This window comes from Pseudomonas sp., from assembly GCF_035497915.1.
GTDB lineage: Bacteria > Pseudomonadota > Gammaproteobacteria > Pseudomonadales > Pseudomonadaceae > Serpens.
On record NZ_DATJCS010000005.1, the window covers coordinates 1 to 56,557 of the forward strand.

The following is a 56,557-nucleotide window of genomic DNA, read 5'->3' on the forward strand; positions in this document are numbered from 1 at the left end:
CCTGATCCCATCCCGAACTCAGCAGTGAAACGATGCATCGCCGATGGTAGTGTGGGGTTTCCCCATGTGAGAGTAGGTCATCGTCAAGCACCTAAAACCAAAACCCCAATCCGCTAACGCGGGTTGGGGTTTTGTCTTTTCAGCTCACTTAAATCGGGCCATCAACCTGGCGAACACAGACCGCCTGGTGGTCTGCTCCCAAGCTTCGTACAACTGACGGGCCGAACAGCGCTGGTTCGGCAGGCTGGAAATCGCCCTGTTCAGCAAATTCCAGATACTTGTCGGCATCTGTGCAGGCCGGCGTAATGGTTCGTCCTTCAGGTGAACACCGCTCAGCTCCAACAGCACGCAGCCCAGCGAATAGATGTCCGCTGCGCTGCTGGCAGGTTCGCCCTGCAGGATTTCCGGCGCGGCGTACCTGGGTGTCCATGCCCTGAAACGCTCCCGGTCGAGTTGTGGAAGCGCGTCCTGAGAACAGTGCCCGAGCCCGAAATCGAACAGACGGACATCCTCCTGCCCCGCCAGGATATTGCTGGGTTTTATGTCCCCGTGCAGGGTGCCCCGCTCATGGCAATGCGCTACCGCAGCCAGCACCCTGCCGCCGATGCTGTGGATATCACTCCACGCAAGGCCTTCAGGCTGGCTTAGGAGCAACTGGTCCAGCGTGATGCCATCGAGCAGCTCCATCACGATGAAGGGATGCTCGCTGGCCGGATCGATATCGAAATGCAGCACCCTGATCACATTGGGATGCTTCAGGCGCAGCGTGCGCACGAACTCGCTGTGTAGCAGCGTCGAGGCATCGGGGTATTCGGCACATTCATTGTTCAGGGTCTTGATTGCGACCAGCGGACAGGGATCCCCCAGCTGTTCACGCAATAGATCCCGCGCCCTGAAGACCGCGCCCATGCCACCTACGCCGAGCAGTCGTTCCATCCGATAGCGATTGCACAACAGGTCCGGCACGGGCTGCAGGCATGCCGTGCGGCGTTCCGCCTGTTTCCCGGCCGGTTGCGCAAAGGCGAAATAGGTCATTTCGGGCTTAGGGGCGCTGGTCATGGCTGGGCTCCCGGCATCTGGCGGACCACCACGGCGCTCAGGTTGTCGCGCGCCGGGCCTTGCATGACGAAGTCGATCAGAAGGTCTGCCGCACGCTTCGGTGTCGACGCCTTCAGCGCTGCGCCGAGCACCGCAGCCGGCGACGCCTGGTGGATGCCATCGCTGCACAGCAGGAAGCAGTCACCCGGGCGGACGTCGAACTCCACGGTATCCAGCTCTAGGTCGGTCGTTGCGCCCACCGCGCGGGTCAGGGCGTGGGACGCCGGATGCAGGGCGGCCTGTTCGGCCGTGTATCGGTGGCTGTCGATCAGCTGCTGGGCGAGGGAGTGATCGCGCGTAAGCTGGAACAGCCGCTGATCGCGCCATAAATAGCATCGGCTGTCGCCTGCCCAGAGGCAGGCCCCGCGAACCCCTTCGACCAGCAGGACGACCACGGTACTGCCCATGATGGAATCCTGCTGATCGGCCGCCAGGGTCAGATCCTGGCTCAGTCGCTGGTTCAGTCCGGCGAGCTCGCTGCGTACCTGGGCGATGCGCTGCGCAAGGGGGCCGTTCAACTGCAGCGCCGACAGCCCCTCGATGATGCAGCGGCTGGCCAGCGCCCCGTTGGCATGCCCGCCCATGCCGTCGGCAATCGCCCACAAGCCCCGATTGGCGGCCGCCAGCAGTGCATCCTCGTTGCGCTGCCGGACCTTACCGGTTTCGCTGCGCGCCGCGCTCTGCCATCCGCCCATTACAGGACTGCCGGCAGCCTGAAGCTGCGCAGCAGCGACGGATCGAAGGGATTGGGTGAGCGCTGGCTGTGCAGCAGGTACTGAGCCCGGCGATCTTCCAGATGCGCCTTGAGCAACAGCACGTCCCGCCCGCTGTGGTGCTCCACCTGCAGTTGGTCGAGCAGGCGGAACAGCGACCAGTGTCCGCTGTTCCGCTCCACGGCAATGCGTCGACCGCCGATCTCCTCGATCAGCACGCTGGCCCGGCCATCCAGGGTATGGTCAGGCCAGCGAAACGAGGTCTGCACGATCGGGCCGTGGCGATACTCGTGCTGCTGGTTGCCCAGCCGGAATTCCGCACGGCGCATGTTCGAATCGAGCAGGTAGGATTCCAGCTTGAACTGCACACCGGGTTCGTCCGGATTCTCGGCGAAGAAGCTGCGGCGAATGTCCTCGGCTTTGCCCAACTGAGCCAGGAAGTGCGGTGACAATGGCAGGCCGCGGCCATCGATCAGACGTGCTTTCAACTGATTGCCACTGCCGGTCACGAAGGGCTTGAGGTGGCTTTCGAAGAAGCGATCCGCCACCCCCTTGCTCTTGAAGAACTCGCGGAAGTCAGCAAGGGACACCTCGCTCTGGCTCTGGGCCTCGAAGGGATACCGCTGGCGTAGCGCGTCCTGGTAGAAGGCGTACAGCTCGGCCTGGTAGCGCTGGTTCAGATGCTGCTGGGCTTCGCTGAGAATCAGCATCCAGCTGTCGTCGGCGAGCAGTTCCAGCCATTGCCCGACCGGCTTGGGCAGGCGCGCGACACTGCTGCGCAACTGGCTGAGGGCATCGGCGCGACCGCTCATGCGCTGGCGGGCCAGTTCGAAGGCGGTCTGTTCGGGCTGGCTGGCCTGGGCCAGCCCGTTGAGCAGGCTGTTCAGCTCATCCAGGGCGCGCAGGCTGGCGGTCAGTTCCGGCCCGGCATTGCCGCTGTCATCCAGCAGACGATGCAGGGGGGCGAAATGACGTTCCAGGGCCTTGCGGGCGGTATCCGGGACGGCGCCACCAAGTCGCGTGCCAAGCGCCGCTGCGCCGGGAACGCTCGCCAGCAGTTCGCTGGCGGCTTCGGCAGATTCGGTCGAGCCGCTGAACTGGGTGTTCTCCCGAACCTGTATCAGCAGCTGAAGCAACGGCGAGCTGGGCGAGCCCAGGCCGGCGACCAGTTGCGCGCCTTGGGCGGCATTGCCCACCGGCTCCGGTTCCAGCTGTGCCAGCGCCTGTGACCAGTGGTAGGCATAGTCCCGGAAGTACAGCTGCTCCACGTCCGCTAGCAGGCCACTCAGGTCGTGCGAACTCAGGCCTTCACTTTCACCCAGCACCCAGTTGTCGCGTAGGATTTCCTCGACCCGACGTGGTCCCTGCGCCAACAGGTAGCTGCGGTAACCGCGCTGGGTATAGAAGCCGGGAATTCCGTGGTCGCTGCCGTTGAGCAGAGTGGCCTGCGGGCCGAGATGCTGATGGAAGCGGTACTCGGGCAAGGGCTGCGCCTGATCGCGCAGCATGCGATAGACCACCTCGGCCAGCGATTCACTGCGCAGGATCTGACGCGCCTGGGTTACCAACTGAGCATCGATCGACTGCGGCGGGAACGGCTCGGCCAGCAGACGCCGAAAATGGCCATTCAGCGCATCCTGAACTGCCGTATCGCCCGCGTGGAGGTGCGACCATTCGGCCGCCAGCCTGTCGGCGAGGAACCCGGCATCGCGGCGCTCGGGCAGATTCAGCATCAGGTAGGCGCGCAGGCTGGCCAGCAGGCCGTCGCGGTCCTCGCGTTGCCCTTGCAGCTGGGCTTCCAGTTGCTGGCGGACCCTTGGCAACAACAAGCTTTGCAGATCCTGCTGATAGTGATCCCGAACCAGCGGCTCCACCTTGCTGCGCTGATACAGGCCGCCACGCTGGACAAACGGCACTTCGCCACGCTCCGGGAACACCTGGGTGGCCGCATGGCTGGTATTCAGTACCTCGAGCATTCGCTGGACATCATCAAGGGCCTGGAGTTGCTCGCGGGCCGGCGCCAGGGCGCCGGCGATCTGCCGCAGGCGCTCCAGGCGTGCCTGATTGTCGGAAAATGCATTGCTCCAGAGTCCCGTTACCGCCAGCACGCAGCCCAGCGCGCCGGCATACATCGCCCGCTGCCCCCAGGCCAGGCGCCGCGCGGTCTGGCCGTCGAGGCTGGCCAGTGACGCCTCCGGGAAGATCACCTTGGCAAACAGATCGTGAATGAAGCGGGGTTTGCCGGTGTGCAGGCTGGGCAGCAGGCTGCCGGCCAGGCCGAGCTGCTGGCCGATGCCGAGGGTCACCGGGTCCAGTCCGCCCTCCAGTTGCGGCGCGCTGGTCAGGTACAGCCCACGCAGCTGGCTGGCCCGCTGGTAGCGGTTGCCGGCGAAGGCCAGCTCGACGAACAGGCACAGTTGCTCGCCCAACTGGCCGAGCTGATGGGGAAAGTCGAGAATCTGCCCGCGCCGTACCGTATCGCGCTCCTGGTGCATGCGCGGAATCACCTGGTGATTCAGCCGGCGCAGCAGTGCTTCGAGTTCCGCGCGTAGGGTCGCCTGCTCGGTGGCGCACTGCCCGGGACGGAAGGTCATGCCCAGTACCTGGTCGGCCTCCTCCCGCGACAGCTGATCGAAGGACTCGGCGAAGCCCGGCACCTTGTCCGCCTTGCCGAGCACCAGATACACCGGCACGTCGACGCCCAGTTGCTGATGAATCTCCTGCAGGCGCTGGCGGGTCTGGCGCGCCAGGTGCTCGAGCGCCAGCTCATCGCCGTTCTGCAGCACATCCACCGGCAGGTTCACCAACACGCCATTGAGCGGCCGGGTGCGGCGCCGGCGCAGCAGGCGCAGGAGCGTCTGCCAGCCCAGGCTGTCCACCGCAGGGTCGGGTTGACTCAGATAGCGACCGGCCGTATCGATCAGCACCGCCTGTTCGGCGAAGTACCAGTCCGCGTACAGGGTGCCGCCGACCTCCCGGGTCAGGCGCTGCTCCGTGCCCTGATTGAGCGGAAACTCCAGCCCGGAGAAATCCAGCAGGCTGGTCTTGCCGCTGCCCTGCGGGCCGATCAGCAGGTACCAGGGCAGATCCTCGCGCCACTTTTCACTGCGACCGGCATACAGGCGCGAGCCCTTGAGGGTACGCACAGCCTCGCGGTAGCGATGCCGCAACTCGGCCTGTTCTTCGCCGATCAGGCTCTGCTGACGCAGGGACTCCTGGGCTTGCTCGGCGCTCTGCTCGCGGCGCTGGAGCTGTTTGCCGCGCCAGTCGGCAAACACCAGGGCCAGCCCCCACAGCAGCATCAGCAGGCCGATGCTGGCCAGACGGCTGAGCGGCGAGGCCCAGAAACGCTGCTCAGCAATCGCTAGCAGCGGGCCGACGAACCAGATCAGCAGGCTCGCCAGCAGCACCAGCAGCAGGCTCCAGACCCAGGTCCGCGCCAGGAAACGGCCGATCCGGGCCGCGTATTGCTTGATGTCCATGTCACTTCATCCCTGACTGCGTGGAAAACACCTGTGCCGCTTTCGTGTCCAGGTACGGCTGCAGGGCGCGGTCGCGCTGTGCGCCTAGCGCCCAGGCGAAGCCCACATACAGCACGCCCAGGCAGGCCACGGTACACAGCGCCACCGTCCAGGCCGGCACGTTGAACAGCGGCCGACGCTGGCCGCCCCTCAAGCCTTCCCAGTGCGGCGACAACTCGCGCGGTACATCGCCGTGCAGCTGGCGAATCTGTCGGTACAGCCCGTCGCGTACCGCCTCCAGTTCGAGCATGCCGCGCGGCAGCACCCGATAGCGGCCTTCGAAGCCCAGCGCCAGGCACAGGTAGAGCAGTTCGAGCATCGCCAGGTGCTTGACCGGGTTGCGCGCCAGCCGCTCGAGCAGCTGGAAGACCTTTTCACCACCGAAGGTCTCGTTGTGGAAGCCGCTCAGCAGGCTCAACTGCGACCACTCGCCGGCCACACCCCAGGGCGTGGTGACCACGGCTTCGTCCAGTACGCTGCACAGTACGTAGCGGGCCGCCATCACCTGCGCGCTTTCCACCCCGTCCTGCAGGGCGCGGTACTCGAACTGGCGGATGGCGGTGCCCAGTTGCGCCTGCAGCGCGTGCAGGTCTTCGCCGTGCAGACTGCTTCTGATACGTACCGCCTCGGACAGCAACGGCGCGGCCGCCGCCACCAGCGGGTTGAGGCTGACGCTGAAGGACTCGGCCGGCCGCACGCGCGCGGCGAAGACCATGCGCGCCTCCAGCTCCTCGTACTTGGGAGTGGCCCCGACGTCGCTCAGCAGGCTGTCCGCCGCCGGCGGCTGGCCGTTGTGGCTGAGCACGACCGTCCTGTCGCTCGCTGTGTAATCCATCTCTCTCAATCCCTGATCGCCCAGAATTTCAGTTCCAGCCCGGTGAATTCACCGGACGCATGCAACGCGAAGCCGCCCGAGCGTTTCATCTGTTCCTGCTCGTCGGGGGTCAGCTCCAGCGCGAAGTAGGTCTTGCCGGCATGGAAGGGGATCTGCCGTGGCGCCACCGGCAGCGGACGCAGGCGGATGCCCGGCAGGTGCAGGTTGACCAGTTGGCGAATGTGCTCGACCGGGCCGATCTTCAGATGCGCCGGCAGGCGCGTGCGCAGCGACTCCGAATCGCAGTCGGCGCTGGCGGCCAGCACGAACACCGCGCTGTCCAGCAGGCTGGCATCGTGCAGTGGCGTCACCTGAATGCCGTACTGCCGCTGCTGCAGCGGCAGCTCGATGGCGTGCTGTTCGAGCACCATCGACAGCACCTGGCGCAACGCGTCCAGCAACTGATGGAAGCTGGCACCCTGGTCGCCATGCTGGTAGCGGACCTCCAGGTGCGGGCGTTTGCTCTCGGCTGAGAAGGTCGCCAGCTCGCCGAACAGGCACAGCAGTTCCCGGTAGATCTGCACAGGATGCATCTGATCGACGCCCAGGTAATGGCGCAGCAGCGGCTCGTAGCGGTTGATCAGCTGCAGCATCATGAAATCCCCCACCTCCGCGCCGCCCACCTTGCCGGTGGCGCGGATGCGCTCGGCCAGGGTGTCGCCCCGGTGCGCCAGCATGGTGATCACTTCCTTGAGGCAGGACAGCAGGTAATCGCTGGCATGGAAGTGCAGGAAGCTGGGGATGAACGCCGCATCCAGGCTGATCACGCCGTCGGGCGTGGTATCCAGTACCTGGCACACCTTGAGCTTCACGAACAGCGCGTCGTTGTGCTGCTCGCCCAGCTGCAGGCGGAAATCCGGCTGGCCGCAGCCGACCTGGCCGAGGCCGTTGTCGCCGGCGTTCGAGTCGGCCAGGTCGCGGTCCAGGGTGACGAAACGCGCCAGCACGTCCTTCTGCTCGGCCCGGCGGCTTTCGATGTGATTGCCGGTGGCCAGCGGCAGGGCCAGATAGACCGGCGTGCCGGTGGTGTTCGGCGCGATGTCCAGCACCAGCGGCGGCTGCTCGGGGCCGATGTCGAACAGCGTGCCGTCCGGCAGCAGACCGCTGGCCCGGCTCAGCACCAGCTTGCCCATGTTGAGGAACTGCCGGTCGATCTCCAGGCCGAAGAAACCCCACGGATAGTGCCCCAGGCGCTGGGTGCGGCTCTTCAGCTGGTGGTCGTGATAGCGGTCGTTCTGCTGGAAGTGCTGCGGCTTGAGCAGCATGCCTTCCTGCCAGATCACCTTGTCCAGGGCCATGTCAGTCGTCCTCCGGCTCGGGGGTATCCAGGCGCCGCACGCCCTGGTCGTCGAGATGCAGGCGCACCTTGTGCAGCGCCTGCTCCTCGAGCGGAATGACCTGGCGCCAGCGGGTTTCCTGCAGGTCGCGATAGGCGGCCAGCACGCCGACGTAGCGGCTGCCGGGCTGCACGTGCACCTTCAGCGCACGCCAGCTGCCCGGGCGCAGCTCGAACTCTTCCTGGGTGACGAAATCCGGCGCCAGGGCCTGGCGCGGGTTCTGGTAGAGGGCGAAGAAGTCCGTGTTCTCGAAAGCCGCCGGATGGCGCAGCTCGATCAGCCGCACCACGATCGGCGACGGCCGGCCGCCGAGGTCGGGGTTCAGGCTGTTGCTGGCGGTGACGAACATGTCCAGCTTGGTCAGCGACGAGGAGCAGCCGCCCAGGCACAGCAGCGCGCCGAGCAGGGCCAGGGGAGCGAGGCGAAACATGGACATCATCCTTGCGAGTCGGTGTTCAGGGTGGCGATCAGGCGGACCTGTTCTTCGTAGGCCTGGGCGAAGTCGCGGGCGAACAGCCGTTCGCCCCAATCGCCGTCCTGGCCCAGCTGGCGATGCTGGCGCCGGTAGGCGCGCCAGCGGCTGCCGGCCGTGGTCAGCCAGGGCTTGCGGTCCTGGTCGCTGCGCGCGGCGATCCGCTCCGGCGCGAAATGCTCGAACATGGCCTGCACCGCCGCGCGGCTGGCGGCCAGCATCGCCACCTGATGGGCCTGCAGGTCACGGAAGGCCCTGGCCACCGCCTGCTCGCCCTTCAACTGGCCGGGCTTGGCTGTGCGCAACAGCGCCTGCAAGGCCTCTTCGCTGTTCACCGCATGCTTGAGCGGGTTGTTGCCGGCGCTCTGTACCGAGGTCTGCTGCAGGCGCAGCTCGCCCTTGAGCTCGCTGCGGGTGCGCAGGCTCTGTTGCAGCTGGCCGACACATTGGCGCAGCAGACGGGCGGCCTGCAGCGCCACGGCCTGACGGGCCGGCTCGTCGAGTGGTTCCAGCTGCATGCCCAGTGTCTCGCCCAGCCGCTGCCAGAAATCATCCCGGTTCGGATGGGCAGGCGCCGGCATATCGGCTGCCGTGGCGGTGGCTGCCGGCACCAGCCGTGGCACCAGCAGGCTTTCCGCCTCCACGGCGGCGTAGTCCCGCTGCGGCGCCTCGCTGGCGGCCAGGGATAGCGACAGGTCGAGGCCATGGGCCGCAGTGTCCGCTGCCGTGGCGTCCAGTCCGGCCAGCGGGTCGAGCTCCAGAAAGGCATCGTCGGGAATGATGCTGGCGCTCGCCAGCAGCGCGTCCTCCTCCATCCCCGGCACCAGACGGGCGCGAATCTCCACCTCGCCCAGGCAGAAGACGGCTCCATGCTCGATCTTCTGCGGCACGCCCTTGATCAGGCTGGCGCCGTTGTCCTTGAGGCGGATGCCGTTGCTGCTGGTGTCGGTGAGGAAATAATCACCGTCCCGGTGACTCACCCGGGCATGCCGCCCCGAGATGACCCGCTTGCTGTCGGCAATCACCCAGTCACAGTCCGCCGCCCGCCCGATCACGCCGCCGCGCGGGGTGAAGCGGGCGCTGGAGTCCGCCGCCCCAGCTCCGACCCTTTCGAAAACCAGTTCCATGGTTGGCACTCCTTGCTTACTTGCGTTGCACAGCCTGGGGTTCGCCCAGCGGGCGGTAGTCGCTGTCGCTCCAGCGGGGATTTGAACAGCCGGCGAGCGCCAGCACGGCCAGCAGCCAGGCGATTGAACAGGTGCGTATCGACACGGAATTCCTCCTTGAAATGAATGGGGGGCGGGTGCGCCGGAGCTAGTCCCGGCGAGGCGGGTTGTCGGCAACAGCCGGTCGGCTGGGTGGCCGCGTGGCCGCGCCGGAGCCCTGGCCCGGGCTGCCGCCCGAATTGAGGCGAATCTGCGCACCGCTCAGGCTGATGCCGGATGGGTCGAGTTTCAGCCAGCTGCCGGCGGCGGCGAGGGTCAGTTCCTGGCCGGCGTCGACGACCAGCTTCTCGCCGGCGGACAGGTGGATTTCCCGGCCCGCTGCGACGAGCAGGCCTTCGCCCAGCCGCATGTGCTGGCTGCCCGCCACGCTCAGGTGGTCGTCGGCCCGGAGTTCGATCCTGCGGTCCTGGTGCACCAGGCGATGCTCCTCGCCGCGCACCTCCAGGAAGCGGTTGGCGCCGATCTGCTCGTGCTGCGCATGGCCGACCTGCAGCTGCTGGTCGTTGCCGATGTGCTGCTCCCAGTCGCGCTGGGCGTGCAGGTAGATCTGCTCGGCGTCCTTGCGGTCGTCGATGCGCAGCTCGTTGAAGCCTTCGCCGCCCGGGGTGCTGCGGCTGCGGAACACGCTGCGGGTCTTGTGTTCCGGCAGCGGGTAGGGCGCTGGGTTCTCGACGTGGTAGAGGCAGCCGGTGACCAGCGGCTGGTCAGGATCGCCGTCCAGGAAGCTGACCAGCACCGTCATGCCAACCCTAGGCAAAAGCTGCGCGCCATACTGATTGCCGGCCCAGCCAGAGGCCACGCGCAGCCAGCAGGAGCTGTATTCGTCCTTCTGGCCCTCACGGTCCCAATGGAACTGCACCTTGATCCGTCCCAGCGCGTCGCAATGGATGTCATCGCCAGCCGGCCCGCAGACCAGCGCGCTCTGGGTGCCGAGCAGCCGTGGTCTGGACGCCGGTTGCGGACGGAACGGGATGTCCCACGGGATGGCGGTGAACCCGTTGCGGTAACCCGGAGTGTCACCGCCCGCGTCGCCATAGGCCTCCAGCACCTGCGGCTGCCGCCCCGCGTGGCGGACTTCGCTGAGCAGCCACAACTGATTCCAGTCCCGGCGGGGATGCTCCCGCAGCTCGAGGAAATGCCCGGCGGCCAGCAGCGGCTGGTCGCTGTCGCCCTCGCCCAGTGTCCTGTCGTGACGGTGGGCTTCCAGGGCGCGCTGGGCCAGCTGACGGCCGCGCGCGCGGTCGCGGAAACCTCCCGGGAAGCCGTAGTCCTCCTGCACGGAGGGCTGGTCGAGGCGGGCGGCGCATGCCAGGGCCAGGCGCGGCTGCCGGAAGTCATGGTCATGGCGCACCACGGCCTCGGTGCGCGCCTCCAGGCGCACGGCAAAGTGCTGCACGGTGGGCGTCTCGCCGGCCTGACCCGAGGCCGGCTTATAGGGAACCGGCTGGCCGAGGCGGGGGAAGGCGGTCTGGTCGTCGCCGAACACCAGGCGGTGGCCGTCCTTGCCGTGCTCGAAGTGATAATGCAGTCCTTCCTCGGCGCACAGACGCTGCAGGAACTCGAGATCGCTCTCGGCGTACTGCACGCAGTAGTCGCGCGGGGGATAGCTGCTGCCCAACTGGAAATGCCGGGCCTCGCCCTGGATGCCGTGCTCGTCGAGCAGCGCCTCCAGGATCTGCGGCACGCTGCGCGCCTGAAAGATGCGGCAGTTGCGACGCAGGGCGAGCCGCAGCAGCTGCGGCCCCAGCTCGAGCCGATAGCGGCTCAGTTTCCCGGCGCATTCGGTCTGCTCGATGCGCTGCACCAGGCCGTGAATGCCCCGTTCTCCGGCTGCGTCCAGACGCAGAAATGCCGGCTGCTGCAGCAATGACTCGAAGTCGAGATCGGGGTGGCGGCCGACCAGTTCGACGACGAAGCGGTAGGGCTGGCTGATGCCTTCGTGTCCGTCGAAGGCGAGCACCTGCAGGTCGTCGGCCAGACCGGCAAGCCGCAGGGTAAAGAGAGGTTCGGCCATGGGTCCTCCTTGGCTCATGCCCGCGCCGGGCTGATGCCCAGGCGTTCCATGCGGTACAGCAGCGTGCGCCGGGGCAGCCCCAGCTCACGGGCCGTCTGGCTCTGGTTGCCGCCGGTGCGCCGCAGGCAGTCGAGCACCAGGCTGCGCTCCACCTGCTCCAGGCGTTCGCGCAGATTCTGTGCGCCCGGGCTGCGGGTCGGGTCCAGGTTGAAATGCTCCGGGCGCAGTTCGCTGCCGTCGCAGAGCAGCACGGCCCGTTCGATTAACGCCTTGAGTTCGCGCACGTTGCCGGGGAAGTCATGGCCGCTCAGGCGCGCCAGGGCGTCGTCGCTCCAGCGGCAGGTGCCGCGCTGCAGGAAGGCGCAGGCCTTGTCGGTGAAGTGCCGGGCCAGTTTGAGCAGGTCGTCGCCGCGCTCGCGCAGCGGCGGCAGGTCGATTGGAAAGCTCGCCAGGCGATAGAACAGGTCTTCCCGGAAGCGTCCCGCGGCCACTTCGCCCGGCAGGTTCCGGTGGCTGGCGGCGATGATGCGCACATCCACCCGGTGCGTCCGCGTGCTGCCCAGCGGGCGCACCTCGCCCTCCTGCAACACGCGCAGCAGCTTGGCCTGCAGGCTGAGCGGCATGTCGCCGATCTCGTCGAGGAACAGGGTGCCGCCATCGGCGGCATCGAACAGGCCCTGATGGTCGCGGTCGGCGCCGCTGAAAGCGCCCTTGCGGTAACCGAACAGCTCGCTTTCCAGCAGGTTCTCCGGCATCGCCGCGCAGTTCTGCACCACGAAGGGCTGGCTGCGCCGCGAGCCATGCTCATGGATGGCGCGCGCCACCAGTTCCTTGCCGGTACCGGTTTCCCCACGCACCAGCACGGTGATCGGTACGTGCAGTACCTTGCCGAGCAACTGGTAGACCCGGCGCATCCCGGCGCTGTCGCCGATCAGTCCATAGGCGTTGCCAGTGTCCGCCGGGCGGCTGGCGGCGGGCGTGGTTGGCGGCTCGGTGCGGGCCGGTTCGGCCCGTTGCAGCAGCCGCAGCTGATTGATGACGAAACCGCCCAGCTCGGCCAGCAGCTCGCCGCTCGGCGAGAGATCGCGGCGCTGGCGGCTGGCGCTGACCAGCAGGCCAGCCACCTGCCCCTGGGTATCCGGCAGCGGCAGGCATAGCAGACTGCGCCAGGGCCGCAGGCTGGCCGGCAGGAAGCCGGTGGCGTGCAGACTGGCATCCAGTTCGTCGAGGGCCAGCGTGCGGTTCTGGCACAGGCAGTACTGCAGTAACTGCTCGTCGCGGTAATCGCTGGGCAGGCTGGTGGCCGAGTGAACGGACACTTGGCCATCGAGGGATTCCGCGCTCAGCGTCAGGCGCGTGTGGCTGTCATCGAGCAGATACAGCTGGCTCAGCTCGCCGCCGGCCAGTCGTGATGTGATGTCCACCAAGGCTTCCAGCAGCGCTTCCCGGCTGGCGCTGCGGGCCAGACGGGTCAGCGAGAGCAGCGGCACATCCGGCTGCGTCCAGGCTTCACAGGCACTCACAGCTCAGCCCTCCTGCGATGTCGAGGCCGACGTGGATCTGCTGCAGCGGCGTGCCGGTGGCCAGGGCGTCGAGCAGCCGGTCAACCACCAGCGGCTGCAGGTGCCGGTCGAGCAGCTGGTCGATCAGGCGGGCGCCGCTGTCGCCGTGACTGCAGCGCTCGGCCAGTTGCGTTACCAGCGCCGGGCTGTGACTGAAACGCACCTGGCGCGCGGCCAGGCGTTCGCCGAAGCGCGCCAGCTTGAGCGCTACCAGTTCGCGCAGCAGCTCGCCGGACAGCGGGTAGTAGGGCACCACCTTCATGCGCGCCAGCAACGCCGCCTTGAAGTGCCGGGACAGCGCCGGACGGAGGGCTTCTTCCAGGCTGTCGGCATCCGGATGCTGCTCGTCCGCGCACAGCTCGGCAATCCGCTCGCTGGCCAGGTTGGAGGTCATCAGGAACACGCAGTTGCGGAAGCTGATCTCCCGCCCCTCGCCGTCGTTGGCCATGCCCTTGTCGAAGATCTGGTAGAAGAGGTTAAGCACGTCCGGGTGGGCCTTCTCCACCTCGTCGAGCAGGATCACCGAATAGGGTTTCTGGCGGACCGCCTCGGTCAGCCGGCCGCCTTCGCCGTAGCCCACGTAGCCCGGCGGCGCGCCGATCAGCTGGGACACCGTGTGGCGCTCCTGGAATTCGGACATGTTGATGGTGGTGAGGAAACGCTCGCCGCCGTACAGCAGGTCGGCCAGCGCCAGGGCGGTTTCGGTCTTGCCCACGCCGCTGGGACCGACCAGCAGGAACACGCCGGTCGGCGCCTCCGGGTTGCTCAGTCCGGCAGCGCTGGCGCGCATGGCGCGGTCCAGCGCCTGCACCGCCTGTTCCTGGCCACGGATGCGCTGGCGCAGGTCGTCGGCGAAGCTGGCGATGCGGGCGTTGTGTTCCCGGGCCAGCTGCGTGGCGGGGATGCCGGTCCAGTGGCTGATCACCTCGGCCACCAGGCGCGGGCTGACTTCGTGGCTGACCAGGGACTGCGCCGCTTGGGCTTCGGCCAGCTCGGTCTGGGTGGCGGCCAGGGCCGCGCGGGCCTCCTCATCCGGCGATTCAACGCACTGCTGGCGCAGCTCCAGCAGGCGACTGGCCAGCTGGCGTTGCTGTTCCCAGCGTTCGGCCAGCTGGCGTTCTTCCTCGGCCAAGGTCTGCAGGTGTTGTTGCAGACGCTGCAGTGCCCCATCGTCCAGCGCCAGGCCGGCCGCCTGGTCGCGCTGCTGCGCCGCCAGCTGACGCTGCCCCGCCGCCTGCTCGGCGCGCAGCCGTTCCAGCGCCTCGGGCGGGGTGGCCAGGCTGATGCGCACCCTGGCACAGGCGGTGTCCAGCACGTCCACCGCCTTGTCCGGCAGCTGGCGCCCGGCCAGATAGCGCGCCGACAGCTCCGCCGCGGCCCGCACGGCATCGTCGCGCAGGTAGACGCCGTGGCTGCCGGCGTACACCGGCGCCAGGCCGCGCAGGATGGTGACCGCTTCGGCGACGGTGGGCTCGTGGACCTGCACCGGCTGGAAGCGGCGGGCCAGCGCCGGGTCCTTCTCGAAATACTGCTTGTACTCGCGCCAGGTGGTCGCCGCGATCGTGCGCAGCTCGCCCCGCGCCAGGGCCGGCTTGAGCAGGTTGGCGGCGTCGCTGCCGCCGGCCTGGGCGCCGGCGCCGATCAGCGTATGGGCCTCGTCGATGAACAGGATGACCGGCGTGGGCGCGGCGGATACCTCGTCGATCACCCCTTGCAGGCGGCGTTCGAATTCGCCCTTGATGCTGGCGCCGGCCTGCAGCAGGCCGAGATCCAGGGTCAGCAGCTCGACGCCGTGCAGCGCGGGCGGCACCTCGCCCCGCACGATGCGCAGGGCCAGGCCCTCGACCAGCGCGGTCTTGCCCACCCCGGCCTCGCCGACCAGGATCGGGTTGTTCTTCCGTCGCCGGGTGAGGATGTCGATCATCTGGCGCAGCGCGGCGTCGCGACACAGCACCGGATCGAGCCGGCCGGCGCGGGCTTGCTCGGTGAGGTTGTGGGTGAAGCGCTGCAGCGCCGTGTCGGCGGCGCGGCTCGGGCTGGGCGTCTGCGCGCGGGCGAACGCCAGCAGACGTTCGGCGTTCAGGCGCGCCAGAAGCGGCTGGTAGTGCGTGCCGGCATGACGCAGCGGGTTGCGCAGCAGCGCCAGCAGCAGGGCCGCCTGATCGATGTGTGGCTGACCCAACTCCAGGGTGGCGAGCATCAGCGCGTCCTGCAGCCATTGCACCAGCCCGGCGCAGAACACCGGGTTGCGGGTTTCCTCGCGCTCGCCGCGCGGCTGCAGGGTGGCGGCCAGCTCGCCGGGTTCCACCCCGGCATCCTGCAGGGCACGCAGCAGCAGGCTGTCGTTGCGTTCGAGCAGGGCCAGCAGCAGGTCCTCCACCAGCACCTTGCCGCCGGCGCGGGCCACGCAGCGTTCGGCGGCCTGTTCCAGGTCGCGCTGGCTTTCGGCGTCCAGCGCGCGGATGAGTTGTTGCAGGTCGACGGTCATCATCTCTCTATCCTTGAGAAGGGCTTAGGGTCACTTCAGCGGCGGAGCGGGGCTGGCCGAGCCAGCTGGTCCAGCCCAGGCGGCAGGGGTTGTGGGCGCCCAGGCCCAGTGCCGGACGGTTGTCCGTCTGCAGTTCCAGGCGGATGTCGTAATCCAGCGGGTCGCGCAGGGTGAAGCGCACCAGGGCCAGCAGCGGTTGGTAATGCGGGCCGTTGGGCAGGAATTCGTGGAAGCGTTCCCAGGACAGCTGGCGCACATGGATGCGGAACTTGCCGCTGCGGTCGCGCACCGAGTCGCCCAGCACCAGGTCGCTGCCCAGCCGGCTGTTGGCCTGGCCCAGGCGGCTCTGCTGCTCGGCGAGGATGTTCACCCGGCGCTCCAGGCACTGTTCGATGTGCACCGCCGGGTGCTTGAAGTAGTAACGCAGCACCGACTCGATCAGCGCCGCCGAATGGGCGCGCAGGCTGAGCAGGCCCAGGTAGGGCAGCAGGCGCTTCCAGTTCAGCGCCGCGCTGGCGCGGATCGGCTCGCCACTCAGGCCGATCAGCGCGAACAGCCGTGCGGAGAAGGGGTCCGTGGCGCCGGGGCGAAAGCGCGCGTGGTAGCGGTACTTCTCCCAGATCGGCAGCAGCAGCCGGTACAGGCGCTCGTTGAACAGGTCGAGGAAATCGCGGGTCGGGTTGTCCTCGCCCAGCGCCTGTTCCGCATAGAAGGCCGGCAACGGCGAGCCGCTGCCGAACAGCCCCGGCAGGTTCACCTGCAGGCGCGCGCGCAGCTCGCCCTGCTCGTGGAAGAACTGCACCTGCTCGATGTCCGCACCGGGAAAACCCAGGCTCGGGTTGGCCTGGAATTCCAGGCGCTGGTACAGGCTGTCCTCGTCCAGCTGCGGATGCTGTTCGCGCAGCCGCTCCAGCACCAGGCGCACAGCCTGGTAGAGGCTGTACTCGCGGATGCCACGGCTGAGCGCGGTCACAGCAATGGCTGCTGACCCATGCGCGGCGTCCATTGGTACACCTCTCCCTGTGTGCTCTGCACGCGCAGCTCGTGGTACGAGTTGAGGCTGGCGTACAGGGCAAAGAATTCGTTGAGCACGGAGGCGAAGAGGAACAGCTCCCCCTCGCCGAGAAAGCCGTCCGCATCGAGCGTCAGCTCGGTGCGCACGCCGCGCACCGGCAGGCCGCGCAGCAGGCGATCGACGTGCTGATGGCGGATCTGCTTGAGTCCCTCCAGACGGCGCTGGCTGACTCGCGCGGCATGCTGGTCGTAATGGCGCGGCAGGTCGTAGGTTTCCAGGATCACCCGCAGCGCCTGCACGTCGGCCAGCGACAGGTAGTTGAGCGACAGGTTGGAAATCAGCTTCCACAGGTAGTCGCCCTGCAGTGGCGGTGCGTAGCAGGGCGTCACCGCGCCGATGTTGCGAAAGGTGAGAAATTGCGGGGTGCCTTCGCTGGGCAGGCAGATGTCGCCCGGCGCCAGCTCGCGCGGCAGGTCCTGGTTGGTGCAGGTCAGCTCGACGGACAGCGTCTCGTGGCGGTCCAGCCGGCGCGGGCTGAAGGCCAGCCAGGTTTCCAGGCCGTCGCCCACCGGCGACGGCTGCTGGCGCACGCTGTACCAGGGTCGCGCCGTCGGGCTGTCGAAGCTGGCGTCGTGCTCGAACGACTCGAACGGCACGTAGTCCTCGTAGCCCATGCCGCCGGGCTTCCAGCCGGTGACCCGTTCCACCGCGAACACCCCGCAGTGCTGGGTGGCGAACTCGGCGGGACGCAGCAGGTAGCGGTCCTGGCGGCCGTCCAGACGGATCGGCATGGCGTCGTGGGCGAACAGGTTGACCACCGGCGTGCAGTACAGGCGCACGTTGTCCAGACTCGGCCGGATGCGCTGCACGCCGGTCTTCTGGATATCGAAGCCGAGCAGCAGGCCGCGCGTGCGCTGGCGGGTCTCCTCGGGCAACTGGGCCAGACGCTCGAGCCCGCCGACGTCGACGAACAGGAACTTGTCCGGGAAGGCGAAGAATTCCTGCAGGTGGCGGTAGCCGCGGAAGCTGTTGAGCGGGTAGGGCACCAGCGCCTCGTCCTCGCCGAAACCGGCCGGCTGCACCGCGTCGGCGTCCAGACGCACGGGCGGCAGCGGCTGGCCCTGTGCGTCCTGCAGCGGCTGACCCTGTTCATCCAGCAGCACCACGTCGAGGCCGCCCAAGTGGCGCAGCAGGCTCAGGTACAGCAACTGGCTGATGTAGCGCTCCCCGCTCAGGTGCAGGCGCAGGCCGCGCAGCGGCCATTCACCCAGCTGGCCGGCGGTCAGGTCCAGGCGCAGGCTGAGCCGTGCCCCCTGGCCCTGGATGGCGTAATCGAGCCGGCTCAGGGCCAGCGGCAGCACCTCGATGGCGGCGGTGGTGCGAAAGCGGCAGCTCACCCCGTGCAGCGGCCTGGCCTCGACCGCCGTGCCGGCCGCCACCGTCTGGCTGGCGGCGCGCTTCAGGGGATCGAACTGCAGCATGCTGAACGCCGGCAGCGGGCGCAGGTAGTGGGGCCAGAGCAGCTGCATCAGCGAATGGGTCAGCTCCGGCAGCTCGTCGTCGAGCTTCTGGCGTAGCCGTCCGCCGAGGAAGGCAAAACCCTCCAGCAGCCGCTCGACATCCGGGTCGCGGCCACTCTGCCCGAGGAACGGCGCCAGCGCCGGATTGCGCTCGGCAAAGCGCTTGCCGAGCTGGCGCAGGGCGGAGAGTTCGCTCTGGTAGTAATGGTTGAAGGACATGGGCGCTTCCGATCAGCCGTGTCGGGTCATGGGGTTTTATGGGTCTTATTTAATGAGTCAGGGCATAACGAGGTGTCGGTAATTACCCATATTCGATTGCTTCCCTTTACTTTTGGTTGTGTCGTTGAAATGCGGTCAAGAAGGTTATCCCTATTTATTATTTTATTGTTGTCATGAATGGTGATGCTGAGTTTATAGTCGTCGCTTATGTGTTCGAAAATGCTTTCTGTATAAAGCATGTACGATGCAATGGCCGCTTTCTCGCCTGGCGCGAGGAGCACTTCAGAATTAGAGGTGTAGAAATTTGAGCTGTTTTCAGTAAGAATTTCAGCTGCTTCAGTGCATGTGTTTTCGAAGTAAACGATATCGTGCCGGCTTACTTGGTAAGTGCAAGCCGTCATGAATAGCGCAAAAACTATTAAGATTGGCTTGTTAGGCATGGAATTGAACCCTGCTCAGCCAGATCAGACCTTTTACGTCATCGTCCGAGGCAACTGTCCGACTAAATCGATCCTCCCAGTAGAGATAGGTGCTGTAATATCTCATCAGATCTATTTCTCCGACCTTAGGCATGGGGTTGTTTGGCTTTTCAGTCTGCCACAGGGTAGAGGTATTTTTATGTGTCCATGAATGGGTGGGCATAAGGCCTCCATCCCCGTACTCGTTTAGTATCAAATGGCCAAATTCGTGAGCAGCTGTTTGCTTAAATAGCTCATCAGTGAATCTCTTCCCGGTCGGCCATAGGGATGGGTTTTTGGTTTCGGATACGAACTTTGTATAGGCATACCCAAGGTTGTGGTGGATCTTGCGAAAGACCCCGAAGCTGGTTGATCGGCCACCATCGGCTGTCAGGTTTTCTACCAGGGGGAAATTCTTCGCCTTCGGTAGCTGATTGACGTCAGCGTTCACCTTTGCTCTGTAGCTGCTAGCGCCGGTCTGGATCGGATCTGCGATTCCCGGTGCCCGATCTCCATTGCGCGACCAGTAAAATTCGATTCCTTCCTTTGCTAGGGTTTCCAATGCTGGATAGCTGGCAGGATCAATATGGTTATTTCTGCCTTCAATGCCACCGTCGGAGAAACTTGGCCGCACAGTAACAGTCACGTCAAAACTGTTGCGTTCTATCCGAACATCAACCCACTCAACCTCTTGGGCTTTTGCTTTGAGATGCAGTTCGCTTATCCATTGTTTGCTACCGAGTGAAGCGGTAAGCCGTAGAAAGACATCAGTATTTTTCAATATATTGGTGTCGAGAACGCCTGCTGTGCTGTAGCCGTCCCATTGCCATTCATGCTCCCCCGTCTTCAATAAGAGATCGGTGTTGGCTTCGGTATACATTACGGCTTCATTTGAGAAAACTTCTAATGTCAAATGCTCTGCTTCATGCTTGGTATTGCGTATTAGGAAATCAATATTTTCTTTGTTATTAGTGCGGCCTTGGGTGCGTTCCTCATAGTCAGAAATCATCAGCGGTGTCAGTACGTGATTGCCGCCAGGCTTCAGCATGATGGTGTACTCGAGCTCGTTCAGCTCGGCCTGCGCCGAAGGATTTTCGGCGACAGCGGCTGCTGCAGCTGTTGCCAAGGAGGCTTGGGTAAAAATCGTACGTGATGTAGCCGGGCTTATATCCATGCCAATGGTTACTGTCGTCGATCCACTGGTGACCGCATTGCCATGACTGCCGACACTGCCCACCACCGCTGCCGGCTGGCCATTGATCAGTACGGTCGCCGAGCAGCCGGCGGCCAGTGTGCCGCCGCAGCCACTGGGGTCGCCCAGGCGTGCGGCCGGCAGGCCGTCGAGCAGCACATCTGGCGAGCCGGCGGCGATCGGTGTGCTGCCATGGCCGGGGAGCGGGCAGACGGTGGAATCGCCCAGGCGGGCGGCGGGTTTGCCTGACATGTTCGTGTATTCCCTTACTCAACCTTCATCCGGCCGCTGCCTTCCAGGCTGGCAGCAAAGCGCACTTCGCGCTGCACGCCGGCCACGTCCAGTCGAGCTTCGATGGCGAAGGCCAGGCGCTGCGGATCGCCGTGCCGGGGCAGGGCGACTACCCGCACCTGACTCAGGCGCGGCTCGTAGGCGGTGATGAAACGTTCGATGGCGATGCGCGCCTGCTGCAGGGTGTCGTGCAGTGACAGGCGCTGGTCATTGAGATCCGGCAGGCCGTAGTCGGGCAGCGTCTGCACGCCACCGGCGCGGGTGCTGAGCATCCGCGCCAGATGGGCCGCCACGGAATCCATGACGGCCTGTTCCTGGCTCCAGCCGTTGCGGCGCCGGGCGCTTTCGCCATCCAGACGCTCGAACAGGCTGCCGTATCCGCCGCTCACCGCTTAGTCCTTGTCCAGCTTGCCGACCAGCGACAGGGTGAAGTCGGCGCCCATGTACTTGAAGTGCGGCCGTACATTGAGCGTCACCCGGTACCAGCCTGGCTCGCCGGCCACCTCGTTGACCAGCACCTGGGCAGCGCGCAGCGGACGACGGCTGCGCACTTCGGGGTTGGGGTTCTCCTGGTCGGCGATGTACTGGCGGATCCAGGTGTTCAGCTCGCGCTCCAGGTCGGAGCGTTCCTTCCAGGCGCCGATCTGTTCGCGCTGCAGCACCTTCAGGTAATGAGCCAGGCGGTTGACGATGAACAGGTAGGGCAGCTGGGTGCCGAGCTTGTAGTTGAGTTCGGCCAGCCGGCCTTCCTCGCCGGTGCCGAAGAACTTGGGCTTCTGCACCGAGTTGGCCGAGAAGAACGCCGCGTTGTCGCTGCCCTTGCGCATGGTCAGGGCGATGAAGCCCTGTTCGGCCAGTTCGTACTCGCGGCGGTCGGAAACCAGCACCTCGGTGGGAATCTTGGTCTCGATCTCGCCCATGCTCTCGAAGTGGTGCAGCGGCAGGTCATCCACCGCGCCGCCGTTCTGTGGGCCGATGATGTTCGGGCACCAGCGGTATTTGGCGAAACTCTCCGTCAGGCGGGTGGCCATGGCGTAGGCGGTGTTGCCCCACAGGTAGTGCTCGTGGCTGCCGGCGACGTTCTCCTTGTAGACGAAGCTCTTCACCGGGTTTTCCTGGGGATCGTAGGGGGTGCGCAGCAGGAAGCGCGGCAGGGTCAGGCCGACGTAACGGGCATCTTCCTGCTCGCGGAAGCCCTGCCACTTGGCGAATTGCGGGCCTTCGAAGTGGTCCTGCAGGTCCTTTACGTCGGGCAGGCCGGTGAAGCGCTCCAGGCCGAAGAAGCCCGGGCCGGCCGCCGCGATGAACGGCGCGTGGGCCATGCTCGCGACGCTGGCCACGTATTGCAGGGTCTTGATGTCCGGGGCGCTGGGGTCGAAGGAATAGTTGGCGATCAGTGCGCCGACCGGCTGGCCGCCGAACTGGCCGTACTCGGCGGTGTAGACGTGCTTGTACAGGCCGGACTGCACCACCTCGGGGCTGTCCTCGAAATCCTCCAGCAGGTCCTGCTTGGAGGCGTTGAGGATCTCCAGCTTGATGTTCTCGCGGAAGTTGGTGCGCTCGACCAGCAGCTGCAGGCCGCGCCAGGCCGATTCCAGCGCCTGGAACTGCGGGTGGTGGAGAATCTCGTCCACCTGCTGGCTGAGGGTGGCGTCGATCTCGGCGATCATGCGATCGACCAGCGCTTTCTTCACCGGCTCGTTGTGGTTCTGCGGCTTGAGCAGCTCGGCGATGAAGGCGGAAACGCCGCGCTTGGCGATGTCGTAGGCCTCGTCATCGGGGCTCAGGCGGGTCTGCGCGATGATGCGGTCGAGAATGCCGGTGTCGGCGGAGGCGGTGTTCTGCGCCGCGGCGGCTGCGGGAGTGGTCATCGTGTGGCTTCCTTGTCGGTGATCAGGCGTCCAGGCCCAGCTCGTTCAGTACGCGGTCGCGGGCGTCCGGGTCGGCCAGTACGCTTTCGATGGCCTTGCGGAAGGCCGGCGCGTTGCCCAGCGGGCCCTTCAGGGCGACCAGCGCCTCGCGCAGGGCCATCAGCTTCTTCAGCTCCGGCACCTGCTCGACCAGGCTGGCCGGGTTGAAGTCCTTCATGGAGTCGATGCGCAGCTGCACGGCCAGATCGTCCTCCGCGCCTTCCTGCAGGCGATTGGGCACGCTGAAGGTCAGGCTCAGCTCCTGCTTGGCCAGCACATCGTCGAAGCTCTGCTTGTCGATGCCGACCGGCTTGCGTTCCTCGATCTTGCGTTCGTCGGCGCGCTGGGTGAAATCGCCCAGCACCAGCAGCTTGAGGGGCAGCTCCTGCTCCTCCTGGGCGTTGCCGGTGGCGGGCTTGAAGGTGACGTTGATGCGTTCCTTGGGGGCTACCGAGCCTTCTTTGGCCATGTCCTTCTCCTTGATGGTTGATCCGGTTAATTCAGCGCCGCGTCGAGATCGAGGCGGCAAAGTCGTCGATACAGCTCTTCCTTGCGCTCGCGCAGCCCCAGTTGCTCGTAGCAGCCGTGCAGCTGGCGGGCGATCGCCAGAGCCAGGTCGGGCTCCCAGCGCTCCAGGTCATGGTTGCGGCCTTGCTGGTCCAGCGCTTCCAGCAGCGCCCGGGCCAGTTCGTGGCGCCCGGCCTGGCGGCACACGCGGGCGATGGCCAGTTCCCAGTACGCGTGTTCGCGCAGGCCGCGCGCGCCGTGCTGGCCAGTTCTGAGCGCCTGCACGGCGGCCTTGAGGTCCAGCTCGCGCAGCAGGGTGCGGGCCTGGTGCAGGCCGGCTTCCCAGGACGTGTCGTCCACGCGGGCGGCGGGTTCGCTGCTCATGGTCGCGGTCGAGAGCACGTGGCCGGTGAGCCAGGCCAGCGTATCGGGCTCGGCGAAGGGCGTGCCGTCATGAAAGCGCAGGGTTTCCAGGCCGGGCAGCCGGCGCAGCAGGGCCGCCAGCTCGCTTTCCAGCGCCTGCAGGGCCGCCTCGGCATTCAGCGCCTGCAGGCATTGCCAGGCGAGGTGCTGGCCATCCAGCCAGAACGGCGCGCGCGCCAGGCTGGTTTCCAGCTCGACCAGCAGTTCGGCGTGGCGGCCCTGGCGCAGGGCTTCCTGGAAGGCATTCAGGCGATCGCGGGGCAGGCCGCGCAGGGTGGTGATCTTTTGGCCGTCGCAGGGCGGCAGGGCGTCGATCGGCAACCAGAGCAGGCAGCGCGACAGGCGCAGGGCGCGGGCATCGGTGGGGTTCTGGCGCAGCCACCAGTCGCACAGCGAGCGGGCCTGTTCCTGCAGGGCGCGCAGGGTTTTTTGCGCATCCTTGTCGTTGTGCGGCCTGGCGCTGGGGCTGGTTGTCGGCGTGCTGGCTGGCGCAACAGGTGCTGGCGCCGGGCTGGCCGTTGTGGCCTGGCGGCTCAGCCCGTCGAGCTGACGGCGCAGGGGCAGCAGCGACGGCGCCTGCTCGCCCAGCCGCTCGGCCAGGCAGGCATCGAGTTGGGTGAGCAGGCCGTCCAGTTGCGCGAGCAGCGCGGGATCGCCGGCCGCCTGCGGCTCGCCCAGCGCCTGTTCCAGGCGCGGCAGCAGCCAGCCGATGGTCGCCGCGCGGGTGCGCGGCTTGCCGGGAAACAGGCCGTCCCAGCTCGGGCCGCAGAGTTCCAGCAGCAGGCCGAGGCCAGCGTGCAGGCCGGCCAGTCCGCCCTGCCGATACAGCGCGAAGGTCAGCCAGGTGGCCACCCGCAGATCCTTGGACTGCTCGCGCAACAGCGCTTCGCAGCCGCCGCGTATCAGCGCCCAGTCGATTGCCCCGGTCGCATGGACTGCGCTGCCTTTGCCCAGTTCACGTTCCAGTTGTTCATATTCCGGGGAATAGCGTGCATCCGCTCCGAATGGGTTTTCGGAACTGACCGGAATTCTGGCGAGTTGCAGATACGCATCCGCGTTAATGGGCAGAAGAGTCATTCCTTGACTTGCCGTTATTACTCAAGAGGGGACGTGGCAGCGTTGCGCACGAGGCGGGAGCCGTGGGGCTCGCCGAGCTGGCCGGCATTCTAGGAACAGATGCTGCGGGGGGAAAGTTTGCCGGGGAGAACCAGGTATCGTTTTGATTAATTGATCTTCGGCGTGGCTTATTGCAACGGGAAAGTTGTCTGCTAAGTGGCGCGTATATGAAGAAAAAAGCCCGATAGTTATCGGGCTTAATTAGAGTAATTATTCAATTTATTCAGTTATCAAGCGGACTTTCCCACAGGCTCAATTCCAGCGCGTGAGCAGCGTTGGGCGGCAGCTCGATACGGTCCTCCAGCACGTTGGCCGTCTCGATGCACAGCATGCCGGTCCAGGCATCCTCGGCGAACTGCGATAAATATCGGCTTTTCGCGATCCACGGATTCCACACCACCGCCGAGTGTGAGCCGCTGCTCAATACATGCACGCGACGCCGCCACTGCGGGTCGCGGAAGGAGATCTGCGAGGGCACGCCCAGGTAAATGCGATCGGTTTCCCCGCCGAAGGTCACCGGCCCTTGCTGCAGGCGCGCCTGCCAGTCTTCCAGGGTTTCGATGTAGCGGCAGCCGTGCAGGCCTTCCACCTGGACCTGGTGGATATCGCTGACCGCGAAGTAACTGTGCAGGGCCTGGCTGAGAAACAGCGGATGGGCGCCGTGATTGTGGCTGGTCAGGCGCAGATGCAGGCGCTGGTCGAGGCGGATCAGCAGGCGCAGTTCCACGGCGTGGGGCCAGTCGGGCAGCGGCTGCACGCGACTGTCGAAGACGAATTCGATGCTGACCGCATCGTCCTCTTCGCGAATGTCTTCCAGCCGCCAGTCGAGGGTGCGCACCAGGCCGTGGGCCGGCGCGGCGCTGCCGCGATACTGCGCCTGGATCTCGGCGGGGTTGCGTTCCAGCGCGCCGAACCATGGCCAGCACACCGGGACCCCGCCGCGCAGGCCCTGGCCGCGCCGGTATTCCGCCTGCTCGCTGAGCCAGATCAGCGGCGGCGCGTCATCGCGCTGGTAGCTGAGCAGTTGCGCGCCCTGCTCGGCGATCAGCAACTGCGCGCCCTGGTGGCGGATTCGCCAGCAGGCCAGCTCGCCGATCTGCTGGTGTTCGATCTGTGCGGCCATGGCAGGTTCTCCGGGGGCTGGGGTGGAAAGGGATGGTTCCACAAAGCAAAACGCCCGTCGAGGACGGGCGTTTTGTATGGGGCCGGTGTGGCTTACGGGCCGTACACGGTTTCCGGCAGCCAGGTGATCAGCTGCGGCCAGAGGTAGGCAATCACCAGCATCGCCAGCTGGATGAAGATGAAGGGGATCACGCCCTTGTACATGGTCATGGTGGCCACCGAGGCGGGCGTCACGCTGCGCAGGTAGAACAGCGAGAAGCCGAACGGCGGGGTCAGGAACGAGGTCTGCAGGTTGATGGCGATCATCACGCCCAGCCAGACCGGGTCCAGGCCCATGGCCAGCAGGATCGGGCCGACGATCGGCACCACCACGAAGCAGATCTCGATGTAGTCGAGGATGAAGCCGAGGATGAAGATCACCAGCATCACCACGAAGAAGGCACCCATCACCCCGCCCGGCAGGTTGTGCAGGATCTCCTCGATCACCGCTTCGCCGCCGAAGCCGCGGAACACCAGGGAGAACAGCGACGCGCCGATGAGGATCAGGAACACCATCGCGGAGATCGAGGTGGTGCTGAAGGTGACGTCCCTGAGCTGCTGCAGGTTCAGCTTGCGCTTGCTCAGCGCCAGCAGGGTGGCGCCCACGGCGCCCACGGCGGCGGCCTCGGTGGGCGTGGCGAAGCCCATCAGGATGGAGCCGAGCACCAGGCCGATCAGCAGCAGCGGCGGCAACAGGGCGCCGAGCAGCTTGCCCCAGTTCACCGTGCCCAGCTCTTCCTGGGGCATCGGCGGCAGCTTGGCCGGCTTGATGATCGCCACGATCACCAGATACAGCACGTACAGGCCGATCAGCACCAGGCCGGGAATCAGCGCGCCCATGAACAGGTCGCCCACCGACACGGTCTTCGGCGAGAAGATGCCCATCTTCAGCTGCGCCTGCTGGTAAGCGCTGGACATCACGTCGCCCAGCAGCACCAGCACGATGGAGGGCGGGACGATCTGCCCGAGGGTGCCGGTGGCGGCCAGGGTGCCGGTGGACACCGCCGGATCGTAGCCGCGGCGCAGCATGGTCGGCAGAGCCAGCAGGCCGAGGGTGACCACGGTGGCGCCGACGATGCCGGTGGAGGCGGCCAGCAGCGCGCCGACCAGGCACACGGAGATCGCCAGGCCGCCCGGCTTGGCGCCGAACAGGCGGGTCATGGACTCCAGCAGGTCATCGGCGATGCGCGACTTCTCCAGCATCACGCCCATGAACACGAACAGCGGCACGGCCAGCATGGTCTGGTTGTTCATGATGCCGAAGATGCGGTTCGGCAGCGCCGACAGGTAGCTGCCATCGAAAATGCCGAACAGTACGCCGAAGCCGGCGAACAGCAGCGAGACGCCGCCCAGCACGAAGGCGACCGGGAAACCGGTCATCAGGAATACGCAGATGCCCAGGAACAGCAGAAGGGCCATCGTCTCAGCCATGCTGCACCTCGGCTTGTTCTTCGAAGGGGAGGCGGCCGGCCAGACGGTAGGCGCCCTTGATCAGGTTGGAGATGGCTTGCAGCAGCAGGCTGACGACCAGCACCAGGATGATGCTCTTCTGCAGGTAGACGAACGGCAGGCCGCCGGCTTCCGGCGAACCTTCCAGAGTCGCCCAGGCGGCGCCGACGTAGTTCCAGCTGAGCCAGAGCAGAAAGCCGCAGGTGGGCAGCAGCAGCACCAGGGTGCCGAACATGTTGACCACTTCCTTGGTGCGCGTGGAGAAGCGCTGGTAGAGGATGTCTACCCGCACATGTGCGCCCTGTTGCAACGCCCAGGCGGCCGCGCCCATGAACACCAGGGCATGGCCGTACATCACCGCTTCCTGCAGGCCAGTGGCGCCGATGCCGAAGCCATAGCGCAGAATCACGACAACGGCGGTGCCAACCACCAGGAAAACCGGTAACCAGGCGCAGATGCGACCCAGCCAGGCGTTTATCGAGTCGATAAGGCACGCGAAGGTCACAAGCGGGGGTGTTTTTGCGGACATGACGAGTCCTTTATAGGAATGAAAAGCAGGCGGGACGCGATTCTAGGCCGCGTGGTCGGCCAGGGGCAACGGCGGCGCGACTTTGGTCGCAGTGACGAAGCTGGAAACAAGGCGGCAGCCTATGCTAGTCGGGTCATAAAGTGCCTCGACGACTCGCCCCCTCGCGATAGGCATAACAACAACAAGGAGCTACTCCATGAAACGTCGTGACATTCTCGCCGCCGCCGGTGTCGGCCTGGCGGCCACCGCACTGGCCGGCTGCAAGCAGGAAACCGCACCCGCCGCTTCCGGCGAGACCACGCAGCAGCAGCGTTTCTCCTGGAAAATGGTCACCTCCTGGCCAAAGAACTTCCCCGGTGTCGGCGTGGGTGCCGAGCGCTTCGCCCAACTGGTCAACGAGATGAGCAATGGCCGGCTGAACATCAAGGTGTACGCCGCCGGCGAGCTGGTTCCGGCGTTGGAAGTGTTCGACTCGGTGTCGCGCGGCACTGCCGAGATGGGCCACGGTGCCCCCTATTACTGGAAGGGCAAGGTCCCGGCCGCCCAGTTCTTCTGCGCCCTGCCGTTCGGCCCGAATGCCCAGGAAATGAATGCCTGGCTGCACCGGGGTGGTGGCATGCAGCTGTGGGAAGAGGTCTACAAGCCGTTCGGCATCCTGCCGCTGGCCTGTGGCGCCACCGGGGTGCAGACCGCCGGCTGGTTCAACAAGGAAATCAACAGCGTCGAGGACTTCAAGGGTCTGAAGATGCGTACCCCCGGGCTGGGCGGCGAAGTGCTGACCCGCATGGGCGGTACCGTGGTGAACCTGCCGGCCGGTGAAATCTTCACCGCCCTGCAGACCGGCGCCATCGACGCCACCGAGTGGATCGGTCCGTACAACGATCTGGCCCTGGGCCTGCACAAGGCGGCCAAGTACTACTACACCCCCGGCTGGCAGGAACCCAACGTCACCTTCGAGCTGGACATCAACCTCAAGGCCTGGGAAACCCTGCCGGCCGATCTGCAGGCCATCGTCCGCGCCGCTGCTCGCGACGTGAACGGCGACATGCTGGACGACTACAACGCCAAGAACATGGAAGCGCTGGAACAGCTGCGCGAGCAGGGCGTGGAAGTGCGCGAGCTGCCCGATGCGGTGCTGGCGCGCCTGAAGGAAGTCGCCGCCCAGGCGGTGGAAGATGCCGCCGCTGCCGACCCCGCTGCGGCGAAGGTGTGGGCGCAGCAGAAGGCCTACATGGAGCGTCTGTATGCCTACGCCGAGCTGAACGAAAAGAAGGTCTACAACATGCGCGGCTGACGCCGGCACGTTGTAACGAAACGCCAGCCCTCGGGCTGGCGTTTTGGCATGTACTGCACAGAAACCTGTAGGAGCGACTTCAGTCGCGAGCCTCTGGGTCGACCTGCACGAAAGGATCGCGGCTGAAGCCGCTCCTACAAAAAGAAGAAGGTGTTGTCAGCGGCTCGCCGGAATCGCCCGGGTCCGGCGACGGTCGTCGATGGCCACGAACACGAACACCGCGTCGGTCACCTTGCGCCATTCCTGGGTCTGCGGATCGTCGCTCCATACCTCGACCAGCACGCGCATCGAGCTGCGGCCGACCTGCAGTGTCTGCGTATAGAAGGACAGCTGGGCGCCGACCACCACCGGGGTCATGAACGCCATGCGGTCGATGGATACGGTGGCCACCCGGCCGCCGGCCAGGCGGCTGGCCATTGCCGTGCCAGCCAGGTCCATCTGCGCGACCAGCCAGCCACCGTAGATGTCACCGAAGCCGTTGGTGTCGCGGGGCAGGGCGGTGATCTGCATGGCCAGGTCGCCCTGGGGAATGGGGTCCAGCTCTTCGTTCGACATATCAGGCTCGGGGCACAGGGGTTGGCGGGTGGAGTATACCCAGCGAAATATCCTGGCGAAGCGGCCTGTGTCATGGTCATCCAACTGTCACATGCGCTTCATAGACTTGTCATGGGGCCTGCCAATACTGGCCACCGTTGCACATCACACCCTCAGTCCAGGAGCAAGGAATGAAAGTGAAGCGTTTGATGGCGGCCATGGGCCTGGCCGCGGTAAGCGTCGCCTCCACCGGCGCGCTGGCGGCTGTCGATCCGGCACTGCCGAGCTATACCAAGACCTCCGGCGTGTCCGGCAACCTGTCCAGCGTCGGTTCCGACTCGCTGGCCAACCTGATGACCCTCTGGGCGGAAGAGTTCAAGCGCAACTACCCGAACGTCAACATCCAGATCCAGGCCGCCGGTTCCTCCACCGCGCCGCCGGCGCTGACCGAAGGTACCGCCAACATCGGCCCGATGAGCCGCCCGATGAAGGACAGCGAAAAGCAGGCCTTCGAGCAGAAGTACGGCTACAAGCCGGTCGAGGTTCCGGTGGCCATCGACGCCCTGGCCGTGTTCGTCCACAAGGACAACCCGATCAAGAGCCTGGACATCGCCCAGGTCGACGCCATCTTCTCCAGCACCCGCCTGTGTGGCGGCAGCCAGGACATCAAGACCTGGGGTCAGCTGGGTCTGACCGGCGAGTGGGCCAACAAGCCGATCCAGCTGTTCGGCCGCAACTCGGTGTCCGGCACCTACGGCTACTTCAAGGAAGTGGCGCTGTGCAAGGGTGACTTCAAGCCGAACGTCAACGAGCAGCCGGGTTCCGCCTCGGTGGTCCAGTCGATCTCCAGCACCCTGAACGCCATCGGCTACTCGGGCATCGGCTACAAGACCTCCAGCGTGCGCGCCGTGCCGCTGTCCAAGAAGGGCGGCGAAGCCTTCGAAGCCTCGGAAGCCAACGCTCTGGCCGGCAAGTTCCCGCTGGCGCGCTTCTTCTACGTCTACATCAACAAGGACCCGAACAAGGCCCTGTCGCCGCTGGAGGCCGAATTCCTCAAGCTGGTGCTGAGCAAGCAGGGTCAGGACGTGGTGGTCAAGGACGGCTACATCCCGCTGCCCAAGAAGGTGGTCGACAAGGCGCTGAAGGACCTGGGCCTGTAAGCCTCGATCCTCGTCTCGTCCAGCGACCCGCGCCTCGGCGCGGGTCGTTGCGTTTCAGCCACGTGTCCGCGCGTCACGCGGCTGTAATCTTTCTGTCACACGGCGGTTTTACAGTGCGCTCGGGCCCCTCCGAGCCGGCCCCGGATGTATTTCATGAACGATATGGCTGAACACGACATGAGCGCTTCTTCCCGGGCGCCGGGGCTGGATTTCGATACGCCGGCCCTCAAGCGCAAGCGGCGCATGCGCGCCCTCAAGGATCGTCTGGCCCGCTGGTACGTCTCCATCGGCGGCCTGGCGGTACTCGGCGCCATTACCCTGATCTTTTTCTACCTGGCCCACGTGGTGCTGCCGATCTTCCAGGGCGCCGAACTGGGCGCCGCGCAGGAACAGCGCCCGAGCTGGCTGGCCGAGCGCCAGCCGCCCCTGCTGCTGACCATCGAGGAGCAGAACCAGGTCGCCATGCGCCTGGAGGCCAGTGGCCAGGTGCAATTCGTGGATGTGCACGCGGGCACGCTGCTCAGCGAGACGCGCCTGGCGCTGCCGGAAGGCCGGCGCATCGTCGCGCTGGGTGAAGACACTCCCGGCAGCCGCCGCTTCGTGGTCGGCCTTGACGATGGCAGCGCCCTGGTCGCGCAGCACGAATACCGTCTCAGCTACCCCGGCGGCGTGAAGACTATCAGCCCCGAGCTGATCTACCCGTTCGGCACCGAGCCCATTGCGCTGGACACCCAGGGCCGCGCCCTGGAAAAGCTGGCCATCAGCGTCAATGGCGCCAGCCTGCAGCTGGCGGCGGTCGCCGGCGGCGAGCTGAGCACCCTGCGCCTGGAGCGCGAAGAGAACCTGTTCACCGGCGAGGTGAGCCTCAGCGAGCAGCGCTACAAGCTGCCGGCGCTGGGCGAACCGATCGTGGCCCTGCAGCTGGAGCCTCGCCAGCAGTGGTTGTATGCCTTCGGCGAGCGCGCCGAGGTGCAGGTCTTCGATCTGCGTCGCCAGGTGCTAAACGGCCGCTACAAGCTGGCCGGCGGCAACGCCCGCATCACCGCCGTGAGCCCGTTGCTTGGCGGCATCTCGCTGATGGTCGGTGACTCCAGCGGCGGCATCGGCCAGTGGTTCATGGTGCGGGATGCCGATGGCCGCCACGAGCTGAAGAATGTGCGCAACTTCCGCCTGGGCGATGCGCCGATCCGCCAGATCCTCCCGGAAGAGCGCCGCAAGGGCTTCCTGGCCCTGGACGATGCCGGTCGCCTGGGCATCTTCCACAGCACCGCGCACCGCACCCTGCTGGTCGAAGCGGTGAGCGACGGTGCGGCCGTGGGCGCGCTGTCACCGCGCGCCGACCGCCTGCTGGTCGAACGTGACGGTCTGCTGCGCAGCGTGGCAGTCGACAACCCGCACCCGGAAATTTCCTGGAGCGCGCTGTGGGGCAAGGTCTGGTACGAAAGCTACGACGAGCCGAAGCACGTCTGGCAGTCCACCTCGGCCAACACCGACTTCGAGCCCAAGCTGAGCCTGGCGCCGCTGGCCTTCGGCACCCTCAAGGCGGCCTTCTACGCCATGCTGCTGGCCGCGCCGCTGGCCATCTGCGCCGCCATCTACACCGCCTACTTCATGGCCCCGACCCTGCGCCGCAAGGTCAAGCCGGTGATCGAGCTGATGGAGGCGCTGCCCACGGTGATCCTCGGCTTCTTCGCCGGACTGTTCCTGGCGCCCTATGTGGAAGGCCACCTGCCGGGCATCTTCAGTCTGCTGCTGCTGATGCCGGTGGGCATCATCGGCGCGGCCTGGCTGTGGAGCCGGCTGCCGGAAAGCATCCGCCTGCGCGTGCCGGACGGCTGGGAAGCGGCGCTGCTGGTGCCGGTGGTGATCGGCGTCGGCGCTTTCTCGCTGGGCATCAGCGGCCACCTGGAGAACTGGTTCTTCGGCGGCGACATGCGCCTGTGGCTCTCCAACGAGCTGGGCATTCCCTTCGATCAGCGCAACGCGCTGGTGGTCGGCCTGGCCATGGGCTTCGCGGTAATCCCCAACATCTACTCGATCGCCGAGGACGCCGTGTTCAGCGTGCCCAAGAGCCTCACCTACGGCTCGCTGGCCCTGGGAGCCACGCCCTGGCAGACGCTGACCCGCGTGGTGATCCTCACCGCCAGCCCGGGCATCTTCTCGGCGCTGATGATCGGCATGGGCCGCGCGGTGGGCGAGACCATGATCGTGCTGATGGCCACCGGCAACACGCCGATCATGGAAATGAACATCTTCGAGGGCCTGCGCACCCTGGCCGCCAACGTGGCGGTGGAAATGCCCGAGTCCGAGGTGGGCAGTACCCACTACCGCGTGCTGTTCCTCGCCGCCATGGTGCTGCTGCTGTTCACCTTCGTGATGAACACCCTGGCCGAACTGATCCGCCAGCGCCTGCGCGGCAAGTATGCGTCGCTGTAAGGGGGCGCCATGAAAGGTTCCGATACCGTGAAACAGCAAAACCTGAAAACCTGGTTCAAGAGCGGCACCCCCTGGGTGTGGCTGAACGCCGGTGCGGTGTCCATCGCCGTCATCATGACCCTCGGCCTGCTGGCGGTGATCGCCAGCCGCGGCCTGGCGCACTTCTGGCCGGCCGATGTGATCGTCGCCGACTACCAGGTGCCCGGCCAGGCGCCGCGCCTGCTGGCCGGCGAAGTGGTGGAAATGGAAGAGGTGCCGCGCGCCCGCCTGGCGGCCAGCGGCCTGCCGGTGAACGCCGAGGGCGGCGAGTTCATGACCCGCGAACTGCTCAAGGTGGGCAACCGCGAAGTCTACGGCGCCGACTTCAGTTGGGTGGTCGGTGAATGGCTGAGCAACATCCGCACGCCCGCCGAGCTGGTGGCCATCGAGCGCCGCGAATGGGGCAACTTCTACGGCTTCCTGGTCAACGTGAAGGAAGAGGGACGTCTGGTCGCCGAAGGCGACGCCGCCTGGCCTGAGCTGCAGCGCCGCCTGCAGCGGGTCGATGCGCTGCACGGCGAAATCAAGGATGTCGAGAAGCACCAGATCGGCCGCATCAACCATGGTCTGGAACGCCTGCGCCTGAAGACCCGCAAGCTGGAACTGGAAGGTCGCCTGGACGCCGCCGCACAGGCCGATCTGGCCGCCGAGAAGGCTCAGTGGGATGCCGAGTACCAGGTGCTGGAAGCGCGCCTGGGCGAGCTCTACCAGGCGTTCAACCGTGACAGCATCCGCGTGCGCACCGCCGATGGCCAGGAACTGGACATCAGCCTCGGCAAGGTGGTGCGCGCCTACCAGCCCAACGGCATGAGCCAGCTGGAGAAGATCGGCCACTACTTCGCCAAGCTCTGGGAGTTCGTCAGCGACGAACCGCGCGAGGCGAACACCGAAGGCGGCATCTTCCCGGCCATCTTCGGCACCGTGCTGATGACCCTGATCATGGCGGTGATCGTCACCCCGTTCGGCGTGCTGGCGGCGGTGTACCTGCGCGAATACGCCAGGCAGGGCGTGCTGACCCGGGTGATCCGCATCGCGGTGAACAACCTGGCCGGCGTGCCCTCGATCGTCTACGGCGTGTTCGGCCTGGGCTTCTTCGTCTACGTGCTGGGCGGCTCGCTGGACCGGCTGTTCTTCCCGGAATCCGCCCCGGCGCCGACCTTCGGCACCCCGGGCCTGCTGTGGGCCTCGCTGACCCTGGCGATCCTCACCCTGCCGGTGGTCATCGTGGCCACCGAGGAAGGCCTGGCGCGCATTCCGCGCGCGGTGCGCGAAGGCTCGCTGGCCCTCGGCGCCACCAAGGCCGAGACGCTGTGGAAGATCGTCCTGCCGATGGCCAGCCCGGCGATGATGACCGGCCTGATCCTCGCCGTGGCGCGCGCCGCCGGCGAAGTGGCGCCGCTGATGCTGGTCGGCGTGGTCAAGCTGGCGCCGTCGCTGCCGCTGGATGGCAACTACCCGTATCTGCACCTGGACCAGAAGATCATGCACCTGGGCTTCCACATCTACGACGTCGGCTTCCAGAGCCCGAACGTGGAAGCGGCGCGGCCGCTGGTCTACGCCACCGCGCTGCTGCTGGTGGTGGTGATCGCCACCCTGAACATGAGCGCGGTCTACATCCGCAACCACCTGCGCGAGAAGTACAAGGCGCTGGAACACTAATTCCGGTCGGCAGGCCGGGGTCGGCCTGCCGCCGAGCAGTTTCGAACGGAGTGAGCCTATGCAATCCGAATCCCATACCCACGGCATCGATCTCGCCGCCCTGGGCCGCAACAAGCAGAGCCTGTCGCTGGCCGACGAGACCGTGGCCCTGGAAGTGCCCGGCCTGAACCTGTTCTACGGTCAGAAGCAGGCGCTGCACGACGTCAGCATGAACATCCCCAAGCAGCGCGTGACCGCCTTCATCGGCCCGTCCGGTTGCGGCAAGTCGACCCTGCTGCGCTGCTTCAACCGCATGAACGACCTGGTGGATGGCTGCCGCGTGGACGGCGAGATCCGCCTCGACGGCCAGAACATCTACCGCAAGGGCGAGGACGTGGCCGAGCTGCGTCGCCGCGTCGGCATGGTGTTCCAGAAGCCCAACCCGTTCCCCAAGAGCATCTACGAGAACGTGGTGTACGGCCTGCGCATCCAGGGCATCAACAAGAAGCGCACCCTGGACGAAGCCGTGGAGTGGGCGCTCAAGGGCGCCGCGCTGTGGGACGAGGTGAAGGATCGCCTGCATGAATCCGCGCTGGGCCTGTCCGGTGGTCAGCAGCAGCGTCTGGTGATTGCCCGTACCATCGCCGTGTCGCCGGAAGTGCTGCTGCTCGACGAGCCCTGCTCGGCGCTGGACCCGATCTCCACCCTCAAGGTGGAAGAGCTGATCTACGAGCTGAAATCCAAGTACACCATCGTCATCGTCACCCACAACATGCAGCAGGCGGCGCGCGTGTCCGACTACACCGCTTTCATGTACATGGGCAAGCTGATCGAGTACGGCGACACCGATACCCTGTTCACCAACCCGGCGCAGAAGCAGACCGAAGACTACATCACCGGCCGCTACGGCTAGATGGCCATGTCATAGCGCGCCGGGCCGCGTTGGCGAAGCTTGCCGTACTGATCGTACTGTCTGCGCTTCGCCGCCTTGCCCGACACGCTCTGCCAAGGGCCATCCCGCTGTTATTTTCAGGATTGGAAAGATGATCAACAAAGACAGCCATACCCAGCACATTTCCCAGCAGTTCAACGCCGAGCTGGAAGAGGTGCGCAGCCACCTGCTGGCCATGGGCGGCCTGGTGGAGAAGCAGGTCAACGACGCGGTCACCGCGCTGATCGAGGCCGACTCGGGCCTGGCCCAGCAGGTGCGCGAGATCGATGAGCAGACCAACCAGATGGAGCGCGACATCGACGAGGCGTGCCTGCGCATCCTGGCCCGTCGCCAGCCGGCGGCCTCCGACCTGCGCCTGGTGATCAGCATCTCCAAGTCGGTGATCGACCTGGAGCGCATCGGCGACGAGGCCTCGAAGATCGCCCGCCGGGCCATCGAGCTCTGCGAGGAAGGCTCGGCGCCGCGCGGCTATGTCGAGGTGCGCCACATCGGCGACCAGGTGCGGCGCATGGTGCGCGACGCGCTGGACGCCTTCGCGCGTTTCGATGCCGAGCTGGCGCTGTCGGTAGCCCAGCACGACAAGACCGTCGACCGCGAGTACAAGACCGCGCTGCGCGAACTGGCCACCTACATGATGGAAGACCCGCGTTCCATCACCCGGGTGCTCAGCGTGATCTGGGCGCTGCGCTCGCTGGAGCGCATCGGCGACCATGCCCGCAACATCGCCGAGCTGGTGATCTACCTGGTGCGCGGCACCGACGTGCGCCACATGGGCCTCAAGCGCATGCAGGAAGAGGTGCAGGGCAAGGTCGAGTAACGGCCGCACACGAGCTTCTGGCCGCGGCCGGCATGAAAGCATCGCGGCTAAAGCCGCTCCCACAAAAAACGGCGGTCTGCACGGCCCACTGTAGGAGCGACTTCAGTCGCGAGCTTTTGGCGGCGGCCTGCACGAAAAGCATCGCGGCTGAAGCCGCTCCTGCAAAAGCGGCGGTCTTCCCCCGCCCGCCATGGATGAATTGCAACGCGCCACACAGTAGACTGTGCCGCTTCCCTTCCGCATGAGCCGGGTCGATGTCGTCTGTCTTTCCCGAAGATTCCGTGGGTCTGGTCGCACCCCGTATCGCCACGTTCGCCGAGCCGCTGGCCCTGGCCTGTGGCCGCGAACTGGCCGATTACCAGCTGGTGTACGAAACCTACGGTGAGCTGAACGCCGCGCGCAGCAACGCGGTGCTGATCTGTCACGCCCTGTCCGGCCATCATCACGCCGCCGGCTACCACAACCCCGACGATCGCAAGCCGGGCTGGTGGGACAGCGCCATCGGCCCGGGCAAGCCCATCGACACCAACCGCTTCTTCGTGGTGGCGCTGAACAACCTGGGCGGCTGCAACGGCTCGACCGGCCCGGCCAGTCTGAACCCGGCGAGCGGCAAGCCCTACGGCGCGGATTTCCCGGTGGTGACCGTGGAGGACTGGGTGCACAGCCAGGCGCGCCTGGCCGATCGGCTGGGCATCCAGCAATGGGCCGCGGTGGTCGGCGGCAGCCTCGGCGGCATGCAGGCGCTGCAATGGACCATCAGCTACCCCGAGCGCGTGCGCCACTGCCTGTGCATCGCCTCGGCGCCGCGCCTGTCGGCGGAGAACATCGCCTTCAACGAAGTGGCCCGGCAGTCGATTCTTACCGACCCGGACTTCCACGGCGGGCACTTCTACGAGCACGACGTGCTGCCCCGGCGCGGCCTGCGCCTGGCGCGCATGGTCGGCCACATCACCTACCTGTCCGATGACGCGATGGGCGCCAAGTTCGGCCGCGAACTGAAGACCGATCGCCTCAACTACGACGTGCAGGGCGTGGAATTCCAGGTGGAAAGCTACCTGCGCTACCAGGGCGAGGAGTTCTCCACCCGCTTCGACGCCAACACCTACCTGCTGATGACCAAGGCGCTGGACTATTTCGACCCGGCCGCCGCCCACGGCGGTGACCTGGCCCGGGCGATGGCGCCGGCCAAGGCGGATTTCTGCCTGATGTCCTTCACCACCGACTGGCGCTTCTCGCCGGCCCGCTCACGGGAGCTGGTGGATGCCCTGCTGGCGGCGCGCAAGAACGTCAGCTACGTGGAGATCGACGCGCCCCAGGGCCACGACTCCTTCCTGTTGCCGGTGCCGCGCTATCAGCAGGTGTTCCGCAGCTACATGAACCGCATCGTCATCTGAGGAAGTTTCCATGCGCGCCGATCTGGACATCATCCAGGAATGGATTCCCGCCGGCAGCCGGGTGCTCGACCTCGGTTGCGGCACCGGAGAACTGCTGGCCTGGCTGCGCGACCACAAGCAGGTCAGCGGCTACGGCCTGGAGATCGACCCGGACAACATCGCCCGTTGCGTCGAAAAGGGCGTCAACGTCATCGAACAGGACCTGGACAAGGGCCTGGGCAACTTCGCCACCGGCAGTTTCGACGTGGTGGTAATGACCCAGGCGCTGCAGGCCGTGCACTACCCGGACCGCATCCTCGACGAGATGCTGCGGGTGGGCAAAACCTGCATCGTCACCTTCCCCAACTTCGGCCACTGGCGCTGCCGCTGGTACCTGACCAGCAAGGGCCGCATGCCGGTGTCCGAATTCCTGCCGTACACCTGGTACAACACGCCGAACATCCACTTCTGCACCTTCGAGGACTTCGAGCGCCTGTGCCGTGAACGCGACGCCCGCGTGCTCGATCGCCTGGCGGTGGACCGCCTGCACCGCCACGATTGGGGCAGCCGCCTGTGGCCTAATCTGTTGGGAGAGATCGGCATCTACCGGCTCAGCAGTCCCGGCCTGCAGGATCACTGACCCCCCACGTCTTCCGAGGAGACCCACCATGCGCCGTCTTTTCCTGTTGTTCTTCAGCCTGTGCCTGGCGCTGCCGGCCCTGGCCGAGCAAAAGTACAGCTTCGACGAGCTGGACGTGCACTACAGCGCCTTCAATTCCAGCTTCCTGCAGCCGGAAATCGCCGCCGCCGTCGGCCTGACCCGCGCCGGCAACCAGGGGGTGCTGAACATTTCCGTGCTCAAGGACGGCAAGCCGATCACCGCCACCGTCAGCGGCCAGGTGCGCAACCTGCTGGGCCAGATCAGCAACCTGAGCTTCCGCCAGGTGCGCGAGGGCGAAGCGGTGTACTACCTGGCGCAGTTCCCCATCGGCAAGGAAACCCTCAGCTTCACCATCAACGTGCAGAGCGCCGGCGGGCCGCGCAACAGCTTCACCTTCAACCAGGAATTCTTCCCCGACCGATGAGCCTCTTCAGCGAACTGGTGCTGGCCAGCCACAATGCCGGCAAACTCAAGGAACTGCAGGCCATGCTCGGCGCCCACGTGCGCGTGCGCTCGATCGGCGAGTTCTCCTCGGTCGAGCCGGAGGAAACCGGCCTGTCGTTCGTCGAGAACGCCATCCTCAAGGCCCGCCACGCGGCGCGTGTGAGCGGCCTGCCGGCGCTGGCCGACGACTCCGGCCTGGCGGTGGACGCCCTGGGCGGGGCGCCGGGCATCTACTCGGCGCGCTACGCCGGTGGCGGCGGCGACGCGGCCAACAATGCCAAGCTGCTCGAGGTCCTGCGCGACGTGCCGGACGATCAGCGCAGCGCGCAGTTCGTCTGCGCCCTGGCGCTGGTGCGGCATGCCGACGACCCGCTGCCGATCATCTGTGAAGGCCTGTGGCACGGCACCATTCTGCACGCACCGCGTGGCGAGCACGGTTTCGGCTATGACCCGCTGTTCTGGGTGCCGGAGCTCGAATGCTCCAGCGCCGAGCTGGCGCCGGTGGACAAGAACCGCCTCAGCCATCGCGCCCGCGCCATGGCGCTGCTCAAGGCCCGGCTGGGAATCGCATGAGCGCAGCCGGAAGTCGCAAGCCGGAAGCCGCCAAACAAACCCGCACGGACCGCATTCACCTTCAGGCGCCAAGCTTCCGGCTGCCGCCCCTGTCGGCCTACGTGCACATCCCCTGGTGCGTGCGCAAATGCCCCTACTGCGACTTCAACTCCCACGCCGCCGGCCCGCAGCTGCCGGAGCGTGAATACACCGATGCCGTGCTGGCCGAGCTCGGCCAGCGCCTCGAGCAGGTCCATGGCCGCAAGCTGGTGTCGGTGTTCTTCGGCGGCGGCACGCCCAGCCTGTTCTCGCCCCAGGCGCTGGAGCGCATCCTCGCCGGCCTGGAGCGGCGCGTGGGTTTCGCCCCGGACATCGAGATCACCCTGGAAGCCAACCCGGGCACCTTCGAGCAGGAGAAATTCCGCGACTACCGCAGCCTGGGCATCAACCGGCTGTCCATCGGCGTGCAGAGCTTCCAGGCCGACAAGCTCAAGGCGCTGGGACGCATCCATGATGGCGACGAAGCCATTCGCGCCGCCGACATGGCGCGGGCGGCCGGCTTCGACAACTTCAACCTCGACCTCATGCACGGCCTGCCGGAGCAGGGCCTGGAAGACGCCCTGCAGGACCTGCGCATCGCCATCGCCCAGCGCCCGACGCACCTGTCCTGGTACCAGCTGACCGTGGAGCCGAACACGGTGTTCTGGAACCAGCCACCGCGGCTGCCCGAGGACGACATCCTCTGGGACATCCAGGAGGCCGGCCAGGCGCTGCTTGCCGAGCATGGCTACGGCCAGTACGAGACCTCCGCCTACGCGCAGCCCGGCCGCCAGGCGCGGCACAACCTCAATTACTGGACCTTCGGCGATTTCCTCGGCCTGGGCGCCGGCGCCCACGGCAAGCTGAGCGGCGTGGACGGCGTGATCCGGCGCACCTGGAACACCCGCCTGCCCAAGGACTACCTGGATCCGGACAAGGCTTTCGAGGCCGGTCGCCGCACCCTGGAGCCGGACGAGCTGCCCTTCGAATTCCTGATGAACGCCCTGCGCCTGACCCAGGGCGTGCCGGCCAGCCTGTTCGCCGAGCGCACCGGCCTGGATCTGCGCGAGCTGAACGAGGCGCGCCAGGAGGCCGAGCGCCGCGGCCTGCTCAGCGCCGACAGCCAGCGCCTGGTGGCCACTCCGCAGGGTCAGTTGTTCCTCAACGACCTGCTGCAGCTGTTCCTGCCGTAGTAGCCGCTTCGCTAACGCACCGAATCCCTGTAGGGCCGGCTTCATGCCGGCCGAACGGGGCAGCGCGGTGCAACCGGGGCCGGCTGGCGCCGGCCTTTGGCCGGGATAAACCCGGCCCTACAGATTCCTCAACCAGGCGCGGCGCTCCATCCCTGTAGGGCCGGCTTCATGCCGGCCGACGGGGCAGCGCGGTGAACCAGGCCGGCTGGCGCCGGCCTTTGGCCCGGATAAACCAGCCCCACATGACGAGCGCTTCGCTTTCGGAGTGCGTTCCAGAGCGGTTATAAAGGCGCCTTCGTCATTCACGGAGCGGTAACCGATGGACATGTTTCTGGACCTGATCATCAGCCTGTCGCGCTGGTGTCGCGGCCATCTGAGTGAGATCGCCCTGGCCCTGCTGGCCACGCTGCTGGTGCTGTTCGGCCCGCACCTCAACGCCTGGCTGCAGCGCACCATCGGCGGGCTGAATTTCGTGCTGCGCACGCTGCTGTTCGTGGTGTTCTGCGCGCTGGTCTACGGCTTCGGCCTGGTCTTCACCAGCCCCTGGCTGGCCCAGGGGTTGGCCTATTTCAACAACTACACGCTGGCGCCCGTGGTGCTGGTGGCCTTCCTGCTGCTGGGCGTGGCGGCGGATCGGCGCTGAAACGCAAACGGCGCACCGAAGTGCGCCGTTTTTTATGAGCGGGCTTCAGTTGCCCAGACGCAGGGCCTGGGCCGAGAAGTCGCGCGGCGACAGGCGCACGCCGAAGTCGTAGGCCGGCTCGTTGTTGTCCAGCCCGTCGACGAAGTAGCGGCCGCCCTTGAGGTCGTACACGGTTTCCAGCGTACTCACGAACACCGGCACCTCGTAGTAGTTGATCGGGTGGGCTTCCTGCATGCCGATCAGCTCGCCGGAGTCGTCATACAGGTCCACGGACAGGATCTGCCAGCTGTCCTCGTCGATGTAGAAGCGGCGCTTGGCGTAGGGGTGCTTGAAGCCGATGCGCAGCGAGGCTTCGACCACCCAGACGCGGTGCAGCTCGTAGCGCAGCAGCGACGAATTGACCGTCTTGTCGCCCAGCACTTCCTCGTAGGGGATGCCCTGCTGGTGCACCTTGTAGCTGTTGTACGGCACGATCATCTCGCGCTTGCCCAGCAGCTTCCATTCGTAGCGATCCGGCGCGCCGTTGTAGACATCCACCATGTCGGCGGTGGCCATGCCGTTGGTGTCCGGCTGCAGCGAATCGTAGGCCAGCGACGGCAGGCGCCGCACACGCCGCTCGCCGCGGTTGAAGCGCCAGGCCTTGCGGGTGGCCAGCACCTGGTCGAGGCTGTCCTGGACCACCAGCGCCGAGCCGGCCAGCTTGGCCGGTGCGGTGATCTTGTACTTGTAGTGGTACAGGGTGTTGTCCAGCTCGCCCGGGGTCATGCCTTCGCGGTTGTAGACGAAGTAGATTTCCCGGTCGAGCTTGAGCAGGTTGTAGCTGCCGTTGGCCAGCACCGCCGCCTGGTTGAGGATCATGCGCAGCTGCTCGCCACGGTAGCGGGTGATGTGGTTCCAGATGACTTCCAGGCCATCCTGCGGGATGGGGAAGGGCACACCGGCCGCGGCGCCCTCGATGCCGTTACCGCCGGAGATCAGCTTCGCCCGGGTGGCGTTCTGCCGCGTGGCGGTGTACAGCCGCTCCGGCACCGCCGCGCTGCGCCGGGTCGGGTAGACCCGTACGCCGTAGGTGGGGTAGAGGGTCAGCAGGCGCTGCATGCCTTCCGGCAGCTTGTCGCGGTGGTTGTTCAGGTTGTGCTTGTCGATGATCAGCAGCGGCTGGTCGGCCGCATACGGGTCGATATGGTGCGCGCCCGGCTGGTAGCCGGCCGGTGGCTTGGTGATGCCGCCGGTCCAGGCCGGAATGGTGCCTTCGGCGTTGCCGGCGCGCTCGGCGCCCAGCGGGGTCAGGTCTCGGCCCAGGCGTTCGGCCTGGCCGGGCGGCACGGCTGCCTGTACTTGCAGCGCGCAGCTCGCCAGCAACAGCATGGCAATAGGTTTCAACACAGTTCGCTCCCTGGCACGTGCGTGCCGTCCTGTGGGGCGGCTTGGCAAGGCCGTCCTCCATTCACGCCGGTGGATCCAGCGCTGTTGTTGTTATCGGATGGCGATCAGGCGATGCGCTGGAACTTCAGGTCCCATACGCCATGGCCGAGGCGTTCGCCGCGCCGCTCGAACTTGGTCACCGGGCGCTCTTCCGGACGTGGCACATAGCCAGCGTCGGTGGCGAGGTTGGCATATCCCGGCGCCGCGCTCAAGATTTCGAGCATGTGTTCCGCATAGGGTTGCCAATCAGTCGCCATATGCAGCACGCCGCCGACCTTGAGCTTCTGGCGCACCAGCTCGGCGAAGGCCGGCTGCACGATGCGGCGCTTGTTGTGCCGGGCCTTGTGCCAGGGGTCCGGGAAGAACAGCAGCACGCGGTCCAGGCTGGCGTCGGGAATGCAGGTGCGCAGCACTTCCAGCGCATCGCAGCTGTAGACGCGCACATTGCCGAGGTTCTGCAGCAGCAGGCCGTTGAGCAGCGCGCCGACGCCAGGCTTGTGCACCTCGACGCCGATGAAGTCCTGCTCGGGGGCGGCGGCGGCCATTTCCAGCGTGGCCTGGCCCATGCCGAAGCCGATCTCGAAGGTGCGCGGCGCCTGGCGGCCGAACAGCCGGTCGAGATCGAGCGGCCCGTCCTCGAGCTCCAGGCCGAACTTCGGCCAGCCCAGTTCCAGGCCGCGCTGCTGGCCGGTGGTCATGCGCCCGGCGCGCATCACGAAACTCTTGATGGTGCGACGGTGCTCGGGCGGAAGGTCGGAGGGCTGTTCGATCGGGTCGGTCATGGGGCTTTCCGGCAGAAAAAAATATGCCCGGCGCAGGAGCGCCGGGCAGGAGCGGGTTTTAGCGCAGCAGGCCTTCCAGGGGCGAGGAGGCGCTGGCGTAGAGTTTCTTCGGCATGCGCCCGGCCAGGTAGGCGAGACGGCCGGCTTCCACGGCGTGCTTCATGGCCTGGGCCATCAGCACCGGGTGCCGGGCGTGGGCGATGGCGCTGTTGAGCAGCACGGCGGCGCAGCCCAGTTCCATGGCGATGGTGGCATCCGAGGCGGTGCCGACGCCGGCGTCCACCAGCACCGGGACCGGCGATTCCTCGAGGATGATGCGCAGGTTGTACGGGTTGCAGATGCCCAGGCCACTGCCGATCAGGCCGGCCAGCGGCATCACCGCGATGCAGCCGATCTCGGCCAGGCGACGCGCGACGATGGGGTCGTCGCTGGTGTAGACCATCACGTCGAAGCCGTCCTTCACCAGCGTCTCGGCGGCGGCCAGGGTTTCCACCACGTTGGGGAACAGGGTCTTCTGGTCGGCCAGCACTTCCAGCTTGACCAGGTTGTGGCCATCCAGCAGCTCGCGGGCCAGGCGGCAGGTGCGCACGGCTTCGTCGGCGGTGTAGCAGCCGGCGGTGTTGGGCAGGATGGTGTAGCGCTCGGGGCTGATCACATCCAGCAGGTTCGGCTCGCCGGGGTTCTGGCCGATGTTGGTGCGGCGCACCGCGACGGTGACGATCTCGGCGCCGGAAGCCTCGATGGCCTGGCGGGTTTCCTCCAGGTCCTTGTACTTGCCGGTACCCACCAGCAGGCGCGACTGGTAGGTGCGGCCGGCGAGGGTAAAGGGTTGGTCATGCGGGGCTACGGTCATCGCGATTCCTCCGGTGGGGCGGATGCCCGCACGACCGTGCGGGCGAAGTCTGGCGCCGAAAATCTTCGAGGCACCCGAACAGGCGGCTAACCGCCACCGATGGCGTGGACGACTTCCAGGCGGTCGCCGTCCCGCAGGCGGGTCTCGGCATGCTGGCTGCGCGGCACGATGTCGAGGTTGAGCTCGACGGCCACCCGGCGGCCGGTCAGGTCCAGCTGGACCAGCAGGTCGGCGATGCTCAGGCCGTCCTGAATGTCGCGGGCCTCACCATTGAGATGGATACGCATGGGCGTGTGCTGTCTGATCAAGGGCCGGGCATTCTAGCTCCATCGCCGGCAGCGACCAAGCCGCCGTCAGGCCTTGCGTCGCCAGGCGTGCAGTCCCAGGCAGGCCCAGCCGACCAGGAACAGCACGCCACCCAGCGGCGTGACCGGGCCGAGCTTCAGTCCGGCCAGCGTCATCAGGTACAGGCTGCCGGAAAAGAGCACAATACCCAGGCTGAAGACCAGCCCGGCCACCGTCAGGTAGCGGCTGGCGCCGCGCGCGGCCAGCAGCGCCACGGCGAGCAGCGCCAGGGCGTGCAGCTGCTGGTAATGCACGCCGGTCTGGAACACCTCCAGATGGGCCGCGGTCAGACGGCCTTTCAGGCCGTGGGCGGCGAAGGCGCCAAGCGCCACGCCGGTGAAACCGAAGAATGCCGCCAGGGACAGATACACACGACCCATGAGCCAAACTCCTTGTCAGTCAGAGAAACCAGGGCGCCTATGATGCCTCGCCGATCGTCCAATTTCCTGCGCCTCGGCAGCCTGCGTCGCTGGCTGCGGCGTCTGTTGCTGCTGATCGCCAGCCTGCTGGCGCTGAGCGTGGCGCTGGTGCTGGTGCTGCGCTGGGTGCCGCCGCCGGGCACGGCGCTGATGGTGGAGCGCAAGATCGAGGCCTGGCGCGCGGGCGACTCGCTGGACTTGAAGCGCGAGTGGCAACCCTGGGAGCGCCTGCCGGACAACCTGAAGGTGGCGGTGATCGCCGCCGAGGATCAGCGCTTCGCCGAACACTGGGGCTTCGACCTGCCGGCCATCCGCGATGCCCTGCAGCACAACCGGCGCGGCGGCAGCCTGCGCGGGGCGAGCACCCTCAGCCAGCAGGTGGCCAAGAATCTGTTCCTCTGGTCCGGTCGCAGTTGGCTGCGCAAGGGACTGGAGGTGTGGTTCACCCTGCTGGTGGAAACGCTCTGGCCGAAGCAGCGCATCCTCGAGGTGTACCTCAACAGCGTGGAATGGGGGAATGGGGTGTTCGGCGCCGAGGCCGCGGCCCGGCAGCACTTCCGTATTCCGGCGGCGCGCCTGAGCAACCGGCAGGCCAGCCTGCTGGCGGCCACCCTGCCCAATCCCCGGCGCTGGAGCGCCGGCCGGCCCAGCGCCTACATCGATCGGCGGGCCTTCTGGATTCGCCAGCAGATGCGCCAGCTGGGCGGTGCGGATTACCTGCTGCGCCTGTGAGCGGCGCGCAGGGGATTACTGACAAACGGCGCGGTACAGCGCGTCGTCGCGCTCCAGCTGCCGCAGCGTGCCCGCGCCCTGGCCGGTGACCGGCACCAGTTCGGCGGTATCGCAGTTGAGCAGGTGGGGCTGGTGGTCCAGGCGGTCCACATATTCCTTTTCGAAGCGGTAGAGGATGAACTGCTGGATGCGCTGTCCGTCCTGCTCGATCTGCTGGATGTTGGAGGTATCGACCACGGTCAGCCCGACGGTCAGCGGCACCAGGTAGGTCCAGGGGCGCAGGATCTGCTGTTCTTCCTCCAGCGCGACCACCACCGAGCCTGCGGGCAACTGGCTCTGCTTGTGCTCGGCCCAGTCGTATTCGTAGTTGATCTGGTAGGCCAGCATCCCAAAACCGGCCAGGGCCGGTACGAACCAGGTGGGCAGTCTGTTACGGCTCAGCCTGCGCAGCAGGTAGGCGATGCCACCCGCTCCCAGGCCAGCCACTCCCAATGCAACCAAATGCCAAATCATAGGAATCCCCGAAATGAAGGCGGGCTTCCTGTTGAAGGGAAGCCCGCCTGGATCAAACAGAACCGGGACGATGTCCCGGTTCGTCACGCTGTGTCAATCAGTGGTCGATGGCAGCGCCGGCACCCTTCGGGAAGCGGACGCTTTCAACCAGATCCTGAACTTCCTTCGGCGGCGGAGCGGTCATGTACGCCACGGCGAAGGCCACGACGAAGTTGATGAGCGCACCCACGCTACCGATGGACAGCGGGGAGATACCGAACAGCCAGTTGTCCGGAGTGTTCGGCAGGCTGTTGGTACCCGGGATGAAGAACCAGCCCAGGAAGATGAAGATGTAGATCACGGTGAAGGCCAGACCGGCAACCATGCCCGAGATCGCGCCGACGCTGTTAATGCGACGGGAGAAGATACCCATCATCAGCATCGGGAAGATCGAGGATGCGGCGATACCGAAGGCCAGTGCCACCACCTGCGCGGCGAAGCCGGGCGGGTTGAGGCCCAGGTAGGTCGCCACCAGGATCGCCACGGCCATCGAGATCCGCGCGGCGAGCATTTCACCCTTCTCGCTGATGTTCGGATTGATGATCGTCTTGATCAGGTCATGACTGATTGCCGAGGAGATGGCCAGCAGCAGACCGGCTGCGGTGGACAGTGCCGCAGCAATGGCACCCGCGGCGATCAGGCCGATGACCCAGCCCGGCAGGTTGGCGATTTCCGGGTTGGCCAGTACGAGGATGTCGGAGTTAACGGTCAGCTCGTTGCCAGCCCAGCCACGCTCGCTGAAGTCAGCGCTCGGGTTGTAGTACTGGATGCGGCCGTCGTTGTTCTTGTCCTCGAACTTGATCAGACCGGTTTCTTCCCAGGTCTTCACCCACTGCGGACGCTCGGCATATTCCAGCGCCGGTTGTTCAACACCCTGCGGATACACGGTGGTGAGCAGGTTCAGGCGAGCCATGGAGGCCACGGCCGGAGCGGTGGTGTACAGCAGGGCGATGAACACCAGGGCCCAACCAGCGGAAGAACGGGCGTCAGCAACCTTCGGTACGGTGAAGAAGCGAATGATCACGTGCGGCAGACCGGCGGTACCGATCATCAGCGACAGGGTGAACAGCACCATGTTCAGCTTGTTGGACACGTCAGCGGTGTAGTCCTGGAAGCCCAGGTCACGTACCACTTCGTTCAGCTTCTGCAGCAGCGGCATACCGGACTCGGTGTGCTCGCCGAACATGCCGATCTGCGGGATCGGGTTGCCGGTCAGCTGCAGGGAGATGAAGATCGCCGGGATGGTGTAGGCCAGGATCAGCACCACGTACTGAGCCACCTGGGTGTAGGTGATGCCCTTCATGCCGCCGATCACGGCGTACATGAACACCACCGCCGAGGCGATCCAGATACCGGTGCTGCTGCTCACTTCCAGGAAGCGGGCGAAGGCCACGCCGGCACCGCTCATCTGACCGATCACGTAGGTGATGGAGGTCAGCAGCAGGGCAACGACGGCCACCAGGCGGGCACCCTTGCTGTAGAAGCGGTCACCCACGAAGTCCGGCACGGTGAACTTGCCGAACTTGCGCAGGTAGGGCGCCAGCAGCATGGCCAGCAGCACGTAGCCACCGGTCCAGCCCATCAGGAACGAGGAGTTGACGTAGCCGACGGAGATCAGGCCAGCCATGGAGATGAAGGAGGCTGCGGACATCCAGTCCGCCGCGGTGGCCATCCCGTTGGGGATGGGGCCGACGCCGCCGCCTGCAACGTAGAATTCCTTGGTGGAGCCGGCACGCGCCCAGACGGCGATGCCGATGTAGAGGACAAACGACATCCCCACGAAAATCATGTTGATTGCAAATTGGCTCATTACGTCTTACTCCTCGAGACCGAACTGCTTATCGAGTTTGTTCATCTTCCAGCGGTAGAAGAAGATCAACGCGATAAAGACGTAGATGGAGCCTTGCTGAGCGAAGAAGAAGCCAAGGTCGGCGCCGCCAACCATGATGCCCGACAGCAGGGGGCGCAGGACGATGCCGAGTCCATACGAGCACAGGGCCCAGATGAACAGGCTTCCAAAGATGATGCGGAGGTTCGCCGACCAGTAGGCTTCGGCGTTCGACTGATGATCTGCCATTAATGTGTCCTCACATTGTTGTTATAGGGGGCAGGCGGCTACATCGTACAGAAGTCGGTTTTCAGCACGTCTACTACCTTAGTCTTGCCGTAACCGCGCTACCATGCGGCTTTGCCGGCTTCGACCCAGGGTTGGACGCATCGTTTCGACAACGTAACCCGCTGCTCAGGGCGACCCGATCGAGGGGAAAATTCAGGCAGCCCATCGGCTTTACGACCAATGGGTACATTCTTCGCTTTACTGGACGCAGAGGCCGTCGCGGAGAATGTCCATGTCCTTCGATTCCGAGCACTTCGAGCGCCTGCTGCAACAGGCCCGCGAGCAGGCCGACCAGGCCGTTGCACAGGGCGACGCGCAGTTGCAGCACGCCGCCTTCCTCACCCTGCTAGAGGCGGTGCGCCAGCTCGGCGCCGCCTCGGGCGACTGGCGGCGCATGGTGGCGCGCGCCACCGAGGATTTTCAGCGCGACGAGGGTATCTAGAGCGGGCTTGGGGCCGGCTGGCGCCGGCCTCTGGCCGGGATAAACCCGGCCCCACACGATTCTGCGGCTCCAATCCCCTGCGGGGCCGGCTTTACGCCGGCCGGCGGAGCTGAGGAAGGGGCGCCGGGGGATCCTGTAGGAGCGACTTCAGTCGCGATTTGCCTGCAAGCATCGCGGCTGGAAGCCGCTCCCACAGAAGCGAGGCTCAGGCCTGCACGGCGGCGGCCGGGTTGATCACCCGGCCCAGGCCCAGGTTGCGCAGCGCCAGGTTGAGGGTGCTGCCGATGACATGCGGGTTGTCGATGCGCATCACCTCGTCCAGCAGCTCGCGGGCCCTGCTGGCGGTGATCTGGCGCAGCAGCCATTTCACCTTGGGCAGGTTGGTGGCGTTCATCGACAGGCTGTCAAAGCCCATCGCCAGCAGCAGCACCGCCGCCAGCGGGTTGCCCGCCATTTCGCCGCAGATGCTTACCGACTTGCCCTCGGCGTGCGTGCCATCGACCACCTGGCGCAGTGCCTGGAGCACGGCCGGGTGCAGGAAATCGTAGAGGTCGGCGACGCGCGGGTTGTTGCGGTCCACCGCCAGCAGGTACTGGGTCAGATCGTTGGAGCCGACCGAGATGAAGTCGACCTGGCTGGCCAGTTCGCGGATCTGATAGACCGCCGCCGGCACCTCGATCATCACGCCGATGGGCGGCATCGGCACGTTCACGCCCTCGTCGCGCACCTCGCTCCAGGCGCGATGGATCAGGTGCAGCGATTCCTCCAGCTCGAGCACGCCGGAGATCATCGGCAGCAGGATGCGCAGGTTCTCCAGGCCCTCGCTGGCCTTGAGCATGGCGCGTACCTGCACCAGGAAGATTTCCGGATGGTCGAGGGTGACGCGAATGCCGCGCCAGCCGAGGAAGGGGTTCTGTTCCTTGATCGGGAAATAGGACAGCGACTTGTCGCCGCCGATGTCCAGCGTGCGCATGGTTACCGGCTGCGGGTGGAAGGCGGCCAGCTGCTCGCGGTAGATGGCGGCCTGCTCCTTCTCGCTGGGGAAGCGCTCGTTGCTCATGAACGGCACTTCGCTGCGGTATAGGCCGACGCCTTCCGCGCCGCGCTGCTGGGCGCGCGCCACGTCGGCGAACAGGCCGGTGTTGACCCACAGCGGCATGCGCTGGCCGTCCAGGGTGACGCACGGCAGGCTGCGCAGCGACTCCAGACCCTGGGTCAGCTGACGTTCTTCCTCCACCACCTCGCCGTACTGCTTGCGCAGCACCGCGCCGGGGTTGGTGAACACCTCGCCGTGGTAGCCGTCGACGATCATCTCGATGCCGTCGACTCTGGCATAGGGCAGGTCGACCGCGCCGACCACGGTGGGAATGCCCATGGCGCGGGCCAGAATGGCCACATGGGAGTTGCCCGAACCCTGCACCGACACCAGGCCGACCAGCTTGCCCTCCGGCACCTCGCCGAGCATCGCCGGGGTCAGCTCCTCGCTGACCAGGATGGTGTTGTCGCGATAGACCAGCGTTTGCTGGCGCTCCTGCTGCAGATGGCCGAGCAGGCGCCGGCCCAGGTCGCGCACATCGGAGGCGCGCTCGCTCAGGTAGGGGTCGCCCATCTGCTCGAAGCGATCGACGTGGGCGCGAATGACCTGGCTCAGCGCGCCCTGCGCCCACTGGCCACCCTTGATCAACTGGACCACATCCTTACTGAGCGCGGTGTCTTCGAGCATCATCAGGTACACGTCGAACAGCGCGCGCTCATCGGGACGCAGCTGGTTGGCCAGCTTGGCGGAGAGCTGCTGCAATTCCTCGCGCACGGCCGCCAGGGCGCTCTGGTAGCGCTTGAGCTCGGTCTCGACATCCTCGGCCGGACGGTCGGGTACCACATCCAGATCGGCCGGCGGCAGCACCACCACTGCGGTGCCGATGGCCGCGCCAGGGGCGCCGGCAATGCCGACGAAACGCGCCTCCTGGATGCCCTTGCCCTGCTTGCCCAGGCCACGGATCGAGCCGGTGGCTTCGGCGTGGGCGATGACGCCGGCGAGCTGCGCGCTCATGGTGACCAGGAAGGCTTCCTCGCCCTCGTCGAACTGGCGACGTTCCTTCTGCTGCACCACCAGCACGCCCATCACCCGTCGGTGGTGGATGATCGGCGCGCCGAGGAAGGAGGCGTAGCGTTCCTCGCCGGTCTCGGCGAAATAGCGGTAGCGGGGGTGTTCGGAGGCGTGCTCGAGGTTCAGCGGTTCCTCGCGGCTACCCACCAGGCCGACCAGGCCTTCGTTGGGCGACATGCTCACCTTGCCGATGGCGCGCTTGTTCAGGCCGTCGGTAGCCATCAGCACATAGCGGTTGGTTTCCGGGTCGAGCAGGTAGACCGAGCAGACCTGGCTGCCCATGGCCTCCTTCACACGCTGCACGATGATGCCCAAGGCCGCCTTGAGGTCTTTGGCGGCGTTGACTTCCTGGACGATCTTGCGCAGCGTGCTGAGCATTCTGATGCGCTCTCCTCTCAGTCCCGCGCCGGCAGGCGCGGGGCGAGTTCTTTCAGGGCGCGGCGGTAGACCTCGCGCTTGAAGGTGACCACCTGTCCCAGCGGGTACCAGTAACTGACCCAGCGCCAGCCGTCGAACTCCGGCTTGCCGGTCAGGTCCATGCGCACCCGCGTCTCCTCGCTGAGCAGGCGCAGCAGGAACCACTTCTGCTTCTGGCCGATACACAGCGGCTGGCTGTGGGTGCGCACCAGGCGCTGCGGCAACCGATAGCGCAGCCAGCCACGGGTGCAGGCGAGCACGCGAACATCATGGGGGTCGAGACCGACTTCCTCGTTGAGCTCGCGATAAAGCGCCTGCTCCGGGGTTTCATCGGCATTGATGCCGCCCTGGGGAAATTGCCAGGCGTCCTGGTTGATGCGGCGCGCCCAAAGCACCTGGCCGACATCATTGGTCAGAATGATGCCGACATTCGGGCGGAAACCATCGGAGTCGATCACCTGGGATCACCTCGCCAATCAAGTGGCGGCATTGTTCCATAAAAATGAATAGCCCTGAAAGCAAATGCCGGTGGGCGCGTCGCGCCTTCAGTGTGGCAAGCGGACCCGTTATGCTCTGCAGCCTTTTTGATCCCGTACCGAGGTGATGCGTGGCCCTGGCCCTTTTCGATCTGGACAACACCCTGCTGGCCGGCGACAGCGACCATGCCTGGGGCGAATTCCTCTGCCGGCGCGGCCTGGTGGAAGCTGACAGCTACCGTGCCCGCAACGATGCCTTCTACCAGGACTATCTGGAGGGCCGCCTGGACGTGCAGGCCTACCAGGACTTCTGCCAGGAACTGCTCGGGCGCAGCGAAAGGGACCAGCTCGACGCCTGGCATCGCGACTTCATGGCCGAGTTCATCGAGCCGATCATCCTCGCCAAGGGCGAGGCGCTGATTCGCCGCCATCTGGAGGCCGGGGATCGGGTGGCGATCATCACCGCCACCAACCGTTTCATCACCGGCCCGATCGCCGCCCGGCTGGGCGTGGAAACCCTGCTGGCCACCGAGTGCGGCATGGAAAACGGCCGTTATATCGGCCGTAGCGTCGACGTGCCCTGTTTCCAGGAAGGCAAGGTGGTGCGCCTGGAGCGCTGGCTGGACGAGAACGGCCTGAACCTGGACGGCAGCTGGTTCTACAGCGATTCGCGCAACGACCTGCCGCTGCTGTCCCGGGTCAGCAATCCGGTGGCGGTGGACCCGGATCCGATCCTGCGCGCCGAGGCCGAGGCGCGCGGCTGGCCGGTGATTTCGCTGCGTTGAGTTCGCTGTGCCCCGGCTTCGTGCGGGGCTGTAGGGCGATCGGCGCTTTTTCCGGCCGCCAGGCGCGCCTGCCGGCGCAGGGTGGGCAAGGACAGCGTTGCCCACCCTGCGCTCGTCTTGCCGCTCGTGCAGGCCGTGCCCGAAGCCGCGATGCGCTCAGCCCTCGCGCACGCCAGCGGCCATCAACAGCAGAATCCCCACCAGCAGCACCAGCGCCGTCACGGCCAGACCGAAACCGATGGGTAGAAAGCGCGGCGAGTGAACGGCGCTACCGCCCAGTGCCCATAGCCGTGTCGCCAGCAGCCACCAGGCAATGCCGGCCAGCAGATACAGGCAAGCACCCGCCAGCACCCAGGTTTCTCCGAAGGGCACCGCCTGCAGGTGCAGCAGCCACCAGGCCACGATCGGCGCGGCGACCGCCAGTGCCAGCAGGAGCGGCGGGCCGAGGCGCAGCAGCGTGGCCTGATCGGCCCAGGCCGGCCAGCCCGCGGCACGCCAGCGCTGCCAGAACAGCGCGCCGAGTACGCCGGTGAGCACCAGCAGCGCCGCTGCCAGCAGGCCCAGCAGAATCTTCAAGCTCAGCACGGTATCCATCGTTCCCCCTGTCGACCGCAGCAGTCTAGACAGAGAGCACGCGGGCCGGGGCCGATTCCACGCGGCGGATGGGAACCGGTGGGGCCGGGTTTATCCCGGCCGACGAAGGTGGGAACGGCGCTGCGGCGTGGAATTCAGCCCCGCTGGCCGGCGTAAAGCCGGCCCTACAAGAGTTATCCCGGCAGGGGATCAGCCGAGGAACAGCTGGTAGGCCGGGTTGTCGGTCTCGTCCCAGTAGGGGTAGCCGATGGCGTCCAGCGCCGCCGGCAGCAGGTGCAGCTCCTCTTCCGGCACCTGCAGGCCGGCCAGCACGCGGCCGTCGGCGGCGCCGTGGTTGCGGTAGTGGAACATGCTGATGTTCCAGCGCCCGCCCAGCTTGTTGAGGAAGTTGAACAGCGCGCCCGGCCGCTCGGGGAACTCGAAGCGCAGCACCCGCTCGCCGCGCACGCCGTTGGCGCGCCCGCCGACCATGTGCCGCACGTGCAGCTTGGCCAGTTCGTCGTCGGTCAGGTCCAGCACCGGGAAGCCCTTCTCGCGCAGGCTGTTCACCAGCGCCTCGCGCGGGTCGTGCTCGGGGTGGGTCTGCACGCCGACGAAGATGTGCGCTTCGCTGGGGCTGTTGTAGCGGTAGTTGAACTCGGTGATCTGGCGCTTGCCGATTGCCTGGCAGAACTGCTTGAAGCTGCCCGGCTGCTCGGGAATGGTCACCGCAATGATCGCCTCGCGCTTCTCGCCCAGCTCGGCGCGCTCGGCCACGTGGCGCAGGCGGTCGAAGTTGATGTTGGCGCCCGAATCGACCGCCACCAGCACCTGGCCGGCCACGCCTTCGCGGGCCACGTATTTCTTGATGCCCGCCACGCCCAGCGCGCCGGCCGGTTCGGTGATCGAGCGGGTGTCGTCGTAGATGTCCTTGATCGCCGCGCACAGCTCGTCGGTGCTGACGGTGATCACCTCGTCGACGAAGTGCCGGCACACCGCGAAGCAGTAGTCGCCGATCTGCGACACCGCCACGCCGTCGGCGAACAGCCCCACCTGCGGCAGTACCACGCGCTCGCCGGCCGCCATGGCCTGCTGCAGGCAGTTGGAATCCTCCGGCTCGACGCCGATCACCTTGGTCTCGGGACGCAGGTACTTCACATAGGCCGCGATGCCGGCGATCAGCCCGCCGCCGCCCACCGGCACGAAGATGGCGTCCAGCTGGTTCTGCTGCTGGCGGAGGATTTCCATGGCCACGGTGCCCTGGCCGGCGATCACCTCCGGATCGTCGTAGGGGTGGATGTAGACCAGACCCTTTTCCTCCACCAGCTTGAGCGAGTGGGCCAGCGCCTCGGGGAAGGCGTCGCCGTGCAGGACCACCTTGCCGCCTCGGGCGCGCACGCCCTGCACCTTGAGCTCCGGCGTGGTGCGCGGCATGACGATGGTGGCCTTGATGCCCAGGTGCTTGGCGGCCAGCGCCACGCCCTGCGCATGGTTGCCGGCCGAAGCGGTGACCACCCCACGTGCCCGCTCTTCCTCGCTCAGCTGCGCGATGCGGTTGTAGGCGCCACGAATCTTGAAGGAGTACACCGGCTGCAGGTCTTCGCGCTTGAGCAGAATCTGGTTGCCCAGACGTTCCGACAGCTGGCGAGCGGGTTGCAGGGGGGTTTCCTCGGCGACGTCGTAGACGCGCGAGGTGAGGATCTTCTTGACGTACTGTTCGAGCATCGTGGCGGTCTTGTCGGCGGTTGCGAAAGCCCTGAAGTCTACTCCTCCGCTTCGTCAGGCGCACGGTGCGCGCCGGCCGGCTCCACGCCCGCTGCGGACTTGAGGGTATAATCCGCGCCCTCCCGTTCCTCCCCCCAGGCACCTCGCGATGACCCAGGATCAGCTCAAGCAGGCCGTGGCCCAGGCCGCTGTCGATCACATTCTTCCCCGCCTCGAGCGCAGCAGCGTGATCGGCGTCGGCACCGGCTCCACCGCCAACTTCTTCATCGACGCGCTGGCGCGGCACAAGATGGACTTCGACGGCGCAGTGGCCAGCTCGGAGGCCACCGCGCAGCGCCTGAAGAACCACGGCATTCCGGTGTACGACCTCAATTCGGTGGCCGAGCTGGAGTTCTATGTCGACGGTGCCGACGAAGCCAATGACCGCCTGGAGCTGATCAAGGGCGGCGGCGCTGCGCTGACCCGCGAGAAGATCGTCGCCGCCGTGGCGCGCACCTTCATCTGCATCGCCGACGCCAGCAAGCGCGTGCCGGTACTGGGCCACTTCCCGCTGCCGGTGGAGGTGATTCCCATGGCGCGCAGCCATGTGGCGCGCCAGCTGGTCAGGCTGGGCGGCGACCCGGTGTACCGCGAGGGGGTGCTGACCGACAACGGCAACGTGATTCTCGATGTGCACAACCTGCACATCACCGACGCGGTGCGCCTGGAAGCCGACATCAACGCCATCGTCGGCGTGGTCACCAACGGCCTGTTCGCCGCCCGCCCGGCCGACCTGCTGCTGCTCGGCACCCCTAAGGGCGTCCAGACCCTGACCCGCCCGTAGGGTGGATCGCGCTTCATCGATCCACCAACGCGCCGTCCTGTGGGAGGGGCTTCAGCCCCGCTGCTTTTTCCCACAGGGCCCGCGAAGCGCAGCTCTGGGCGAAGCGGCCTACGCTTGTCGGTAGGCACACAGCACAGGAGGTGTCGCCATGTCGTCCGGCAAGTTCCATCTGAAGAAGGCCAGCAATGGCCAGTTCCACTTCAATCTGCTGGCCAGCAATGGCCAGGTCATCCTCTCCAGCGAACAGTACAAGGCGCGCGATTCGGCGCTCAACGGCATCGATTCGGTGCGCCGCAACGCCCGGCGCGAGGGCGCGTTCGAGGTGAAGGAAAGCAGCAACGGCAAGCACTACTTCGTGCTCAAGGCCACCAACGGCCAGGTGGTCGGCCAGAGCCAGATGTACGCCAGCCTGGCCAGCGCCGAACAGGGCTGCGAATCGGTCCGTCGCTATGCGCCGGAGGCCGTGCTGTCCGAAGAGGTGAGCACGCCGTGAATGAAAACGCCGCGCTCCGTGAGGAACGCGGCGTTTTCTCCTGAGGGTCGGCGTGCGCTCAGATGCGGAAGCGGCTGACCATCGCGGTCAGCTGGTTGCCCAGGCGGGCCAGCTCGGTGCTCGACTTGGCGATTTCCTGCGAGGCGACCGTGGTCTGCTCGGTCACATCGCGCACGTTCAGCACGCTGCGGCTGATTTCCTCGGCCACGGCGCTCTGCTGTTCGGCGGCGGCGGCGATCTGCTGGTTCATCGACTGGATGCTGGACACCCCCTGGTTGATGCTGCCCAGCGCGGCGCCGGCCTTGCGGGTCAGCGCCACACTGCTGCCGGCCAGGCTGTGGCTGCTGCTCAGGCTGCTGGACACGCGCTGCGTGCCGTTCTGCAGGCCGGCCACCAGTTCCTCGATTTCCTCGGTGGATTGCTGGGTGCGCTGTGCCAGGGTGCGCACCTCGTCGGCGACCACCGCGAAGCCACGACCGGCTTCGCCGGCCCGTGCGGCCTCGATGGCGGCGTTGAGGGCCAGCAGGTTGGTCTGCTCGGCGACCGCCTTGATCACGTCCATGACGCTGCCGATCTTGTTGCTCTCATGCTCCAGCTGAGTCATGGCCTCGGTCGACCGGTT

The 56,557-nt window shown here is 66.3% G+C and carries 52 protein-coding genes and 1 rRNA gene (1 of these 53 cut by a window edge); 18 read left to right on the forward strand and 35 right to left on the reverse strand.

Translation table 11 applies throughout. From position 1 onward, the window contains the following. Nucleotides 1-89: ribosomal RNA gene (rrf, locus tag VL129_RS01420) — 5S ribosomal RNA — on the forward strand; the annotation flags it as partial. Between the two features lie 55 nt (nt 90-144). Here the strand turns inward: rrf and VL129_RS01425 are convergent. From VL129_RS01425 to VL129_RS01525, 21 genes are all read right to left on the reverse strand, one after another. Continuing rightward, entirely contained in the window at nt 145-1,059 is a 915-nt protein-coding gene (locus tag VL129_RS01425; protein ID WP_325409314.1) for a serine/threonine protein kinase, read from the reverse strand. Further along, nucleotides 1,056-1,793, reverse strand: a complete 738-nt coding sequence (locus VL129_RS01430; RefSeq protein ID WP_325409316.1) for a PP2C family protein-serine/threonine phosphatase — start codon at nt 1,791-1,793, stop codon at nt 1,056-1,058. Before VL129_RS01430 ends, VL129_RS01425 begins: the two co-directional genes overlap by 4 nt. Then, on the reverse strand, nt 1,793-5,287 hold the full coding sequence (gene tssM / locus VL129_RS01435; RefSeq protein WP_325409524.1) for a type VI secretion system membrane subunit TssM: 3,495 nt from the start codon (nt 5,285-5,287) through the stop codon (nt 1,793-1,795). The genes VL129_RS01430 and tssM overlap by 1 nt, the downstream gene beginning before the upstream one ends. Nucleotides 5,288-5,294: 7 nt before the next feature. Beyond that, nucleotides 5,295-6,167, reverse strand: a complete 873-nt coding sequence (icmH, locus tag VL129_RS01440) for a type IVB secretion system protein IcmH/DotU (RefSeq protein WP_325409318.1) — start codon at nt 6,165-6,167, stop codon at nt 5,295-5,297. Nucleotides 6,168-6,172: 5 nt separating this feature from the next. After that, on the reverse strand, nt 6,173-7,504 hold the full coding sequence (gene tssK / locus VL129_RS01445) for a type VI secretion system baseplate subunit TssK (protein WP_325409320.1): 1,332 nt from the start codon (nt 7,502-7,504) through the stop codon (nt 6,173-6,175). A 1-nt stretch (nt 7,505) separates the two neighbouring features. Further along, nucleotides 7,506-7,973 (reverse strand): type VI secretion system lipoprotein TssJ, encoded by a 468-nt coding sequence (gene tssJ, locus VL129_RS01450; protein WP_325409322.1) that lies wholly within the window; start codon nt 7,971-7,973, stop codon nt 7,506-7,508. Nucleotides 7,974-7,978: 5 nt separating this feature from the next. Then, nucleotides 7,979-9,142: a type VI secretion system-associated FHA domain protein TagH gene (gene tagH / locus VL129_RS01455; protein ID WP_325409324.1), complete on the reverse strand. Its 1,164-nt coding sequence runs from the start codon at nt 9,140-9,142 to the stop codon at nt 7,979-7,981. Between the two features lie 16 nt (nt 9,143-9,158). Further along, a complete protein-coding gene (locus tag VL129_RS01460) occupies nt 9,159-9,287 on the reverse strand; it encodes a type VI secretion protein (RefSeq protein WP_414705103.1) in 129 nt (42 codons plus the stop codon). A gap of 42 nt (nt 9,288-9,329) precedes the next feature. Continuing rightward, entirely contained in the window at nt 9,330-11,255 is a 1,926-nt protein-coding gene (locus VL129_RS01465; protein ID WP_325409326.1) for a type VI secretion system Vgr family protein, read from the reverse strand. A 14-nt stretch (nt 11,256-11,269) separates the two neighbouring features. Further along, a complete protein-coding gene (locus VL129_RS01470) occupies nt 11,270-12,778 on the reverse strand; it encodes a sigma-54-dependent Fis family transcriptional regulator (RefSeq protein WP_325409328.1) in 1,509 nt (502 codons plus the stop codon). Next, nucleotides 12,765-15,308: a type VI secretion system ATPase TssH gene (tssH, locus tag VL129_RS01475; protein WP_325409330.1), complete on the reverse strand. Its 2,544-nt coding sequence runs from the start codon at nt 15,306-15,308 to the stop codon at nt 12,765-12,767. Before tssH ends, VL129_RS01470 begins: the two co-directional genes overlap by 14 nt. 4 nt (nt 15,309-15,312) lie before the next feature. Then, nucleotides 15,313-16,311, reverse strand: a complete 999-nt coding sequence (gene tssG, locus VL129_RS01480) for a type VI secretion system baseplate subunit TssG (RefSeq protein WP_325409332.1) — start codon at nt 16,309-16,311, stop codon at nt 15,313-15,315. Next, nucleotides 16,275-18,059: a type VI secretion system baseplate subunit TssF gene (gene tssF / locus VL129_RS01485; RefSeq protein WP_325409333.1), complete on the reverse strand. Its 1,785-nt coding sequence runs from the start codon at nt 18,057-18,059 to the stop codon at nt 16,275-16,277. The genes tssG and tssF overlap by 37 nt, the downstream gene beginning before the upstream one ends. A 432-nt stretch (nt 18,060-18,491) precedes the next feature. Next, on the reverse strand, nt 18,492-19,961 hold the full coding sequence (locus tag VL129_RS01490) for a PAAR domain-containing protein (protein WP_325409335.1): 1,470 nt from the start codon (nt 19,959-19,961) through the stop codon (nt 18,492-18,494). Between the two features lie 14 nt (nt 19,962-19,975). Then, nucleotides 19,976-20,389 (reverse strand): type VI secretion system baseplate subunit TssE, encoded by a 414-nt coding sequence (gene tssE / locus VL129_RS01495; protein WP_325409337.1) that lies wholly within the window; start codon nt 20,387-20,389, stop codon nt 19,976-19,978. Between the two features lie 3 nt (nt 20,390-20,392). Continuing rightward, on the reverse strand, nt 20,393-21,871 hold the full coding sequence (tssC, locus tag VL129_RS01500) for a type VI secretion system contractile sheath large subunit (RefSeq protein WP_325409339.1): 1,479 nt from the start codon (nt 21,869-21,871) through the stop codon (nt 20,393-20,395). Nucleotides 21,872-21,893: 22 nt separating this feature from the next. Further along, complete coding sequence (gene tssB / locus VL129_RS01505) at nt 21,894-22,379, reverse strand: type VI secretion system contractile sheath small subunit (RefSeq protein WP_325409341.1); 486 nt, start codon at nt 22,377-22,379, stop codon at nt 21,894-21,896. A 26-nt stretch (nt 22,380-22,405) separates the two neighbouring features. Continuing rightward, nucleotides 22,406-23,917 (reverse strand): type VI secretion system protein TssA, encoded by a 1,512-nt coding sequence (gene tssA, locus VL129_RS01510; RefSeq protein WP_325409343.1) that lies wholly within the window; start codon nt 23,915-23,917, stop codon nt 22,406-22,408. A gap of 262 nt (nt 23,918-24,179) precedes the next feature. Then, nucleotides 24,180-25,079, reverse strand: coding sequence for a D-hexose-6-phosphate mutarotase (locus tag VL129_RS01515; protein ID WP_325409345.1), 900 nt, complete (start codon nt 25,077-25,079; stop codon nt 24,180-24,182). Nucleotides 25,080-25,171: 92 nt separating this feature from the next. Beyond that, on the reverse strand, nt 25,172-26,548 hold the full coding sequence (locus tag VL129_RS01520; RefSeq protein ID WP_325409347.1) for a TRAP transporter large permease: 1,377 nt from the start codon (nt 26,546-26,548) through the stop codon (nt 25,172-25,174). After that, nucleotides 26,541-27,095, reverse strand: a complete 555-nt coding sequence (locus VL129_RS01525; protein ID WP_325409349.1) for a TRAP transporter small permease subunit — start codon at nt 27,093-27,095, stop codon at nt 26,541-26,543. The genes VL129_RS01520 and VL129_RS01525 overlap by 8 nt, the downstream gene beginning before the upstream one ends. A gap of 196 nt (nt 27,096-27,291) precedes the next feature. Here VL129_RS01525 and VL129_RS01530 point away from each other — a divergent pair, with 196 nt between their 5' ends. After that, a complete protein-coding gene (locus VL129_RS01530; protein WP_325409351.1) occupies nt 27,292-28,389 on the forward strand; it encodes a TRAP transporter substrate-binding protein in 1,098 nt (365 codons plus the stop codon). 156 nt (nt 28,390-28,545) lie between these two features. Here VL129_RS01530 and VL129_RS01535 read toward each other — a convergent pair whose 3' ends face one another. Then, nucleotides 28,546-28,944, reverse strand: coding sequence for an acyl-CoA thioesterase (locus VL129_RS01535; protein ID WP_325409353.1), 399 nt, complete (start codon nt 28,942-28,944; stop codon nt 28,546-28,548). A gap of 170 nt (nt 28,945-29,114) precedes the next feature. On the opposite strand from VL129_RS01535, the gene VL129_RS01540 reads away from it, so the two are divergent. The 11 genes from VL129_RS01540 (at nt 29,115) to VL129_RS01590 (ending at nt 40,870) form a co-directional block, all read left to right on the forward strand. After that, entirely contained in the window at nt 29,115-30,083 is a 969-nt protein-coding gene (locus tag VL129_RS01540) for a phosphate ABC transporter substrate-binding protein PstS (protein ID WP_325409355.1), read from the forward strand. A 153-nt stretch (nt 30,084-30,236) separates the two neighbouring features. Next, nucleotides 30,237-32,519, forward strand: coding sequence for an ABC transporter permease subunit (locus VL129_RS01545; RefSeq protein WP_325409357.1), 2,283 nt, complete (start codon nt 30,237-30,239; stop codon nt 32,517-32,519). Between the two features lie 9 nt (nt 32,520-32,528). Next, nucleotides 32,529-34,217, forward strand: coding sequence for a phosphate ABC transporter permease PstA (pstA, locus tag VL129_RS01550; RefSeq protein ID WP_169745304.1), 1,689 nt, complete (start codon nt 32,529-32,531; stop codon nt 34,215-34,217). A gap of 58 nt (nt 34,218-34,275) precedes the next feature. Beyond that, nucleotides 34,276-35,109: a phosphate ABC transporter ATP-binding protein PstB gene (gene pstB, locus VL129_RS01555; protein ID WP_325409361.1), complete on the forward strand. Its 834-nt coding sequence runs from the start codon at nt 34,276-34,278 to the stop codon at nt 35,107-35,109. 130 nt (nt 35,110-35,239) lie between these two features. Next, entirely contained in the window at nt 35,240-35,965 is a 726-nt protein-coding gene (gene phoU / locus VL129_RS01560) for a phosphate signaling complex protein PhoU (RefSeq protein ID WP_325409363.1), read from the forward strand. Nucleotides 35,966-36,219: 254 nt separating this feature from the next. Then, nucleotides 36,220-37,359 (forward strand): homoserine O-succinyltransferase MetX, encoded by a 1,140-nt coding sequence (metX, locus tag VL129_RS01565; RefSeq protein WP_325409365.1) that lies wholly within the window; start codon nt 36,220-36,222, stop codon nt 37,357-37,359. 10 nt (nt 37,360-37,369) lie between these two features. Further along, nucleotides 37,370-37,978, forward strand: a complete 609-nt coding sequence (gene metW / locus VL129_RS01570; protein WP_325409367.1) for a methionine biosynthesis protein MetW — start codon at nt 37,370-37,372, stop codon at nt 37,976-37,978. Nucleotides 37,979-38,006: 28 nt separating this feature from the next. After that, nucleotides 38,007-38,423 carry a DUF4426 domain-containing protein gene (locus tag VL129_RS01575; RefSeq protein ID WP_325409369.1) on the forward strand — a complete coding sequence of 139 codons (417 nt, stop codon included), beginning with the start codon at nt 38,007-38,009 and terminating at the stop codon, nt 38,421-38,423. Next, nucleotides 38,420-39,016 carry an RdgB/HAM1 family non-canonical purine NTP pyrophosphatase gene (gene rdgB, locus VL129_RS01580; protein WP_325409371.1) on the forward strand — a complete coding sequence of 199 codons (597 nt, stop codon included), beginning with the start codon at nt 38,420-38,422 and terminating at the stop codon, nt 39,014-39,016. The genes VL129_RS01575 and rdgB overlap by 4 nt, the downstream gene beginning before the upstream one ends. Beyond that, nucleotides 39,013-40,227: a radical SAM family heme chaperone HemW gene (hemW, locus tag VL129_RS01585; RefSeq protein ID WP_325409373.1), complete on the forward strand. Its 1,215-nt coding sequence runs from the start codon at nt 39,013-39,015 to the stop codon at nt 40,225-40,227. Before rdgB ends, hemW begins: the two co-directional genes overlap by 4 nt. A 319-nt stretch (nt 40,228-40,546) precedes the next feature. Further along, nucleotides 40,547-40,870, forward strand: coding sequence for a DUF3392 family protein (locus tag VL129_RS01590; RefSeq protein WP_027590207.1), 324 nt, complete (start codon nt 40,547-40,549; stop codon nt 40,868-40,870). A gap of 45 nt (nt 40,871-40,915) precedes the next feature. Here VL129_RS01590 and VL129_RS01595 read toward each other — a convergent pair whose 3' ends face one another. From VL129_RS01595 to VL129_RS01615, 5 genes are all read right to left on the reverse strand, one after another. Continuing rightward, nucleotides 40,916-42,238 carry a DUF1329 domain-containing protein gene (locus VL129_RS01595; RefSeq protein WP_414705110.1) on the reverse strand — a complete coding sequence of 441 codons (1,323 nt, stop codon included), beginning with the start codon at nt 42,236-42,238 and terminating at the stop codon, nt 40,916-40,918. Between the two features lie 122 nt (nt 42,239-42,360). Continuing rightward, complete coding sequence (gene trmB, locus VL129_RS01600; protein ID WP_325409378.1) at nt 42,361-43,077, reverse strand: tRNA (guanosine(46)-N7)-methyltransferase TrmB; 717 nt, start codon at nt 43,075-43,077, stop codon at nt 42,361-42,363. A gap of 58 nt (nt 43,078-43,135) precedes the next feature. After that, the gene (locus VL129_RS01605) at nt 43,136-43,930 is read right to left on the reverse strand and encodes a thiazole synthase (RefSeq protein ID WP_325409380.1); all 795 of its coding nucleotides are present in this window, start codon (nt 43,928-43,930) and stop codon (nt 43,136-43,138) included. Between the two features lie 86 nt (nt 43,931-44,016). Then, the gene (gene thiS, locus VL129_RS01610) at nt 44,017-44,217 is read right to left on the reverse strand and encodes a sulfur carrier protein ThiS (protein WP_325409382.1); all 201 of its coding nucleotides are present in this window, start codon (nt 44,215-44,217) and stop codon (nt 44,017-44,019) included. A gap of 66 nt (nt 44,218-44,283) precedes the next feature. Further along, nucleotides 44,284-44,655 (reverse strand): DUF423 domain-containing protein, encoded by a 372-nt coding sequence (locus VL129_RS01615; protein ID WP_325409384.1) that lies wholly within the window; start codon nt 44,653-44,655, stop codon nt 44,284-44,286. Between the two features lie 42 nt (nt 44,656-44,697). On the opposite strand from VL129_RS01615, the gene mtgA reads away from it, so the two are divergent. After that, entirely contained in the window at nt 44,698-45,426 is a 729-nt protein-coding gene (gene mtgA / locus VL129_RS01620) for a monofunctional biosynthetic peptidoglycan transglycosylase (RefSeq protein ID WP_325409386.1), read from the forward strand. 15 nt (nt 45,427-45,441) lie between these two features. On the opposite strand, the gene VL129_RS01625 is transcribed toward mtgA, so the two are convergent. From VL129_RS01625 to VL129_RS01635, 3 genes are all read right to left on the reverse strand, one after another. Next, nucleotides 45,442-45,912 (reverse strand): hypothetical protein, encoded by a 471-nt coding sequence (locus tag VL129_RS01625; protein WP_325409388.1) that lies wholly within the window; start codon nt 45,910-45,912, stop codon nt 45,442-45,444. A gap of 124 nt (nt 45,913-46,036) precedes the next feature. After that, nucleotides 46,037-47,788, reverse strand: a complete 1,752-nt coding sequence (locus VL129_RS01630; protein ID WP_325409390.1) for a sodium:solute symporter family protein — start codon at nt 47,786-47,788, stop codon at nt 46,037-46,039. 6 nt (nt 47,789-47,794) lie between these two features. Continuing rightward, nucleotides 47,795-48,055, reverse strand: coding sequence for a DUF4212 domain-containing protein (locus VL129_RS01635; protein WP_325409392.1), 261 nt, complete (start codon nt 48,053-48,055; stop codon nt 47,795-47,797). Between the two features lie 271 nt (nt 48,056-48,326). Between VL129_RS01635 and VL129_RS01640 the strand changes: the two genes are divergently transcribed. Further along, on the forward strand, nt 48,327-48,536 hold the full coding sequence (locus VL129_RS01640; protein WP_325409394.1) for a hypothetical protein: 210 nt from the start codon (nt 48,327-48,329) through the stop codon (nt 48,534-48,536). A 205-nt stretch (nt 48,537-48,741) separates the two neighbouring features. Here VL129_RS01640 and ptsP read toward each other — a convergent pair whose 3' ends face one another. Together ptsP and VL129_RS01650 are read right to left on the reverse strand one after the other, a co-directional pair. Then, nucleotides 48,742-51,021, reverse strand: coding sequence for a phosphoenolpyruvate--protein phosphotransferase (gene ptsP, locus VL129_RS01645; protein ID WP_325409396.1), 2,280 nt, complete (start codon nt 51,019-51,021; stop codon nt 48,742-48,744). Nucleotides 51,022-51,038: 17 nt separating this feature from the next. Then, the gene (locus VL129_RS01650; RefSeq protein WP_325409398.1) at nt 51,039-51,518 is read right to left on the reverse strand and encodes an RNA pyrophosphohydrolase; all 480 of its coding nucleotides are present in this window, start codon (nt 51,516-51,518) and stop codon (nt 51,039-51,041) included. 149 nt (nt 51,519-51,667) lie between these two features. On the opposite strand from VL129_RS01650, the gene VL129_RS01655 reads away from it, so the two are divergent. Then, nucleotides 51,668-52,321: a histidinol-phosphatase gene (locus VL129_RS01655; RefSeq protein WP_325409400.1), complete on the forward strand. Its 654-nt coding sequence runs from the start codon at nt 51,668-51,670 to the stop codon at nt 52,319-52,321. Nucleotides 52,322-52,477: 156 nt separating this feature from the next. Here VL129_RS01655 and VL129_RS01660 read toward each other — a convergent pair whose 3' ends face one another. Next, complete coding sequence (locus tag VL129_RS01660) at nt 52,478-52,915, reverse strand: DUF2269 family protein (RefSeq protein WP_325409402.1); 438 nt, start codon at nt 52,913-52,915, stop codon at nt 52,478-52,480. 189 nt (nt 52,916-53,104) lie between these two features. Next, on the reverse strand, nt 53,105-54,619 hold the full coding sequence (ilvA, locus tag VL129_RS01665; RefSeq protein ID WP_414705105.1) for a threonine ammonia-lyase, biosynthetic: 1,515 nt from the start codon (nt 54,617-54,619) through the stop codon (nt 53,105-53,107). A 148-nt stretch (nt 54,620-54,767) separates the two neighbouring features. Here ilvA and rpiA point away from each other — a divergent pair, with 148 nt between their 5' ends. Both rpiA and VL129_RS01675 read left to right on the forward strand, forming a co-directional pair. Next, nucleotides 54,768-55,442, forward strand: a complete 675-nt coding sequence (rpiA, locus tag VL129_RS01670; RefSeq protein ID WP_325409404.1) for a ribose-5-phosphate isomerase RpiA — start codon at nt 54,768-54,770, stop codon at nt 55,440-55,442. Nucleotides 55,443-55,590: 148 nt separating this feature from the next. Then, nucleotides 55,591-55,935: a YegP family protein gene (locus tag VL129_RS01675; RefSeq protein ID WP_325409407.1), complete on the forward strand. Its 345-nt coding sequence runs from the start codon at nt 55,591-55,593 to the stop codon at nt 55,933-55,935. A gap of 58 nt (nt 55,936-55,993) precedes the next feature. Here VL129_RS01675 and VL129_RS17085 read toward each other — a convergent pair whose 3' ends face one another. After that, nucleotides 55,994-56,557: the 3' portion of a methyl-accepting chemotaxis protein gene (locus VL129_RS17085; protein ID WP_414705111.1), read on the reverse strand. Its footprint extends 300 nt past the window's final position; 564 of the gene's 864 nt are visible here — the last part of the coding sequence; the start codon falls outside the window, past its right edge; the stop codon is at nt 55,994-55,996.

Coding starts and splice junctions, on each gene's coding strand:
- phoU (WP_325409363.1), top strand. CDS start 35,240: ATGATCAACAAAGACAGCCATACCCAGCACATTTCCCAGCAGTTCAAC.
- VL129_RS01490 (WP_325409335.1), bottom strand. CDS start 19,961: ATGTCAGGCAAACCCGCCGCCCGCCTGGGCGATTCCACCGTCTGCCCG.
- trmB (WP_325409378.1), bottom strand. CDS start 43,077: ATGACCGACCCGATCGAACAGCCCTCCGACCTTCCGCCCGAGCACCGT.
- VL129_RS01515 (WP_325409345.1), bottom strand. CDS start 25,079: ATGGCCGCACAGATCGAACACCAGCAGATCGGCGAGCTGGCCTGCTGG.
- tssH (WP_325409330.1), bottom strand. CDS start 15,308: ATGATGACCGTCGACCTGCAACAACTCATCCGCGCGCTGGACGCCGAA.
- VL129_RS01595 (WP_414705110.1), bottom strand. CDS start 42,238: ATGCTGTTGCTGGCGAGCTGCGCGCTGCAAGTACAGGCAGCCGTGCCG.
- tssJ (WP_325409322.1), bottom strand. CDS start 7,973: ATGTTTCGCCTCGCTCCCCTGGCCCTGCTCGGCGCGCTGCTGTGCCTG.
- VL129_RS01535 (WP_325409353.1), bottom strand. CDS start 28,944: ATGTCGAACGAAGAGCTGGACCCCATTCCCCAGGGCGACCTGGCCATG.
- VL129_RS01660 (WP_325409402.1), bottom strand. CDS start 52,915: ATGGATACCGTGCTGAGCTTGAAGATTCTGCTGGGCCTGCTGGCAGCG.
- VL129_RS01430 (WP_325409316.1), bottom strand. CDS start 1,793: ATGGGCGGATGGCAGAGCGCGGCGCGCAGCGAAACCGGTAAGGTCCGG.
- VL129_RS01605 (WP_325409380.1), bottom strand. CDS start 43,930: ATGACCGTAGCCCCGCATGACCAACCCTTTACCCTCGCCGGCCGCACC.
- tssB (WP_325409341.1), bottom strand. CDS start 22,379: ATGGCCAAAGAAGGCTCGGTAGCCCCCAAGGAACGCATCAACGTCACC.
- VL129_RS01575 (WP_325409369.1), top strand. CDS start 38,007: ATGCGCCGTCTTTTCCTGTTGTTCTTCAGCCTGTGCCTGGCGCTGCCG.
- rdgB (WP_325409371.1), top strand. CDS start 38,420: ATGAGCCTCTTCAGCGAACTGGTGCTGGCCAGCCACAATGCCGGCAAA.
- pstB (WP_325409361.1), top strand. CDS start 34,276: ATGCAATCCGAATCCCATACCCACGGCATCGATCTCGCCGCCCTGGGC.
- VL129_RS01540 (WP_325409355.1), top strand. CDS start 29,115: ATGAAAGTGAAGCGTTTGATGGCGGCCATGGGCCTGGCCGCGGTAAGC.
- tssG (WP_325409332.1), bottom strand. CDS start 16,311: ATGGACGCCGCGCATGGGTCAGCAGCCATTGCTGTGACCGCGCTCAGC.
- hemW (WP_325409373.1), top strand. CDS start 39,013: ATGAGCGCAGCCGGAAGTCGCAAGCCGGAAGCCGCCAAACAAACCCGC.
- metW (WP_325409367.1), top strand. CDS start 37,370: ATGCGCGCCGATCTGGACATCATCCAGGAATGGATTCCCGCCGGCAGC.
- VL129_RS01520 (WP_325409347.1), bottom strand. CDS start 26,548: ATGGCTGAGACGATGGCCCTTCTGCTGTTCCTGGGCATCTGCGTATTC.
- VL129_RS01545 (WP_325409357.1), top strand. CDS start 30,237: ATGAACGATATGGCTGAACACGACATGAGCGCTTCTTCCCGGGCGCCG.
- pstA (WP_169745304.1), top strand. CDS start 32,529: ATGAAAGGTTCCGATACCGTGAAACAGCAAAACCTGAAAACCTGGTTC.
- VL129_RS01615 (WP_325409384.1), bottom strand. CDS start 44,655: ATGGGTCGTGTGTATCTGTCCCTGGCGGCATTCTTCGGTTTCACCGGC.
- VL129_RS01675 (WP_325409407.1), top strand. CDS start 55,591: ATGTCGTCCGGCAAGTTCCATCTGAAGAAGGCCAGCAATGGCCAGTTC.
- ilvA (WP_414705105.1), bottom strand. CDS start 54,619: ATGCTCGAACAGTACGTCAAGAAGATCCTCACCTCGCGCGTCTACGAC.
- metX (WP_325409365.1), top strand. CDS start 36,220: ATGTCGTCTGTCTTTCCCGAAGATTCCGTGGGTCTGGTCGCACCCCGT.
- VL129_RS01525 (WP_325409349.1), bottom strand. CDS start 27,095: ATGTCCGCAAAAACACCCCCGCTTGTGACCTTCGCGTGCCTTATCGAC.
- tssF (WP_325409333.1), bottom strand. CDS start 18,059: ATGTCCTTCAACCATTACTACCAGAGCGAACTCTCCGCCCTGCGCCAG.
- rpiA (WP_325409404.1), top strand. CDS start 54,768: ATGACCCAGGATCAGCTCAAGCAGGCCGTGGCCCAGGCCGCTGTCGAT.
- tssK (WP_325409320.1), bottom strand. CDS start 7,504: ATGGCCCTGGACAAGGTGATCTGGCAGGAAGGCATGCTGCTCAAGCCG.
- VL129_RS01465 (WP_325409326.1), bottom strand. CDS start 11,255: ATGGCCGAACCTCTCTTTACCCTGCGGCTTGCCGGTCTGGCCGACGAC.
- icmH (WP_325409318.1), bottom strand. CDS start 6,167: ATGGATTACACAGCGAGCGACAGGACGGTCGTGCTCAGCCACAACGGC.
- tagH (WP_325409324.1), bottom strand. CDS start 9,142: ATGGAACTGGTTTTCGAAAGGGTCGGAGCTGGGGCGGCGGACTCCAGC.
- VL129_RS01530 (WP_325409351.1), top strand. CDS start 27,292: ATGAAACGTCGTGACATTCTCGCCGCCGCCGGTGTCGGCCTGGCGGCC.
- VL129_RS01635 (WP_325409392.1), bottom strand. CDS start 48,055: ATGGCAGATCATCAGTCGAACGCCGAAGCCTACTGGTCGGCGAACCTC.
- VL129_RS01640 (WP_325409394.1), top strand. CDS start 48,327: ATGTCCTTCGATTCCGAGCACTTCGAGCGCCTGCTGCAACAGGCCCGC.
- VL129_RS01425 (WP_325409314.1), bottom strand. CDS start 1,059: ATGACCAGCGCCCCTAAGCCCGAAATGACCTATTTCGCCTTTGCGCAA.
- tssA (WP_325409343.1), bottom strand. CDS start 23,917: ATGACTCTTCTGCCCATTAACGCGGATGCGTATCTGCAACTCGCCAGA.
- ptsP (WP_325409396.1), bottom strand. CDS start 51,021: ATGCTCAGCACGCTGCGCAAGATCGTCCAGGAAGTCAACGCCGCCAAA.
- tssC (WP_325409339.1), bottom strand. CDS start 21,871: ATGACCACTCCCGCAGCCGCCGCGGCGCAGAACACCGCCTCCGCCGAC.
- mtgA (WP_325409386.1), top strand. CDS start 44,698: ATGCCTCGCCGATCGTCCAATTTCCTGCGCCTCGGCAGCCTGCGTCGC.
- VL129_RS01630 (WP_325409390.1), bottom strand. CDS start 47,788: ATGAGCCAATTTGCAATCAACATGATTTTCGTGGGGATGTCGTTTGTC.
- thiS (WP_325409382.1), bottom strand. CDS start 44,217: ATGCGTATCCATCTCAATGGTGAGGCCCGCGACATTCAGGACGGCCTG.
- VL129_RS01590 (WP_027590207.1), top strand. CDS start 40,547: ATGGACATGTTTCTGGACCTGATCATCAGCCTGTCGCGCTGGTGTCGC.